Annotated in this window: 39 protein-coding genes (1 of these 39 running past the window's edge); 14 read left to right on the top strand and 25 right to left on the bottom strand. The window is 66.1% G+C overall.

Features of this window, described 5'->3' with window-relative positions; genetic code table 11:
• The 6 genes from VJ673_RS10475 to VJ673_RS10450 form a co-directional block, all read right to left on the bottom strand.
• Positions 1–1665: cytochrome C (locus tag VJ673_RS10475; protein WP_324126038.1), on the bottom strand; the 1665-nt coding region annotated here is incomplete at its 3' end.
• 97 nt (positions 1666–1762) lie between these two features.
• Positions 1763–3934 carry an MtrB/PioB family decaheme-associated outer membrane protein gene (locus VJ673_RS10470; protein WP_324126037.1) on the bottom strand — a complete coding sequence of 724 codons (2172 nt, stop codon included), beginning with the start codon at positions 3932–3934 and terminating at the stop codon, positions 1763–1765.
• 18 nt (positions 3935–3952) lie between these two features.
• A complete protein-coding gene (locus tag VJ673_RS10465) occupies positions 3953–4909 on the bottom strand; it encodes a DmsE family decaheme c-type cytochrome (RefSeq protein WP_324126036.1) in 957 nt (318 codons plus the stop codon).
• A 68-nt stretch (positions 4910–4977) separates the two neighbouring features.
• Positions 4978–5325 (bottom strand): c-type cytochrome, encoded by a 348-nt coding sequence (locus VJ673_RS10460; RefSeq protein WP_324126035.1) that lies wholly within the window; start codon positions 5323–5325, stop codon positions 4978–4980.
• A 230-nt stretch (positions 5326–5555) separates the two neighbouring features.
• A complete protein-coding gene (locus tag VJ673_RS10455; protein ID WP_324126034.1) occupies positions 5556–6206 on the bottom strand; it encodes a response regulator transcription factor in 651 nt (216 codons plus the stop codon).
• A 12-nt stretch (positions 6207–6218) separates the two neighbouring features.
• Entirely contained in the window at positions 6219–8255 is a 2037-nt protein-coding gene (locus tag VJ673_RS10450; RefSeq protein WP_324126033.1) for a PAS domain S-box protein, read from the bottom strand.
• Positions 8256–8474: 219 nt separating this feature from the next.
• Between VJ673_RS10450 and VJ673_RS10445 the strand changes: the two genes are divergently transcribed.
• Positions 8475–9113 carry a DedA family protein gene (locus VJ673_RS10445; protein WP_324126032.1) on the top strand — a complete coding sequence of 213 codons (639 nt, stop codon included), beginning with the start codon at positions 8475–8477 and terminating at the stop codon, positions 9111–9113.
• A 124-nt stretch (positions 9114–9237) separates the two neighbouring features.
• Positions 9238–11112 carry a putative bifunctional diguanylate cyclase/phosphodiesterase gene (locus tag VJ673_RS10440; RefSeq protein ID WP_324126030.1) on the top strand — a complete coding sequence of 625 codons (1875 nt, stop codon included), beginning with the start codon at positions 9238–9240 and terminating at the stop codon, positions 11110–11112.
• A 69-nt stretch (positions 11113–11181) separates the two neighbouring features.
• On the opposite strand, the gene icmF is transcribed toward VJ673_RS10440, so the two are convergent.
• Positions 11182–14472: a fused isobutyryl-CoA mutase/GTPase IcmF gene (gene icmF, locus VJ673_RS10435; RefSeq protein WP_324126029.1), complete on the bottom strand. Its 3291-nt coding sequence runs from the start codon at positions 14470–14472 to the stop codon at positions 11182–11184.
• Positions 14473–14614: 142 nt separating this feature from the next.
• On the opposite strand from icmF, the gene VJ673_RS10430 reads away from it, so the two are divergent.
• The 3 genes from VJ673_RS10430 (at position 14615) to VJ673_RS10420 (ending at position 18616) form a co-directional block, all read left to right on the top strand.
• A complete protein-coding gene (locus tag VJ673_RS10430) occupies positions 14615–15691 on the top strand; it encodes an AraC family transcriptional regulator (RefSeq protein WP_414635646.1) in 1077 nt (358 codons plus the stop codon).
• Positions 15692–15764: 73 nt separating this feature from the next.
• A complete protein-coding gene (locus VJ673_RS10425; protein ID WP_324126044.1) occupies positions 15765–17888 on the top strand; it encodes a PAS-domain containing protein in 2124 nt (707 codons plus the stop codon).
• Positions 17885–18616: a response regulator transcription factor gene (locus tag VJ673_RS10420; protein ID WP_324126028.1), complete on the top strand. Its 732-nt coding sequence runs from the start codon at positions 17885–17887 to the stop codon at positions 18614–18616. The genes VJ673_RS10425 and VJ673_RS10420 overlap by 4 nt, the downstream gene beginning before the upstream one ends.
• 66 nt (positions 18617–18682) lie before the next feature.
• Here VJ673_RS10420 and VJ673_RS10415 read toward each other — a convergent pair whose 3' ends face one another.
• The 5 genes from VJ673_RS10415 to VJ673_RS10395 all read right to left on the bottom strand — a co-directional run bounded on the left by VJ673_RS10415 (position 18683) and on the right by VJ673_RS10395 (position 24047).
• A complete protein-coding gene (locus tag VJ673_RS10415) occupies positions 18683–19462 on the bottom strand; it encodes a metal ABC transporter permease (RefSeq protein ID WP_324126027.1) in 780 nt (259 codons plus the stop codon).
• Positions 19459–20376 (bottom strand): metal ABC transporter substrate-binding protein, encoded by a 918-nt coding sequence (locus tag VJ673_RS10410; protein WP_324126026.1) that lies wholly within the window; start codon positions 20374–20376, stop codon positions 19459–19461. Before VJ673_RS10410 ends, VJ673_RS10415 begins: the two co-directional genes overlap by 4 nt.
• A gap of 26 nt (positions 20377–20402) precedes the next feature.
• Positions 20403–21836 carry a hypothetical protein gene (locus VJ673_RS10405; protein WP_324126025.1) on the bottom strand — a complete coding sequence of 478 codons (1434 nt, stop codon included), beginning with the start codon at positions 21834–21836 and terminating at the stop codon, positions 20403–20405.
• A 73-nt stretch (positions 21837–21909) separates the two neighbouring features.
• A complete protein-coding gene (locus VJ673_RS10400; RefSeq protein WP_324126024.1) occupies positions 21910–22269 on the bottom strand; it encodes a hypothetical protein in 360 nt (119 codons plus the stop codon).
• A 110-nt stretch (positions 22270–22379) separates the two neighbouring features.
• Positions 22380–24047 (bottom strand): hypothetical protein, encoded by a 1668-nt coding sequence (locus tag VJ673_RS10395; RefSeq protein ID WP_324126023.1) that lies wholly within the window; start codon positions 24045–24047, stop codon positions 22380–22382.
• A 124-nt stretch (positions 24048–24171) separates the two neighbouring features.
• On the opposite strand from VJ673_RS10395, the gene VJ673_RS10390 reads away from it, so the two are divergent.
• Positions 24172–24648, top strand: a complete 477-nt coding sequence (locus VJ673_RS10390; RefSeq protein ID WP_324126022.1) for a VOC family protein — start codon at positions 24172–24174, stop codon at positions 24646–24648.
• A 15-nt stretch (positions 24649–24663) separates the two neighbouring features.
• Here VJ673_RS10390 and ypfJ read toward each other — a convergent pair whose 3' ends face one another.
• The 6 genes from ypfJ to VJ673_RS10360 all read right to left on the bottom strand — a co-directional run bounded on the left by ypfJ (position 24664) and on the right by VJ673_RS10360 (position 32201).
• The gene (gene ypfJ / locus VJ673_RS10385; RefSeq protein WP_324126021.1) at positions 24664–25530 is read right to left on the bottom strand and encodes a KPN_02809 family neutral zinc metallopeptidase; all 867 of its coding nucleotides are present in this window, start codon (positions 25528–25530) and stop codon (positions 24664–24666) included.
• Between the two features lie 100 nt (positions 25531–25630).
• Entirely contained in the window at positions 25631–27865 is a 2235-nt protein-coding gene (locus tag VJ673_RS10380) for an EAL domain-containing response regulator (protein ID WP_324126020.1), read from the bottom strand.
• A gap of 12 nt (positions 27866–27877) precedes the next feature.
• Positions 27878–28945, bottom strand: coding sequence for a sensor histidine kinase (locus VJ673_RS10375; protein ID WP_324126019.1), 1068 nt, complete (start codon positions 28943–28945; stop codon positions 27878–27880).
• A gap of 115 nt (positions 28946–29060) precedes the next feature.
• The gene (locus VJ673_RS10370) at positions 29061–29819 is read right to left on the bottom strand and encodes a gamma-glutamyl-gamma-aminobutyrate hydrolase family protein (protein WP_324126018.1); all 759 of its coding nucleotides are present in this window, start codon (positions 29817–29819) and stop codon (positions 29061–29063) included.
• Between the two features lie 61 nt (positions 29820–29880).
• Positions 29881–30999, bottom strand: coding sequence for a YbdK family carboxylate-amine ligase (locus VJ673_RS10365; RefSeq protein ID WP_324126017.1), 1119 nt, complete (start codon positions 30997–30999; stop codon positions 29881–29883).
• Positions 30996–32201 carry a cation:proton antiporter gene (locus VJ673_RS10360; RefSeq protein WP_324126016.1) on the bottom strand — a complete coding sequence of 402 codons (1206 nt, stop codon included), beginning with the start codon at positions 32199–32201 and terminating at the stop codon, positions 30996–30998. Before VJ673_RS10360 ends, VJ673_RS10365 begins: the two co-directional genes overlap by 4 nt.
• 395 nt (positions 32202–32596) lie before the next feature.
• On the opposite strand from VJ673_RS10360, the gene VJ673_RS10355 reads away from it, so the two are divergent.
• The 3 genes from VJ673_RS10355 to VJ673_RS10345 all read left to right on the top strand — a co-directional run bounded on the left by VJ673_RS10355 (position 32597) and on the right by VJ673_RS10345 (position 35865).
• Positions 32597–32959: a HesB/IscA family protein gene (locus tag VJ673_RS10355; protein ID WP_324126015.1), complete on the top strand. Its 363-nt coding sequence runs from the start codon at positions 32597–32599 to the stop codon at positions 32957–32959.
• Between the two features lie 214 nt (positions 32960–33173).
• Complete coding sequence (locus VJ673_RS10350; protein WP_324126014.1) at positions 33174–33518, top strand: hypothetical protein; 345 nt, start codon at positions 33174–33176, stop codon at positions 33516–33518.
• A 211-nt stretch (positions 33519–33729) separates the two neighbouring features.
• A complete protein-coding gene (locus VJ673_RS10345) occupies positions 33730–35865 on the top strand; it encodes an AAA family ATPase (protein ID WP_324126013.1) in 2136 nt (711 codons plus the stop codon).
• 54 nt (positions 35866–35919) lie between these two features.
• Here VJ673_RS10345 and VJ673_RS10340 read toward each other — a convergent pair whose 3' ends face one another.
• From VJ673_RS10340 to VJ673_RS10320, 5 genes are all read right to left on the bottom strand, one after another.
• Positions 35920–36327: a group II truncated hemoglobin gene (locus VJ673_RS10340; RefSeq protein ID WP_324126012.1), complete on the bottom strand. Its 408-nt coding sequence runs from the start codon at positions 36325–36327 to the stop codon at positions 35920–35922.
• 206 nt (positions 36328–36533) lie between these two features.
• Positions 36534–37046 carry a hypothetical protein gene (locus VJ673_RS10335; RefSeq protein ID WP_324126011.1) on the bottom strand — a complete coding sequence of 171 codons (513 nt, stop codon included), beginning with the start codon at positions 37044–37046 and terminating at the stop codon, positions 36534–36536.
• A 75-nt stretch (positions 37047–37121) separates the two neighbouring features.
• Positions 37122–38924 (bottom strand): L-lactate permease, encoded by a 1803-nt coding sequence (locus VJ673_RS10330; RefSeq protein ID WP_324126010.1) that lies wholly within the window; start codon positions 38922–38924, stop codon positions 37122–37124.
• Positions 38925–39240: 316 nt separating this feature from the next.
• Entirely contained in the window at positions 39241–39720 is a 480-nt protein-coding gene (locus tag VJ673_RS10325) for a glycine zipper 2TM domain-containing protein (protein WP_324126009.1), read from the bottom strand.
• Between the two features lie 349 nt (positions 39721–40069).
• Positions 40070–40867 (bottom strand): M48 family metallopeptidase, encoded by a 798-nt coding sequence (locus tag VJ673_RS10320; protein WP_324126008.1) that lies wholly within the window; start codon positions 40865–40867, stop codon positions 40070–40072.
• 278 nt (positions 40868–41145) lie between these two features.
• Between VJ673_RS10320 and VJ673_RS10315 the strand changes: the two genes are divergently transcribed.
• The 4 genes from VJ673_RS10315 to VJ673_RS10300 all read left to right on the top strand — a co-directional run bounded on the left by VJ673_RS10315 (position 41146) and on the right by VJ673_RS10300 (position 45219).
• The gene (locus VJ673_RS10315; RefSeq protein ID WP_324126007.1) at positions 41146–41775 is read left to right on the top strand and encodes an acetate uptake transporter; all 630 of its coding nucleotides are present in this window, start codon (positions 41146–41148) and stop codon (positions 41773–41775) included.
• A gap of 10 nt (positions 41776–41785) precedes the next feature.
• Complete coding sequence (locus VJ673_RS10310; protein ID WP_324126006.1) at positions 41786–42340, top strand: cache domain-containing protein; 555 nt, start codon at positions 41786–41788, stop codon at positions 42338–42340.
• A 267-nt stretch (positions 42341–42607) separates the two neighbouring features.
• On the top strand, positions 42608–43420 hold the full coding sequence (locus tag VJ673_RS10305; RefSeq protein WP_324126005.1) for a formate/nitrite transporter family protein: 813 nt from the start codon (positions 42608–42610) through the stop codon (positions 43418–43420).
• A gap of 62 nt (positions 43421–43482) precedes the next feature.
• Positions 43483–45219 (top strand): bifunctional protein-serine/threonine kinase/phosphatase, encoded by a 1737-nt coding sequence (locus VJ673_RS10300; RefSeq protein ID WP_324126004.1) that lies wholly within the window; start codon positions 43483–43485, stop codon positions 45217–45219.
• Positions 45220–45252: 33 nt separating this feature from the next.
• Here the strand turns inward: VJ673_RS10300 and VJ673_RS10295 are convergent, their stop codons facing one another.
• On the bottom strand, positions 45253–45513 hold the full coding sequence (locus VJ673_RS10295) for a hypothetical protein (protein WP_324126003.1): 261 nt from the start codon (positions 45511–45513) through the stop codon (positions 45253–45255).
• Between the two features lie 235 nt (positions 45514–45748).
• Here VJ673_RS10295 and VJ673_RS10290 point away from each other — a divergent pair, with 235 nt between their 5' ends.
• On the top strand, positions 45749–46033 hold the full coding sequence (locus VJ673_RS10290) for a hypothetical protein (RefSeq protein WP_324126002.1): 285 nt from the start codon (positions 45749–45751) through the stop codon (positions 46031–46033).
• A gap of 111 nt (positions 46034–46144) precedes the next feature.
• On the opposite strand, the gene accC is transcribed toward VJ673_RS10290, so the two are convergent.
• On the bottom strand, positions 46145–46493 hold the 3' end of the coding sequence (accC, locus tag VJ673_RS10285; protein ID WP_324126001.1) for an acetyl-CoA carboxylase biotin carboxylase subunit. It continues 1643 nt past the right edge of the window; only the last 349 of its 1992 coding nucleotides appear in the window; its start codon lies beyond the right edge, outside the window; it ends in the stop codon at positions 46145–46147.

Genomic DNA, 46493 nt, shown 5'->3' with positions numbered 1-46493 from the left:
CAGCGTCGCGACGTTGAACACCCAGCCCGGCAGGAAGCTCGCCGTGACGTGCGGGAAGGCCAGCATCAGGCCGCTCCAGCCGATGATGTTCACACCCCAGAACACCGCCCAGTAGTCGAACTTCTCGAAGTAGGTCCAGCGCTCGAACTGCGGGCGCGGCCCCTTGCCGAAGAACCACTTGAACATCCCGACGCAATCGGCGAGGTCCTTCCAGTTCGGGATCAGCGAATCCGGTCCGAACCAGCGGAACTTGCGACTGCGCAACAGGCGCTGCATCACATACACGAAGTGGATCATGAAGATGCCGACGAAGAGCGAGGCCGCGACGCGGTGGATGATGCCCATCGTCTTCGGCCCGCCCAGTGCAGCCGCGACCTTCGGGGCCCAGGCGCTGTCGGCGAAGAGGGCCGTCGTGCCGGTCAGCACCAGCGTCATCGTCACCAGCGCGAAGGCGAGGTGCGCGACACGCCAGCCCCACGCGAAGCGCCGGAAGTGCTTTTCGGGCGCGGCGCCGGCGGCTTCGTTGCGCACGCGCTGCTCGGCCTTGCCTTCCTTGCGCTCCTTCCACTCGCGGTAGTACCACATGCCACTGTGCGCCCAGAAGAAGGCGAAGACGCCGATCAGCAACGCCGACATGAACTTGCCGGTGATCCACATCTGCGGGTACTTCTCGAAGTCGTGCGTGTTGGCGTGCGGGCCGAAGCTCGTGAAACCGGCCGTCGCCGTGGCCATGCCGGGCTTCTTGTCGTCATGGCACTTCTGGCAGGTCTTCAGGCGGTTGTCCGGATGCACCTTCGACTTCGGATCGTCGCCCTTCTTCATGCCGTGGCTGCCGTGGCAGTCCGCGCACTTCGCCGTGTACGTATAGCCCAGCTTGTTCACCTGGCCGTGATAGGTGTCGCGGTAGCTGAAGAGCTGTTCGTTGTGGCAGCCGCCGCAGGCTTCGACGTTCTTCAGTTTGAAGGGGTCGGAGGATGCGCCGCGGATCTCGTGCGTCGTGTGGCAGTCGATACACACTGCGCCCTTCGGGTCGTCCTTGCCCATCACGAGCGCGCCGTGCACCGAGCTCTCGTAGTCCTCGAGCTGGTCCTCGTGGCAGGACTCGCCGCAGGTCTTCGGGATCGTCAGGCGCCATTGCTCGCGCGCGGCGGTACCGGCCTTCGGCACCGCGAACTCGTGCGTCGCGTGGCACTGGTTGCAATACGCCTTCGGGCGGTCGGGGTTATCGGCGTCGGGCCGCGCATGGAAGGACGCCTTGTAGGCCTCGATGTTCTTCGCGACGATGCCGAGGCGCTCCTTCGAGCTCGCCTGGCTGTCGGCCTGCGCCGTCTTCCACAGCTTCTCGTGACAGGTCGCGCAGTCCGGCTTCGCGACGCCGACGGCTTTCTGGTGCGAAGCCTTGGCGTCGACGATGTCGGTGTGGCAGGCGACGCAATCCATGCGCGCATGGACGCTCTTCTCAAGCTTGGCCGGGTCGACGGCGGCGAGCGCGAGCTTCTCGCCCGCCTTGTCATCGACCTCGATCTTGCGCTTGCCGGTCTGGTGGCAACTCAAGCAGGTGGCGTTGTCGAGCTTGGCACCCTCGCCCGCGGCCTGCGCCGAAAACGGCAAAAGGGCCGCGGCGGCGAAGATCGCCAGCGAGGCCCGCAATGACTGGATATTCACGCGTGGTACTCCTGAATGCTTGTGCGTGGAGGGCTTCCGGCAGCACTTGTGGCGCCGCCGGAAGGCGCCGGGCCGCACAGGCCCGGCCTGCCTTCGATCAGAAGGCGTGCGACAGGGTGACGCCGATCACGTGGGTGATCTGGTCAGGCTTCTGGAAGACGCGGGTGCCGTCGGAATAGCGCCAGCTGTTCCACGTGTAGTCGTCCAGCTCACGCTTGTCCCAGACGTAGTCGAGACGCACGCCGGTCGCCTTCGTGACGGCGTACTTCGCGAACAGACGCACCGTGTTCTGCAGGTACTTTGTGTCCGGCAGGATGCCGGCACCCACTGCCACCGGCGAATTCACGCCGACGTCGGTGACACTCAGGTCGTACTCGTTCACGTCGCGGCTGAAGAGATACTGGCCGCCGATCGACCACTTCGCGCTCAGCCGTCCGTCGAAACCCGCGCCGACCGCCTCGGACGTCAGGTTCAGGCTGGACGCCCACGGCACGCAGGTGTTCGTCCGCCTCTGCGCCGCCGTCGTCCCCGAGCCGTCGCACTTGGAGCCGAAGGTGCTCTGCTGCGAGCGCTGCTCGATCTCGTTCTTGCCGACCGAATACCACGCGTTCGCCTTCCACTGCTCGTTGAAGCGGTAGGAAGCGTCGAGGGCGAAGAGCTGCGAGCGGCCGTGGTTGAGACCGATGTCGTTGATGCGGGTGTCGTAGCTGTCCTGCGCATATTCATACGACGCTTGCAGCGACAGCGCATTGGTGGGCAGCCAGTCGAGCAGCAGGCGGGCCTTGTCGCGTTCGCGGTTGGAGAACTGCGTCGGCGCCGTCCAGTGCTCGCCGACCGCCAGCCCGCCGGTCACGAACACCGTCACCGGCGTCGTACCCCAGCGCGAGCCGTCGCGGTCGCTATGCGACACGGTGATGCTGCCATTGACGGTCTCGCTCAGCGACTTGCGCAGATCGAGGCGCCAGGTGCCTTCCTGGATCTTGTCGCGATACAGCTCGTCCATGCCATCGTACTTGCGATAGTCATAGTCGTAGCCGGCCGTCAGGTTGTAGCCCATCGGCAGACGGTAGCTCGCCTCGACCTTGGCGCGCTGTGTCTTCTGCGACTCGGGGTTGTTCGGCACCGCGGCGCCGCCGTGGCCGTAGTCGATCAGGTAGGTCTCCTGCGGTGTCTTGTCGTCGCGGTTCTCGTACGCGTACGACGCGAGCAGGCTCAGGTCACGGGTCACGCGCGAGGTCAGCGACGCGAACACGTTGGTCGTCACGACTTCGCCGCCCAGATCGGTGCGGTGGGTGATCGTCGCCGGGTTGCCGCCGCCGACGTTGATCAGCGACGCGTCGATGAAGTCGTCTTCCTGGATCGCGTAGGTCCGCCCGACGTTCATCTTGAACTGCGTGTCGCTCGAGAAGTTGTAGCCACCCGCGAGCTGGAACTCGTGCGCGTGGTTGTCCGGCGCCAGCGCAATCGGGCTCATGCCGGTACGGTTGTTCGCTGTCGGCGAGGTTACGAACAGCGCGTTACCGGCCTTGTTCTCGTAGAAGCTGCCGTAGTAGCCGGCCGAGAGGTAGTACTGGCGCGTCGCGTAGTCGAGCGAAGCCTCGAACTGCTGGTGGTTCGAGTCGATCGGCTCGGCGAGGAAGATCTGGCGGTTCGAGGTCGAGATGGTCGCACCATTGACGCCGGCAATCGACTGGCCGTTGGCGCCGAAGAGGCGCTCTCCCTTCTTGTCTTCGCTCTTGAAGCTGAAGTTCGCCTGCAGGTGCTCGGACAGGAATTTGCGGGCCGTGAGCGAGGTCGCGGTGCGCTCGGTCATCAGCGTCTCGTGCGTACCTTCCGACGGGAACACCGCCGGCACCGTCTGCGTGTTGTCGCCGAGCCCCTTGACGGGCGTCGTCACTTCGACCGGCGCAAAGCGCGGGATCTGGTTGTAGCCAATGCCGACCGCCCAGTCGCCCTGCTGCTCGACCGAGCCCTTGAGTTCCTGCGTGCGCAGGCCGAGGTCGCGGCCCTCGATCTTCATCCAGCGCCCGTCTTCGGAACGCTGCACGACGTTGACGTCGGCGCTGCCGTGCACGCCGTCCGTGTTGATGCCAGTGTATTGGCGATACAGCGGATTCGCCTGATTCACGTATTGCGCCTTGACCGCGACTTCGGCGACGTTCGGGTTGATCAGCTCGTCGACTTCATCGGCGAACGCGGAGGTGGCAGGGAAAGCCAGCGATACCGCGAGCGCGATGACCGTCTGCTTGAACATTCGATTGTCTTGCATGGTTCTTCTCCCTGACTCTTAACGCCAGAAGCGCATTGCCTTGGAGGCATTGGCCGGACTGTTGCTGCCATGGATGTTCGTGTGGCAGTTGAGGCAGGCGCGGCCCTGGGTGATGCCGGCGGTGTTGGAGGCGTTGATGCTCACGCCCGAAGCCATGTTGCTGGCGATCGCGGGGATGCCGCCGAGGTGGTTCGCGGGGTCGTGGCACTGCTGGCACAGGAAGGGCGGGCGAGTCTTCAGCATCGAGTCGGCGACGGTGCCGTGCGGGTTGTGGCAGTTGCCGCAGTCTTCGCTGACCGGCGTGTGGTTATGCACGAAAGGACCGCGCTTTTCCGCGTGGCAGGTGTAGCAGGTCGCGTTGGTGCTGTTCTTGACGAGCAGTTTCGGACCGGTCGAGCCGTGCGGGTTGTGGCAGTCCGAACAGGCCATCTTGCCTTCCGGGATCGGGTGGTGCGACGGACGGTTGATCTGCGCGCGCTGCTCCTTGTGGCAGGCGAAGCAGACTTCCGGCTGGGTGCGTTTGTCGCGGACCTTGTCTTCGCCGGTGTGCATCTCGTGGCACGAGGTACAGGCCACGTCGCGACGCTCGTGCGTGCTGCCGGCCCACAGGTGGCGCTTCGGATCGGTTTCGTGACAGGACAGGCAGGCTGCGTTGCGTTCCGATGCCGGGGTCGCGGTCTTCTTGCCGAAGACGCGGTCGGGCTTGGGCGGCTTCTCGCTGCCCTTGTAGTTCACGTGCTTGTCGCTGTCGCCGTGGCAGTCGGTACAGGTCGGCGTGCGCCCGTCGGCACGGGTGCCGTGGCGGGTCTTGCCGATATGCAGCACGCCGGGCGCATCCGCCTCGTCGTGGCACGACGTACATTTCGCATCGCCCTTCAGGACGATGTCCTTGGGCGCGTCCGCGGCGGCGGCTGCCCCCGACCAGATGCCGCCGAGGCAGGCGATCACCGCCAGCAGCTTTGTCATTGTTCTCATGTTACCCCCTGAATACAAACGTCATTGCCGTGCCATCCCCGAGGGGACGGCACGTGTCGAAGCCATGCTTATTGCGCAAGAATCCACTGCATGAGGTTCTTGAGCTGGGCCTCGTCCTTCGTGTTGATGATCTTGTGATCCTCTTCGGTGCCGTCCTCGAGCTTCACCTTCGGGCCGGTCGTGATGTTCTTGCGGATCTTTTCGAAGGCCTCGGCTTCCTTGCCCTTGTACTTGTCGGCGACCTTCTTGTAGGACGGACCTTTCTTGGTCTTGTCGACGGCATGGCACTTGAAGCAGTCGTTTTCCTTCGCAAGAGCCTTGGCGGCGTCGGCGTCGAAGGCGAAGGCGGCAGGAGCGGCGAGGAGCGCGGCGGAAGCGGCAGCCGCGAGCGCGAGGCGGGGAATGCTGAATTTCATGGCGGGGTTCTCCAGTGACACTTTGTTTTCTCCGGAGAGGGCGGATCGCCCTTGCCCGGATATGGACAAATTGTCCCGAATTCGGAGAGACCCCTGCATAGGCGTGGGTTTAAATTGCGTGTAGGAATATTCCTAACGCAATGCGCGAAATTCCCCAACGCAGGGCAGCGGCCGGGGACGACCGGCGCGCCGAGGAAGGACGAACGGGAGGCGAGAAGCGGAAGTGCGCCTTACAGGTCGCCGGCTTCGACGAGGTTGTGGGCGACGGCGTAGCGGATCAGCTCGGAGGTGTTCGTCATTGCCATCTTCTGCAGGATGCGCGTCTTGTGCGTGCTGATCGTCTTGACGCTGAGCGACAGTTCGTTGGCGATCTCGGTGAGGCCCTGCCCCATCACCAGCATGTGGAAGATCTGGTATTCGCGGTCGGAGAGGCTCGTGTGCGGCAGCTCATGGGTGGTGGGCATCAGGCCGCGCGCCATGAGCTCGGCGACGGTGTCGCTGACATAGACGCCGCCGCGCGCGACACGCCGGATCGCATGGACGAGGAGATCGGCGTCGCTTTCCTTGGTCAGATACCCCGACGCGCCGGCATGCAGCGCCCGCACGGCGTACTGCTCCTCGTGGTGCATGCTGAGGATCAGGATCGGCAGCCGCGGCTGCTCCTCACGCACGAGGCGGATCAGGTCCAGCCCGTTGCGGCCGGGCATCGAGATGTCGAGCACGAGCACGTCCCACGCCTGCTCGCGCACGAGGTGCAGCAGGTCGTGGCCGTTGGCCGCTTCGCCCGCGACCGCGAGGTCCTCGGTGTCGGCAAGAATCTGCTTCAGGCCGTCGCGGATGATGGCGTGGTCGTCGGCGAGCAGAACCCTCAGTTTTTCCATGTCCTACCTCAGTCAGGAGTTCGTTGCGGGAATCGCGACATCGATGACCGTCCCCTCGCCCGGCGCGGACTCGATCGTAAACGAGCCCTGCAGCAGGCGCACGCGCTCGCGCATGCCGACGAGCCCGAATCCGGCCTTCTTGTTCGGATCGCCGAGTGCGAACCCGACGCCGTCGTCGCGCACGGTCAGACACCAGTCGCGGTTCGTGCGCCGGTAGTCCACCCACACGGTGGTCGCCTTGGCGTATTTCGTGACGTTGGTCAGCGACTCCTGCAGCACGCGGAAGAGCGTCGTCGCTTCGGCGCTACCGTGCTCGGGCTCGCTCTCGCAGACGTCGGAGACGACTTCGACGCCGGTGCGCTTCGAGAAGTCGTCGGTGAGCCAGGAGATCGCGGCGTGCAATCCCAGGTCGTCGAGGATCAGCGGACGCAACTCGTAGGTGATGCGGCGCACCGAGGAGATGGTCTGGTTGAGCTGTCCCTTGACGACATTGAGCTTGTCCTGCAGGTCCGCCCGGTCGGCGGGCATCTTGCTGCCGAGCCACGAGAGCTCGAGCCGGATGCCGGTCAGCAGTTGGCCGAGCTCGTCGTGCATCTCGCGCGCGATGCTCGCCCGCTCCTCCTCGCGCACCTGCTGCAGCGACGTCGACAATTCCTGCAGCTGACGGTTGGTTTCGCGCAGGTGGGTCTCGATGTTCTTGCGTTCGGTGAGGTCACGCAGCACGACGGTGAAGAAACGCCGGCCTTGCGAATAGGTTTCGGAGAAGGTCGCATCGACCGGAAACTCGCGCGCGTCCGCGCTGCGGGCGAGCAGTTCAGCGCGTCCGAGCTTGGCACGCTCACGCTCGCCCGAGCGGCGGCGCCGGCCGACCATCGCGTGATAGGCCCCCTGCGCCGACGACGCGAGCATCGGCGCAAAGGGCTTGCCGGCGACCTCCGCGGCAGTGACGCCGAACATCTGCTCGGCGGCCTTGTTGAAGAGGACGATCAAGAGATCCTCGTCGACGGTGACGATCGCGTCCATCACCGTTTCGACCATCTGCCGCAGCCGCTCGTCGCTCGCCTGTAGCGCGCGGGCCATCGTCGCGCGTCGGCGCATGCTCCAGATCATGCCACCGGCCGCGGCGAGGATCAGCGCCGCGACGGCGCCGGCGCCGAACAGAATGGGCCTCGCCGCCATCGGCCAGGCCACGAGCGCCGCGTCCTGGTCGACCGAGACGCCGATCACGAAGGGGTACTGGGGCACCGCGTGATAGGCGACGAAGCGCTCGGTCCCGCTCGCCGTTTCCGTCACGAGCCGCGATTCAGGCGCCTTCTGCTGCCCCGGATCGCCCGGCAAGGGCGCGCTGCCGACGGGTTGGTCGATCCCCTCGATCCGGCTCGGGAAGCTTGCGACAAGGTGGCCGCGGGCGTCGACGAGCTGGATCTGCTTGCCGAAGCGCAGGTCGAGCCGACGGTAGAAGGACTCGAAATAATCGGCCAGCACGGCAACCGCCATGACGCCGCGAAAATGCCCGGCGCCGTCCACGAGGCGCGTGCTGAGGTAGAAGGTCCATTGGCCGTCGACGCGCCGGCGGTAGAGCTGGCTGACGAAGACTTTCCGCGAACTGCCTTCGACGAGGCTGCTGAAATAGTCCTGGTCGGCCACGCTGATACCCGGCCGCCGCCCGAAGAGTGTCGAGTTCATGACCTCGCCGGTGGCGTCGAGCACGAACATCGAACTGTACTGAGGGAGTCCTTCGGCGCGGGCCTTCAGCAGCGCCTGCACCGGAAAGCTGTCGAGTTCCAGGCGCTGCCCGATGGCATCCGACAGCCGTTCCTGTGCTCCTCGCAGCGAGAGCGAGACCCCGTCGAGCGTGCGGCTCGTCTGCTCGGCGAGCACGCGGCTAAGGCTTTCGATCTCGGCGCGCGCATATTCGAGTTCGCGCTGGCGCAGGTCATACAGCAGGAAGGCCGTCCCGCCGACCAGCGCCGACACCATCAGCGTGGTCAGCAGGATCACCGCCCTCACCGGCGGCTCCATCCTGAACATGCGCAACAAACCGGACATTCAACGCTCTCGTTAACTTTCGGGGGTGCGCTTCAGCCGCGGCCGCCTTGCGAACGGCATTACGCAGTCGCCCCCGGTGCGGGCGCCACTATAGGACGGCACCTGTCGCGCCACAAGGCCGCAACAACGATCGCCACACCCTGACACCATCCGTCGGATTGCCTAAGCCCGCGTACGGTAAAATGAATTCCTTTGCCGCTCATTGAACGACTCTTGCACATGGAATTTCTGCCGCAATTCATCGACGTCATCCTGCACCTCGACAAATACCTTGCCGACCTCGTGCAGGCCTATGGCATGTGGATCTACGTGATGCTGTTCGCCGTGATCTTCAGTGAGACGGGCTTCGTCGTGACGCCCTTCCTGCCGGGCGACTCGCTGCTCTTCGTCGCGGGTGCGCTCGCCGCCGTGGGCGGCATGGATATCACCCTGCTGCTGATCGTGCTGACCATTGCGGCGGCAGGCGGCAACACGCTCAATTACGCCATCGGGCGCTATCTCGGGCCCAAGGTCTTCCACTGGGAGAACTCGCGCTTCTTCAACAAGAACGCGCTCCTCAAGACCCACGCCTTCTACGAGAAGCATGGCGGCAAGACGCTGGTGATCTCGCGCTTCCTGCCGCTGTTCCGCACCTTCGCCCCTTTCGTCGCCGGCATCGGCAGCATGAGCTACGCGCGTTTCACGCTGTTCAACCTGATCGGCGCGGTCGCGTGGGTGGTGTCGCTGACCACCGCGGGCTACTTCTTCGGCAACCTGCCGTGGATCAAGCAGAACCTGACGCTGGTGATCCTCGGCATCATCGCGCTGTCGTTCATCCCCGTGCTGATCGGCGCAATCAAGTCACGCTCGGCCGCCTGAGTCCCGTTGCGCGGCGAGCCCGCCGGCACTAGGATTCAATAAGAGGGCTGCGCTATTGCCGCAGCCCTCGCACTGGCGTGCCCGCCGATCACCACCGGCCGCGACCCGCCCAGGAGGGAGTGCCATGAGCTACGCCGAACGAGCGTTGCGCACGCTGAGCGCCGGGAACCGGACGCTTTTGCGTGCGAAGGACGAACAGACCCTGCTGCAGGAGATGTGCCGGGTCATCGTCGAACTCGGCGGCTACCGGATGGCCTGGGTCGGCTTTGCCGAACACGATGACGCAAAGACGATCCGCCCTGTCGCCCATCGTGGATTCGAGGAGGGCTTCCTCGAGCTCGGGCAGTTCACGTGGTCGGATGCCGAAGGCGGCCCGACCGCCCAGGCCGTGCGCACAGGCAAGCTCGCGGTCGCGCAGGACGTGAGCAGGATCGACGCGACGCGTCTGCCCGTCGCGCTCACCGAGAGCATCAAGCGCGGCTATGCGTCGGTGGCGGCATTTCCGCTGGTCATCGAGGGCGAAGTGATCGGCAACCTGACGATCTTCGCCGGCGAGGCCGACGCCTTCGACGAAAGCGAATATGCGCTGCTCGGCGAAATGGCGGACGACCTCGCCTTCGGGGTCGCGACGCTGCGCATGCGCGTACGGCATCAGCAGGCCGAGGAGCTCGTGCACCGCATGGCCTACTACGACCTGCTCACCGGGCTGCCGAACCGGACCTCGATGCGCGGCCTGCTGGACGCGGAAATTCTGCGCGCACAACAGGACCACCAATCGCTCGCGGTGCTGCTGATGAAGGTCGGGCGCTTCCAGGAGATCAGCGACACGCTCGGCTACGAGGAAGGCGACCGGCTGATCCTCGAAATGGGCACGCGCCTGAGGGAAATCGCCGGTGCTGAGGTGGCGCTCGCGCGCGTCGGCGAGGACGAGTTCGCGGTCGTGATGCCCGGCGCGAGCGCCGAGACGGCGATGCGGGCGGCGCACCGGACGATGCGCGAGGCGGGCGACCCGATCGAGGTCGACGGCCTGTCGGTGGACCCGCACGCGTCGATCGGCATCGCGCTGTTTCCGGGCCAGGGCACCTCGTCGGACGCCTTGCTGCGGCGCGCGAAGATCGCGGCAGTGCAGGCCGAGCGCAGCCCCAGCAAGTATTCGCTATACAAGGGTGCGGAAGACAACGAGAGCCGGCGGCGGCTCGCGCTCGTCAGCGATCTGCGGCGCGCGATCGAGCAGAACGAGTTGCAGCTCTACTGCCAGCCGAAAGTCACAATGCGCTCGGGCGAAGTGTGCGGCGCCGAGGCGCTGGTGCGCTGGCTGCATCCCGAGCGGGGCATGATTGCGACGTCGGAATTCATCCCGCTCGCCGAACGCGCGGGCCTGATCATGCCGCTGACGCGCTGGGTGCTCGAGGCGGCGTTCCGCCAGAGCCACGCCTGGTTCGAGGCCGGCATCCAGCGGCCGCTGTCGGTGAACCTGTCGGCCCAGGACCTGCGCGATCCGCGACTGATCGAGCGCATCAGCGGGCTCTTCGCGACCTGGGCGATGCCGCCCGAGACGTTGCAGTTCGAGCTGACCGAGAGCGCGCTGATGGACGATCCGGCGGGCGCGCGCGAGACCCTCGACAAGCTGAAGGATCTCGGTGTCGACCTCTTCATCGACGACTTCGGCACCGGCTATTCGAGTCTGAGTTACCTGCAGCAGCTTCCGCTCGATTCGCTGAAGATCGACCAGTCCTTCGTCACCAGCATGCTCAACAGCGAGGGCTCGGCGATCATCGTGCGCTCGACCGTGGAGCTGGGGCACAACCTCGGCCTGGGGGTGGTCGCCGAAGGCGTCGAGACCGAGGCGCACTGGGAACAGTTGCAGGCGCTAGGCTGCGACACCGCGCAAGGCCACTTCGTCAGCCGCCCCTTCCCGACCATGCAGTTCGACGAATGGGAATCCCAGTCGCCGTGGAATCGCCCGGTGCCGCCGATCGCGCTACCGCAGGCCGTGTGAGCTCGCGAGCGGACGAAAAAAACGGCGCCTCTCGGGCGCCGTTTTCGTGTTGCCGTCGGGGACGGCGTCTTACATGTTGCGGCGATACTGGCCGCCGACCTCGTACAACGCGCCGGTGATCTGGCCGAGCGAGCAATAGCGCACGGCATCCACGAGCACTTCGAACACGTTGCCGTTCTCGATCACGGTCTGGCGCAGCTTCGCCTGCCACTTCGGCGCCTCGGCCTTATTGCGGGCGTGGAAGTCGGCGAGGCGCGTGAGTTGGCCCTGCTTCTCTTCCTCGGTCGAACGGGCGAGCTCGATTTCCTGCTGCGCCTGGCCCTTCGGGTTGAGGAAGGTGTTCACGCCGATAATCGGGTAGGAGCCGTCGTGCTTCTTGTGCTCGTAGTAGAGCGACTCCTCCTGGATCTTGCCGCGCTGGTAGCCGGTTTCCATCGCGCCGAGCACGCCGCCGCGGGAGGCGATCGCCTCGAACTCCTTCAGCACCGCTTCTTCGACGAGGTCGGTCAGCTCGTCGATGATGAACGCGCCCTGGTTCGGGTTCTCGTTCTTTGCGAGGCCCCATTCGCGGTTGATGATCAGCTGGATCGCCATCGCGCGGCGCACCGATTCCTCGGTCGGCGTCGTGATCGCCTCGTCGTAGGCGTTGGTGTGCAGCGAGTTGCAGTTGTCGTAGATCGCTATCAGCGCCTGCAACGTCGTGCGGATGTCGTTGAAGTCCATCTCCTGCGCATGCAGCGAGCGGCCTGAGGTCTGCACGTGGTACTTCAGCTTCTGGCTGCGCTCGTTCGCGCCGTACTTGTTCTTCATCGCGACCGCCCAGATGCGGCGGGCGACGCGGCCGATCACCGAGTACTCGGGGTCCATGCCGTTGGAGAAGAAGAAGGAGAGGTTGGGCGCGAAGTCGTCGATATGCATGCCGCGCGCGAGGTAGGACTCGACGTAGGTGAAGCCGTTCGACAACGTGAAGGCGAGCTGCGAGATCGGGTTCGCGCCGGCTTCGGCGATGTGGTAGCCCGAGATCGACACCGAGTAGAAGTTCTGCACCTTGTGATGGACGAAGTATTCCTGGATGTCGCCCATCATCTTCAACGCGAATTCGGTCGAGAAGATGCAGGTGTTCTGGCCCTGGTCTTCCTTCAGGATGTCGGCCTGTACGGTGCCGCGCACCGTCGACAGCGTCCATTCCTTGATCTTCTGGAATTCGGTCTCGGTCGGCTCGCGGCCGTTGTCGGCCTTGAACTTCGCGACCTGCTGCTCCATCGCGGTGTTGAAGAAGAACGCGAGGATGATCGGCGCCGGGCCGTTGATCGTCATCGACACCGAGGTCGAGGGCGCGCACAGGTCGAAGCCGTCGTAGAGCACCTTCATGTCGTCGAGCGTCGCGATCGACACGCCCGAGTTGCCGATCTTGCCGTAGATATCGGGACGCGGATCGGGGTCGCAGCCATACAGCGTGACCGAGTCGAACGCGGTCGAGAGACGATGCGCGGGCATGCCTTCGGAGACGCGCTTGAAGCGGCGGTTGGTGCGGAAGGCGTCGCCTTCACCGGCGAACATCCGCGTCGGATCCTCGCCTTCGCGCTTGAACGCGAAGACGCCGGCGGTATAGGGGAAGGAGCCGGGGACGTTTTCCTTCATCAGGAACTTGAGCGTCTCGCCTTCGTCGTCGAAATTCGGCAGCGAGACCTTGCGGATCTTCGTGCCCGACAGCGAATCGGACGTGAGCTTGGTGCGGATCTCCTTGTCGCGGATCTTCACGACGTATTCATCCTGCGCGTAGAGCTCCTTCGTGCGCGGCCACATGTCGAGGAGTTTCTTTGCGGCGGGAGTCAGCTCGCCGTCCTTCCAGTCGATCATCTCGCCGAACGTGGTACGAAACTGAGCGTCTTCCTTGCCGCACTGCTCGAACAGCACCTTGGCGATCTTCAGCGACTGGCGCTCGCGCGCGACGCGGGCCTGCTGCTGGATGTGCGAATGGTAGTCGCGCACGGTGTCGGCGATCTCGGCGAGGTAGCGAACGCGCTCGGCGGGCACGATCGCACGGCCGCGGCTCGACGCCTTGGTCGTGACCTTGGGCAGCGCGCCCGGCTTGGCCTTCAGGCCCTTCTCCACCAGGGACGGGAAGATCGCCTGGTACAGCGCGGTGATGCCGTCGTCGTTGAAGCGCGCGGCCATCGTGCCGAACACCGGCATATCGTCGGTCGGCGTGGAGAACAGTTCGCGGTTGCGCTGGTACTGCTTGCGCACGTCACGCAGCGCGTCCTCGGCGCCCTTGCGGTCGAACTTGTTGATCGCGACGAAGTCGGCGAAGTCGAGCATGTCGATCTTCTCGAGCTGGCTCGCGGCGCCGAACTCGGGGGTCATCACGTAGAGAGACAGGTCGACGAAGGGCACGATGGCGGCGTTGCCCTGACCGATGCCCGAGGTCTCGACAATGATCAGGTCGAAGCCGGCGAGCTTGGTGGCGGCGATGACTTCGGGGAGTGCCGCGGAGATCTCGGAGCCGGTGTCGCGGGTCGCGAGCGAGCGCATGTAGATGTTCTCGTGCTCGATCGCGTTCATACGGATGCGGTCGCCCAGCAGCGCGCCGCCGGTGCGCTTGCGCGACGGGTCGATCGACACGATGCCGACGCGCAGCTTGTCGTTCTGATCCAGGCGGAAGCGGCGCACGAGCTCGTCGGTGAGCGAGCTCTTGCCCGCGCCGCCGGTGCCGGTAATGCCGAGCGTCGGCGTCTTGATCTTGGCGGCTGCGTCAACGAGCGCCTTCTTGACGTCGGCGCCGTACGCGCCGTTTTCCAGCGCGGTGATGATGCGCGACAGGCTCCGGAGCTGCGTGCCGCGTTCGCCGGTCGTGAGCTGCTTGAGGATCTCGTCGAGCGACTGCGGTGCAGCGTTCGTCAGGTCGTAGTCGGCCTGCGCGACGAGGTCGTTGATCATGCCCTGCAGGCCCAGCTTCGCGCCGTCTTCGGGCGAATAGATGCGGGTCACGCCATACTCGTGCAGGTCCTTGATCTCGGCCGGCACGATCACGCCGCCGCCGCCGCCGAAGACCTTGATGTTCTCGCCGCCATGCGCCTTCAAGAGGTCGATCATGTACTTGAAGAACTCGACGTGGCCGCCCTGGTAGCTGGTGATCGCGATGCCCTGCACGTCTTCCTGCAGCGCGGCGTTGACGATGTCGCCGACCGAGCGGTTGTGGCCGAGGTGGATCACTTCGGCGCCGGTCGATTGCAGAATCCGCCGCATGATGTTGATCGATGCATCGTGGCCGTCGAAGAGCGCGGCCGCAGAGACGAAGCGCACCTTGTGCTTCGGCTTGTACGTAACGAGTTTCTTGACGTCGCTGAGATTGGTCATGTCGGTTCTTCCCCCGGTGAGTGTTTTATGCGCTTAATGGTAGAAGGCCGTACGGGGCTTTGCCATTGTCCGGCCTGACGGTAATCGTGCAAAATCCGCCAATCTTCCGCTCCCTGTTACGCTCCCTCCACGACGCCTTCTGATGACTCCCGCCACCGCCGAACTTGCCGCCGAGACGACGAGAAAGCCCAGTCGCCGCGCGACTGTCGCGATGGGATTCGTCACCGGCATGCTCGCCGGGATGGGCCGCCGCGGACTCGACGCCGGGCCCTATCTCGCGGCCGCCGGCATCGACCTTGCAGACCCTGCCACGCGGATTCCGATCGACCGCTACGCACGGCTCTACAACGACATCACGCGGGCGCTCGACGACGAGGGCTTCGGGCTGTTCGCTCAGCCGATGCGTTCGGGCAGTTTCGAGTTCCTGTGCCGTGGCATGCTCGGCGCGGCGACGCTCGGCGAAGCGCTCGACCGCGCGGCGCGTTTCCTGCGCATCGTGCTCCCGGACATGGCAGTGAGCGTGCGACGCGCGGAGAACCCGGGCGAGGACCGGGCGGAGCTGCGCATCTCGGAGACGCGGCGCCTCGCGGACGTGCGCGGCGACCCGGCGCGCGTGTTCGCCTTCGAATGGCTGCTGCGCCTGATCCACGCCGTCGCGTGCTGGCTCGTCGGCCGCGGGCTCGCGTTGGACGCCGTGCTCTTCCCCTACCCGCGCCCGCCGCACGCCGACGACTACGCGCTGGTCTATACCGAGCACTCGTACTTCGATGCCGGCACGCTCGTCGCGCGCCTGCAAGACAACCTGCTCGACCTGCCGGTACGGCGCGATGAGGCCGCGCTCAACGCCTTCCTCGACGGGGCGCCGGGCAAGATCACGATGCTCTACCGCCGCGACCGCGACATGGTGCTGCGGGTGCGCGACCTCCTGCGCGACGCATTGCCCGCGAGCCTCGCGCTGGAAGACCTCGCCGAGCGTCTGCACCTGTCGCCGCGCACGCTGCACCGGCGTCTGGAGGACGAGGGATCGAGCTTCCGCATCATCAAGGACGCCCTGCGGCGCGACATCGCGCTATCGCGCCTGACGAAGACCGCGCAGCCGGTCGCGGCGATTGCAGCCGAGCTGGGTTATGCCGACACCTCGGCCTTCTATCGCGCCTGCGTTGCATGGACGGGGATGTCGCCGGAGCGCTTCCGCAAGCAGCTGCAGGGGCAAGCGTGATGACGCGCACGTCAACCGGACCGATGGTCTGCACTAGAATGCGTATCAAAATTTGTCGGAGACTGGCCCCGTGATGCTCCGCAACGCTCCCCCACCCGAACCGCCCAAGCCCGCGCCGCGCATGTCCTCGCAGGAGCTGCGGCGCTACGACCTGCTGCTCGCGGGGCTGGACCTGCTCGACCAGGCGATCGCGGTGTTCGACGCGACGCCCAAGCTCGTCACCTGGAACAAGGCGATGCTGCGTCTCCTCGACTTCCCCGAGAAGATGGTGCGCGTCGGCACGCCCTTCGAGGAATTCGTGCGCTTCAACGCGGAGCGCGGGGAGTACGGCGAAGGCGACCTCGAAAAGCTCGTCTCCGAGCGGATGGCCGCGGCCCGCGCCTTCCTGCCGCACTACGTCGAGCGCGAGCGTCCGAACGGCAAGATCCTCGCGATCCGCGGCGTGCCGATCCCGAACCTCGGCTTCGTGTCGCTGTGGACGGACGTCACCGAGCAGCGCCGCTACGAGGAGGTGATCCGCCAGCAGAACGCGGAACTCGAAGCGCGCGTCAAGGCGCGGACGAAGGAACTCGAGAACGCCAACGCGCGGCTCGCCCACGCCAACGCCGAGATCGACGAGATCGCCGGCGCGCTTCGGCGCAGCGAGGAGCGGCTCAAGCTCATCATCGATTCGATCCCCGCGCTGATCGCCTACGTCGATCGCAACGAGGTCTACCAGTTCGCGAACCGGGGCTACACCGAGTGGTTCGGCATCGCGAAGGAAGAGATCGTCGGCCGCAGCATCAGGAGCGTGTTCGGCGAGGACCTGTACCCGCTGGTCGCCAAGCAGCTGAAGATCGCTGCGACCGGCGAACGGGTGAGCTACGAATACGCCCGCACGATCGAGAACGGACGTGTCGTCCATGCGCGCAGCGTGATCGTGCCGGAGGTGTCGGCGCAGGGCGAAGAGATCGGCGAGGAGAGGGGCGAAGTGAGGGGCTACTTCGTGCTCTCGATCGACATCACCGAGCAGAAGGCGAGCCAGGCGGCGCTGGTGCAGGCGCAGAAGATGGAGGCGGTCGGCCAGCTCACCGGCGGGCTCGCGCACGACTTCAACAACCTGCTGACGATCATCATCGGCAACCTCGCCGCACTGCAGGCGCAGCTGCCGCCCGGCGGGCAGGTCTCAGAACACCTCGACCCGGCGCTGCATGCGGCACGCCGCGGCGCGGAACTCATCAAGCGGCTGCTGACCTTTTCGCGCGGGCAGGTGCTGGAGCCGAACGTGGTCGAAGTCGGCGCCCTCGTCCACAACATGGCGCAGCTGCTGGGCCGCTCGCTGCCCGAGAACGTGCGCGTGCACACGCGCCTGCCGGCGGCGCCGCTCTACGCCTTCGTCGATCCGCACCAGCTCGAGAACGCGCTGCTGAACCTCGCGCTCAATGCGCGCGACGCGATGCCCGAAGGCGGCGAACTGACCGTCGCAATCAGCGAGCGCCACATCCCCGAGAGTCTCTCGGTGCTGGTCGAATTGCCGGTCGGCGACTACGTGCAGATCGACGTCACGGACACCGGCGCCGGCATCGAGGAGGAATTGCTGCCGCGGCTCTTCGAACCCTTCTTCACGACCAAGCCCTTCGGGCGCGGCAGCGGACTGGGCCTGGCGATGGTGTATGGATTCGTGCGCCAGTCGGGCGGCAACATCCGCGTGCGCAGCACCCCGGGCGCCGGCACAACGGTGACCTTCGTGCTGCCGCGCGCGGCGGAGCCGGCGATGACCGAAACGCAGCTCGAGACGCAGGGCGCGCGCAGCGCACGTCCGGTGTCCGGCCCGGTGCTCCTCGTCGAGGACGAACCGGAGGTGCGGCGCATCATCCGCATGCAGCTCACGGCGCTCGGCCACGCGGTGATCGAGGCCGGCGACGGCGTCGAGGCCTGGAGCCTGATCGAGGCCGTGCCCGACATCGCGATCCTCGTCACCGACACGATCATGCCCGGCGCGATCGGCGGCCGCGAGCTCGTCACCCGCACGCGCGCGCTGCGGCCCGAAATGCCGATCCTGATGATCACCGGCTACGCGAGCGACAACGCGCTCGCCGGCACCGCGGAGCTCGACGTGCCGGTGCTGCGCAAGCCTTTCGAGCAGGACACGCTCGCCGCGGCGCTCGACGCCATCCTCGAACACACCCACCCCACCGTGGAAGCCTCCGATCAATGACCGAACACGAGATCTCGTCGCCGCTCATCCTGGTACTCGAAGACGAGCCGGACATCGCGAACCTGATCTGCAGCGCGCTGGCCGGCTACGGCTTTCGCAGCGAACCGATCCGCACCGGCCGCGAACTGCTCGCGCGCGCCCGCCAGTGTTCGCCCGACCTGGTGATCGTCGATCTCGGCCTGCCCGACATGGACGGCATGCAGGTGGTGCGCGAACTGCAGGACGGCGCGCCCTGCGCCGTCCTGATCCTCACCGGCCGCAACGACGTCACCGACCGCGTGCTGGGACTCGAGCTCGGCGCGGACGACTACATCGTCAAGCCCTTCGAGCCGCGCGAACTGGTCGCCCGGGTGCGCTCGATCCTGCGTCGCTACACGCGCTCGGCGGCACCCGAAGCGCCTGCAGATCCCGTGGAGCGCACAGTTGCGCGCTTCGGCGACTGGCGCTTCGATACCAGCCGCCACGCGCTGATCAAACCGGACGGCGAGGAGGTGCCGCTGTCCTCGTCCGAAGCGGCACTGCTGATGACGCTGGTGCGCCGTCCGAACAAGATCCTCAGCCGGGAGCAGCTCCTCGGCGAGCGCGACGTGGATCCGTTCGACCGCAGCATCGACGTGCGCATCTCGCGCCTGCGCCGCAAGCTCGACGACGATCCGCACAGCCCGAAGCTGATCAAGACCGTCTACGGCGCGGGCTACCTGTTCTCGGCGCAGGTGAGCTGGGAGTAGCCGGAGAGCCAGCAGAAAACAGGGCCGAAGGGCGCCGCGCGGGTGCGGCCCCCTCCCCCTGCCGGGTCAGCGGGCCTCGAACGCCATCCCCGCCGGACGCGCCGCCAGCGCGCCGGCGAGCGAGCAGGCCGCCAGCGTCCACACGATCACCGCGCCCGACGGCAGGTCCAGCAACGCCGACAGCGCGAGGCCGAGCGCATAGCCGACCGCCCCGAGCACGTAGGCGACGACATAGCGCCGCGGGCCGTGATGCGCGCGCGTGCCGAGCGCCGGGATGATCAGGCTCGAGAACACGAGATACACGCCCACCAGCTGCACCGACGCCGTCACGGCGAGCGCAAACGCCGCATAGAAGCCGAAGCGGCCGAGGCGTCGCACCCAGCCCAAGGCCATCGCCGCCACCAGCAGCGCCGATACGCCGGCGAGCCACAGCAGCTGCGTCGTGCCGACCCACAGGATCTGCCCGACCAGCAGGTCCTTCAGGTGCTCGCCGCCATGCGGATTCCCCGCGAGCATCAGGATGCCGGCGCAAGCGGCGAGGATGAACATCACGCCGATCAGCGCCTCCTGCTGGCGCGGCGCGCGCCGCTCGGTCCAGGTGAGCAGCAGCGCACCGAGAAGCGCCGCCGTCACGGCCGCGACCTGCACAGCGACCCCGCCTTCCGGCATGCCAAGCGCGTCGGCGGCGATCACGCCGAGGCCCGCGATCTGGGCGATCGCGAGATCGATGAACACGATGCCGCGGTCGAGCACCTGCGTGCCGAGCGGCACGTGCGTGGCGAGCACCAGCAGCCCGGCGACGAGCGCCGGCCCGAGGATGCCCCAGTCGAGTGCGCCCCAGTTCATTTCTTGGCTCCGGCGGCGAGCAGGCGCGCGACGGTGTCGTCGAAGAGGCCAAAGAGATCCTTCGCTCCCTCAGTGCCGCCGACCGTGAAGGGCAGCTTCACCGCGGGCACGCCGGCATTGGTCGTGAGCCAGTCGGAGGCGCGCGAATCCTGGTACGCGGCGTAGATCACCATGCGCACCGGCGTACCCTTCAGCGTCGACAACACGCCCTGCAAGTGGGAAGCCGTGGGCTCGACGCCGGGCTTGGGTTCGAGCACCGCGACTTCCTTCAACCCGAGCCAATCGTACAGATACGTGAAGGCCTTGTGCTGCGACACCACCGGCGCCCCCTTGAGGGGTGCGGCTTGCGTATTCCAGCGCGTCATCGCCCGCTGCCAGCGCTGCGAAAAGTCGGTCTGGCGCTTGGCGTAGTCCGCCGCGTGGGCCGGGTCGACTTGCTGCAGCCGCGTGCCGAGCGCGGTGGCGACCTGCGCGATGTTGCGCGGATCGGTCTGGATGTGCGGATTGCCCGCGGCGTGGACGTCGCCTTGCGAGCGGTCGAGCTGGCCGGGCACATCGAGCTTGCGCACGTAGTCGGCCGCGGCGAAATTGCCCGGCTGGCCGGCCTGGACCTTGGCGTTGCCCGACTGCTGCAGCAGCACCGGCAACCAGCCGATCTCGAGCTCCGCGCCGGTGCAGACGACGAGGTCGGCGTTGCGGGCACGGGCGATCAGGCTCGGTTTGGCCTGGATCTGGTGCGGGTCCTGCAGCGCGGTCGTCGCGACAGAGACCTCGACGAGGTTGCCGCCGAGTTCCTCGGCGAGCGCGCCCCACTCGGGCTCGCAGGCGAAGACGCGGAGCGCCGCGTCGGCGGGGTTCGCGAGCAGCGCCAGCGGCGCGGCAAGCAGTGCAAAGAGGGTCTTGCGATTCATCATGGTTGTCTCCTGGGCCGACGCGGGCATCAGTAGCTGTGGGCGCCGTGCGCGCCGAGGCTCATCTGGTACTGGACGAAGAACTGGTTGTCGGTGACGCCGTCGCGCGAGCGGTCCTGCGCGAACTGCAGACGCACACGCGAGAACTCGCTCGGGTTGTAGTCGAGCATCAAGCTGTTCTTGTGCGGGTGGTAGTTGCTGTCGGCGAAGGCCAAGGCGCTGCCGCCGAAGTCGGTCGAACCGGCGTCGAGCCGCTCGGTGCGCAGGCCGACGCGCCATCCCGGCATGAACTGGTAGATCCCCTGCAGGTACCAGCCCGACTGGATGGCGCGATAGCTGCCGCTGCTGTCGGTGCTGCCGACGTCGTAGACGAGATCGCCGTCGCGCGTGCTGCGCAGGTATTCGCCCTGCAGCTTGAAGCTCGTGCGCGTCGCGTTGCCGTTCGGCGCCCATTTCCACACGGCGTCGGCGACCCACACGCGCGTGCGGCCGGTAAATGCGTTGGTGACGGCGTTCCCCGACGCGTCGCTCGCATCGAGCTCCTGGTCGTCGGCCTTCGCGTGCAACAGCGACAGGCCCGCGCGCCAGCTGTGGCTGTCGCCGATATCGCCGCCGGTATGCGCAGTCAGCGCGACCATGCCCGCGCCGTTGCGCGAGCCATCGGTGCCCGGGAAGCTGCGCCCGCGTCCGACTTCGGCGCCGAGTTCGAGGTACTGGTCGATCGGCGCGAGCCAGGTGAGTTGCACGCCGTCGTCACCGAACTGCGTGCCGAGCAGCGCCTGATAGGCGAGCGGGTTGTCGACGAAATCCCAGGTGTGCGAATGCTGCGGGTTGAGATAGCCGATGCCGGAGAAGAAGCGGCCGGCCTTCAGCGAGAAGCCGTTTCCGAGCGAGGTTGTCTGGACGTAGGCCTCCTCGACCGAGACGGTGTCATCCGGGTGAAGCGAAATGTTGGCCGCGCCGCGCCACCACGGGTCGATGTTGGCCGACAGGCCGAGTTCGGTTTCCGCGAGGCTGAAGCCGCGGGTTCCGGGTCCGACCTCGGCGTCCCTGGGCAACTGGAAGCCCGTGATACCGAAGTGGTCGGGATCCTTCGAAGTGCGCGTATAGAGGCCCGACAGGATCAGTGAAATCGCGGGGTTGAAGGCGTTCGCACCGCCGCCCGCGGCTGCCACGGCTGGCGGCGGCAGGTTGGCGACCGGGGCTGCGGGCGCGGCCGCGACGGGCGCGTTGTCGGCCGTAACGGGGGGCGCCGCGGCAGCGGCTTCGGCGGCTTTCAGGCGCTGCTCCATCGCCTGGAGGCGCGCCTCGTAGCCCGCGCGCATCGCTTCGATTTCCTGGCGCAGCGCGGCGATGTCGGAGGAGGTGTTGGAGGCCGGGGCCTTGGTGGGCGGCGTCTGGGCCAGGGCGGCAATAGGCGTCGCCAGGGCGAGCGCGAGGCTCGCCGGCAAGAGCTTCTTCATGAGTTCTTGTTCCTGCAAGAATGTCGAAACGCGCCCGCCCGCAGTCAGAGCGGGTGGGCGATGCGTGCAACGATCAGAGCGGAACGGAGAAGGGAGGGGCGCGGCTGAGGTAGGCACGCGCGGGCGACGGCAGCCAGGTGCCGTCGAACGCGGCCAGCGGCATTTCGTGGCGAGCCGTCACGTCCGCGAGAGGGGGCGGCGCGCCGCGCAAACCGCCGCTGCCGATGGCGGCGGCGATCAGACACAGATCGCACGCGCTGTCGGGCACGCCCTTGTTGCGCTCGCTCTGGCGCGTCGCTTCGTCGTTGACATGCGACAGCGCGTGGCACATCGCCGCCATCTGCCCGATCGGCAGCAGCAGGGCGAGCCACAGCAGCCACGCAAAATGACGCGGCGCGGTACGGAGATGGAGGGCAGGCGCGGTGTGGGTCACCGGTCGATGTCAGCCTGGATGGGTCGAGAAAGTCGTGTCGCGGTGCGATACGATCGCGCCGCGCCCGGGATTGTAAGGGCCATTCGCACCGCGCGGTGCATTCCGCATGCTCACGCCCCCCGCTGCCACACGCCGGCGAAGGCTTTGACCTTCGTCCAGACGGTCAGGCGCTCGTCCGAGAGCGCGTCGAGGAAGTCCGACAGTCGCTTCGATTTCGACATCGTATAGAGCGTCAGTGCGGAGGTCGCGACGGCGACGAGGACGAACATCGTCAGACGCTGCCTCAGCGGCGCGTCGGCCTCGGCGAGGAGGTTCATGCCGAGGAAGCCGGTCGTGATCGAGCCGATCAGGCCGAAGACGGTGACGACGGTGAGCCGCACCACGGTGTTCGCCTGGCGGCGCAGACTGTCGGCGGCGAGGTAGTCGTCCATGTCGGCGATGCGGTCCTTCACCTCCGCGTAGAGCGGATCGATTTCGAGGTGCGACGCGGTCATGCGGAACAGCGTGCGCGCCTGAGCCTGCTCGGCGATCTCGTGGAACCAGTAGCGGTGCGTGAAGCGCAGGAAGCCTTCGAAGCTGCCACGGATCGCGCGCTTGAAGCTACGCACGCTGACCGGATCTGAGACGTTCAGGCGCTTCAGGGCCTCGACGAGGCGGTCGGAGAACATCAGCAGCGCCGCCTTCTGGAAGTGTGCGATGAGGAAGAGCAGGAAGTGCTGGTGACCGAACTGCGCCGGCACGCCGAAGTCACGGCTCGTGAAGTAGGCCGAGCGCGCGTCGCCGACGACGACCAGCGAATGGCCGCTGCACAGGTAACGGGTATGCGGCGCGGCACCGGAGCCGGACCAGAAGCGGTCATAGCAGAAGCGCTCCTCGAAATCGGCGAGATGCGTTTCGGCGAAAGGCGGGGGCTCGCAGGAATCGCCGGTCGCCAGCTCGGCCACCTCGGGGCGCGCGCCGGTCACGAGGCCCAGCCGGATGAAGTCGTTGCGGGTCAGGACGGTCGGGTCGTCGAGCGCCAGATAGGCCATCAGCGGCATCCGGTAATACTCGATCTGCCGGTAGCGCAGCGCACCTTCGTCCTCGGAACGGTCACTGACCAAGGGTTCGAGCAGGAAAGCCCAGTGCGCGGCGATGCGCGGTGCGCGATGCCGGCGCACGTGGGCCAGGAAGGCTTCGCGGTCGCGCACGTCGGTGCTCGCGAGCACGCTGCCGTCCGCGGCGAGCCAGTCGAAGACCGCGAGGCTGTGCAGCGGGCGGCCATCCTCTTCCCATCCGGACGGATAGGCGCGGCCGAAGCGGTACATCAGTTCCTGCGCCACCGACAGCGGAAGATTCTCGGCGCGCACTGCGACCTTCAGCAGCACAACGTCGACATCGAAGAAGAAATGCAGCCGGACCTGAGTGACGTCGAGCGTCACCGGATCGTCGGTCTCGCGCACCGCCACGCGCGCGCGGACGATGTCGCGGCGCTCGAAGATGCGCATCGGCGAATCCTCGTAACCGCCTTCGGCCGACTTCGCCGACACGCCGTCGCCGTACAGGAAACGCTGCACATACGGCAGGAAGGTGACGAACTCGTGGTAGTGGCGTTCGTTGAAGTGATCGCGCTCACGCTCGCTTTCTCGCCAGGCGCGACGGGCGCCCGCTTCCTGCAACAGCCACCACGGACGCTGCTGCACGCCGGACGCGTCGGCCACCGGCAGCAGCCGCAGTGGCCACAGCAGGATCTGATTGAAATGGCGGACGACGGGTTCTTCAGCCTGTCTGACGGTCACGCGCGGCCAGCCTCCGAAGAGCGGGATGGGGCAGTGTAATCGCATCCCGCACCGCCAGCGACTCGACGCGGATACGAGAAATCTCCATAATTATGAATTCTTAATCCAATCCGTGGAGACCTCCATGACACAGCGCCCCTTCAAGATCCTCGGCATCCAGCAAATCGCCATCGGCGCCCCGAGCAAGGACAAACTGAAGACCTTGTGGGTCGACATGCTGGGTCTGGACGTCACGGGCAACTTCGTCAGCGAGCGCGAGAACGTCGACGAGGACATCTGCGCGATGGGCAAGGGGCCGTTCAAGGTCGAGGTCGACCTGATGCAGCCGCTCGATCCGGAGAAGAAGCCCGCGGTGCACGCGACGCCGCTGAACCACGTCGGGCTGTGGGTGGACGACCTGCCGAAGGCGGTCGAGTGGCTGTCGGCCAACGGCGTGCGTTTCGCTCCCGGCGGCATCCGCCGCGGCGCCGCAGGCTACGACATCACCTTCCTGCATCCGAAGGGCAACGAAGAGTTCCCGATCGGCGGCGAAGGCGTGCTGGTCGAACTCGTTCAGGCGCCGGCCGAAGTCGTCGAGGCGTTCGCCAAGCTCGCGGGCTGACGCCCGCTTCCCCCGTCAGGGGTTCGCGACCTTGAAGGTGTCGCAGGCCTTGAGGTTGCCCTGCTCAAGGCCGGTGCGGAACCAGCGCACGCGCTGCGCGGAGCTGCCGTGCGTGAAGCTGTCGGGCATGACACGGCCCTGCGTCTGGCGCTGCAGCTGATCGTCGCCGATCGCGGTCGCGGCGGCGAGTGCCTCCTCGACGTCGCCCTGCTCCAGCACATGGCGCGCACGATCTGCGTGATTGGCCCAGACGCCGGCGAAGCAGTCGGCCTGGAGCTCGACGCGCACCGACAGCTGGTTTGCCTGGCGTTCGGACATCCGTTCGCGCGCCCGCTGCACCTTCTCGGAAATCCCGAGCAGGTTCTGCACGTGATGGCCGACCTCGTGGGCGATCACGTAGGCCTGGGCGAAGTCGCCGGGCGCACGGAAGCGGCGCTCCAACTCGTTGAAGAAGGACAGGTCGAGATAGACCTTCCGGTCGGCCGGGCAGTAGAAGGGGCCCATCGCCGCCTGGCCGACGCCGCAGCCGCTTCGCGTGGCCCCGGTGTAGAGCACCAGCCGCGGGTCCTGGTACTGCCCCCCGCCGGCGCGGAAGATCTCGCCCCAGGTGTCCTCGGTGTCGGCGAGCACCTGTGACGCGAAGTGCGCGAGCTTGTCCTCGGCGGGCGGACGCGGCTCTGCCCGCTGGGTATGGGCCGGCGGCGGCGCGACACTCGCGGTGTTGAGCACGACTCGAGGGTCGATACCGAAATAGGCTGCGACCAGCGCGAGCACGACCGTGCCGATGCCGATGCTGCGCCCCCCGAAGCCGAACCCGCCTCCGCCGCCCTCGCCGCGGCGGTCCTCGACGTTTTCGCTTTCCCGGCTGTCACGAAATAACATGTCTGCCTCTAATCGATGAGTGGTTCGGCAAGGGCCGCATTATGCGGCGCTCCACCGGCACTGCCGCAGCGGCCGCGTAAGCAGGTGTTTGGCGCGACCGTCAGTGGGGCGCGCTGCCCGCCGGCCGGCCTGCGATCCACGCTTCGAGAGCCTCGACAGGCATCGGTCGGGCATAGAGGAATCCCTGCACGATGTCGCAGCCGAGCTCACGCAGACGGCTGAGCTGGGCGTCCGATTCGACGCCTTCCGCGATCGTGCCGACACCGAGCTTGCGCGCGAGCGCGACGATCGTTTCGGCGAAGAGGTCGCCGCGACCCGAGTCGATCTCGACGACGAAGGATCGGTCGATCTTCAGCGTGTCGATCGGCAGCTCGCGCAGGTAGCCGAGCGAGGAATAGCCGGTACCGAAGTCGTCGACACTGATGTGGACGCCGCTTTCCCGCAGCGCCCTCAGGTTGTCGAGAACGATCCCCGGTTCCTCCATCAGAATGCTTTCGGTGATCTCAAGTTCCAGCGCCGACGGCGAAATGCCGTGCGAGGCGAGCACGCGCGCGACCACGGCCGGGAAACCCGCGAGGCGAAACTGCGGCATGCTGACGTTGACGGCCATGCGCAACGCCGCCCCGCCGTTCTGCTGCAGGCGACGCAAGGTGCCACACGCCTGGTCGAGGACCCATTCGCCGATCATCGTGATGAGGCCGGAGTCTTCCGCCAGCGGAATGAAGACGGCGGGAGGCTGGACGAAATCTCCATCGTTGGGCCAACGCAGCAAGGCTTCGACGCCCACGATGCCCTCGCCGACAAGAGCGACCTGCGGCTGGTACCAGACGGCCAGCCGGTTCGCGAGAAAGTCGTGCCGCAGATGGCGGATCAGATCCAGGCGCCGGCGCGTGCGCTCCTCCATCGCCGGCACGAAGTCGCACTCGCGCCGATCCGGGCTCATCCGCGCCTGCGTGAGCGCCATTTCGGCGCGGCGGAAGAGCGTATTGCCCGACGCGCCGGGCTCGATGCTACAGCGGCCGAGCGTCGCCGTGACCGCCAACTGCTGCTCGCCGGCCGCGAAGGGCGGCTGCAGCGCGATGAAGATCCGCTCGGGCGTAAGCAGCGAGGCCGGGCCGATGAGACCGAAGCCATCGGCATGGACGCGCGCCAGCGCACAGCCCGGGAAGGCCTCGGCGAGTCGCGCTGCCACGGCGAGCAGCAACTGGTCGCCGACGTCGTGACCCAGCGCACTGTTGATGTCGGTAAAGCGGTCGAGATCGAGCAGGCAGGCGACGAGCGCGCTGCCACGCTCGCCCGCGCCCGCGTCGCCGAGATCCGTGAGGAAGCGCACGCGGTTGCCGGCGCCCGTCAGCGGATCGTGGAACGCCAAGTGGTTGAGGCGCTCGACGAGCTTGATGTTGCCGAAACAGGACGACAGGTTGGACGCGAAGACCGTCACCAACTGGCGGTCCCCCGCCTCGAGCAAGGCATGGGTGCGCAGGAACACCGCCGCCTCGTGATGACTGCCGCGCAGGTAGAGCACGGTATGACGCGGACCAAAGCCGTGCGACTTGCTTGCGATGCACTCGCGGATCACCGCCGTGATCTCGGGATCGCCAAGCTCTTCGAGCGGATGGGAAATGTAGGGCGCAAGGCGCCCGGCGGCGCCGACCACGTGCAGCACCCTGTCGCCCTCGTCGAACGGCGAGCCCTTCTGCGCACAGACGATGCCGTCGCCCGGCAGGTGCAGGAGCGCGGCGATCTGCGTCAGCACGCCTTCCGCGAAAGTGTTGAGCGCATGGACTTCCATCAGGCCGGCCGACGCGCTGACGATCAGTTCCAGGCCGCGGCGGTTCTCGGCGATCGTACGGATCTGGTCATAGGCGCGCACGGCGGCGGTCAGCGTCGTGATCAGGCGCGTGTGCGTGAGCTCGGCCTTGGTCTTGTAATCATTGATGTCGTAGTCGCGGATCACCTTGAGCTCGGGTGCGTAGCCGGGCTGCCCGGTCCGCAGCACGATGCGCACGTCGCTGCGGTGCATGTCCTCACGGATCTCGCGCACGAGCTGCAGGCCGCTATCCTGGCTTTCCATCACCACGTCGAGCAGGATGACCGCCACCTCGGGTTCGCGCGCGAGGCATTCGATCGCCTCGGCGCGGCTGTGCGCATGCAGCAGGCGCAGGGCACGTCCGCACAGCTGCGCGTCCCTCAGCACGAAACGGGTGGCCGCATGGACCTCCTCGTCGTCATCGACGATCAGCAGTGTCCACCGTGCGGCCGATTCGCCGTCACCCCCTGAGGGGGGCGGTCCGTCGTCGGCGAAGTCGATCAGGTCTTCATCCTGGACCATCATGCTCCTCTCCCCTCAGCCCTTTGAAGGCGCCACGCGCGGAAAGCGCAGGTCGAAGCGAACTCCGCAGCCCACTCCGCTCGTCAATTCGATCGTGCCCCCGAGGGCGGCCGTCGCGAGGTTGTAAACGATGTATAGACCCAGTCCGCTTCCGCCACGGCCCAGCCGCGTCGTAAAGAAGGGGTCGAAGACGCGTTTGGCGATCGCGTCGGGAATGCCCGCGCCATCGTCGCTGTAATGCAGCAGGATCTGGCCGTTGTCGACCACTTCCGCCGCGATGTGGATATGCCCTTCCGAGCGCCCCTCGAAACCGTGCTGCAGCGAATTGTTCACCAGGTTCGCGACGATCTGCTCGATCGGCCCGGGGAAGCTGTCGAGCTCGATGCCCGGTGGCACCGCGAGCTCGAGGCTGTAATTCGTGTGCTTGAGCTTGGGCTGCAGGGTCGACAAGACCTCCTCGATCGCCTGCCGCAGGTCGAAGCGGCGACGGCGCATGCTCGTCTGATCCACGGCCACCTGCTTGAAGTTTCCGATCAGTTCGGCCGCGCGCCGGCAATTCTTCTCGACCAGCGACGCTGCATCGCGGCACTGCGCGACAAAATCGACCAGCGTCTGCTTGCGCAGCGTGCCCGCCTGCAACTGCTCGTTGAAGCGCTCGACCATCTGGCTCAAGGCGGAGGCGACGGTCAGCGAATTGCCCAGCGGCGTATTGAGCTCGTGCGCGACACCGGCGACGAGGCTGCCCAGCGCGGCAAGCTTCTCGGTCTGCACCAGTTGCTCCATCGCCTGCTCCAGCGTCGCGTTCGCGCGCCGGCGCTCGTCCACCTCGCGCTCGAGCCTGTCCTTCGCGCTCTGCAGGTCGCGATTGATGCGCTCGATGTGGAGCTGCGCCTCCTCCAGCTCGCGGGTGCGGGCGCGCACCTGATCCTCCAGCCGGATCGTGTCCTCGAACCAGCCGAAATCCGTGCGGCGGGCGTTCATGTCGCGCTCGGCACGGCCCATCAGCGCACGCACGATCTTCTTCAGGCGCAGCACCTCGGCGCGCAGTCCCTCCGCTTCGTCCGGGATCGGCCGATCAACCATGACGGCCGTGGCCCCGCCGGACGATGCTGGCGTGCGGGCTGCCGATGTGGGGGTGAGCGCTCACCGTCATCTCTCCTGCGGAGCTTGCGATCCCTGCGTTCGTACCACCTTAGTGCTAAGTGTCCGCCGCTGCGCGAGCCGCCGCGAGGAACGATGACATGATCGGACCACCGTCGAGCAGGTCGCTGCCGGCCACGTGGAACTCCGGATGCCACTGTGTCCCGAAGAGAAAACCGCTGCCGAGCCAGCGGATCGCCTCGACGACGCGGTCACCGCTGGACCATGCCTCGATCGCGAGGTCGCTGCCGAGCTTGTTCACCGCCTGGTGGTGGATACTGTTCACGCGGCCATGGGTCCGCTCCGGGTAGATCTGCGCCAGCATCGACGCGGGCTCGACCTCGATCTCGTGGTGAAACTTGTCGTAGAGCACCGGATCGCGATGCGCGTGTGCGCCCGGACGCTGTTCGAGGATGTCCTGGTACAGCGTGCCGCCGCAGGCCACGTTGATCAGCTGCATGCCGCGGCAGATGCCCAGCACGGGCTTGCCCTGGATCACGAACTCCCACAGCAGCTCGATCTCGTACAGGTCGCGGATGCGGTCGCCGGACCACTCCGGGCGCAGCGGCGTCTCGTCGTAGGTCGACGGACTGACGTCGGCGCCGCCCTGCAGCACGAGCCCGTCCATCGCCGCGACGTAGTCATGCACCGAGATCGCCGCGCGCGTGATGCCGAGATGCTCGCCGATCGTCGGCATCATGAAGGCGAGCGCCCCGTGCGACATGATCCAGTGGGCGACCGATTGTTCGAGATACTGCAGGGTCTTGCCCGGAAAGCCGAGCTCCTGGGGCGGCGTATGCAGAAGGCGGGCCGACATTCCGATGCGTAAGGGACCGCGGCTCACGAAGTCCTCATCGTTCGAACGTCCTCCGGTTCGGCTACGTCTTCCAGCGCAGGCATTGCAGACGCACCATGTCGTTCAACGAACGCGTCTCGGCGAAGTCGGCGCGAAGGCTCTCGGCGTCGTTGCGCCCGAAGGCGACCATCTCGCGCAGCTCCCGGCACGGGACGTCGGCATTGAGCTCGATCGCGTGCTGCTCGATGCGCTCCATCGTGGCGAGGATGTCCTCGGCGATCGTGCGGTGCTCGTGCGTGCGGGGGTCGACGAAAGTGCCATTCATGCCGAAACGGCACGCCTCGAAGCGGTTGAAAGTATAGACCAGGTAGTCGTCCTCAACCGGGCGCAGCGGCCGCTCGACGAGCAGGTAGCGCGCCACCGACTGGATGTAGGCGGCGAGCTGCGCGGCGCGGCGCACCGTGAGCGGCGTGTCCATCACCCGCACCTCGATGGTCCCGAATTCGGGCTTCGGGCGGATGTCCCAGTAGAAGTCCTTCATGCTCTCGACCACGCCGGTCGCCGTCATCTTGTCGAAGAAGGATTCGAAGTCCGTCCACGACTCGACGAAGGGGGCACGGCCGGACATCGGGAAGGCGAACACCGAGTTCAACCGCGCGGACTGGAAGCCGGTATCCGAGCCCTGCACGAAGGGCGACGAGGCCGACAGCGCGATGAAGTGCGGCAGGTAGCGAGACATCGAATGCAGCAGGTAGAGCGCGACGTCCGGACCCGGGCAGCCGATATGTACGTGCTGGCCGAACACCGTGAACTGCTTGGCGAGATAGCCGTACAGCTCCGACAGGTGGTGGAAACGCGGCGCGTCGAAGATGCGACGCTGGCCCCAATGCTGGAAGGCGTGGGTGCCGCCGCCGCAGATGCCGACGTTGAGCTTCCCCGCGGCCTCGACGAGGGTGTCGCGGATCACCGTCAGTTGCTCGCTGACGTCGGCGTAATGCTCGCAGATACCGGTCGACACCTCGATCATGCAGTCGGTGATTTCCGGCTTGATATCCCCCGGCACCTCGCGCTTGGCCAGGGTGCGCAGCAGGTCCTCGGCGCCGCCGACGAGATCGTAGTCATGGGTATTGACGATCTGCAGTTCGAGTTCGACCCCGAGGGTCAGCGGACGCGACTGGCCGAAAGCTTCCAGAGCCATCATCGATCTCCTGTGTTGTTCTCGCCCACGCCCTGCAATGCCCTCTGCACTGCGAAGGGACCGAGCAGCTCCATCACGACCATCATGCTCATGACGAGCGGTACGAGCTTCGCGCCAAAGTCCGGGTACATCAGCCGGATGTCCTCGGCGATCACGAAGGCCACGCCCGACATCGGCAATAGCGCGACACCGAGCGCGATCGCCTGCCGCCGCGTGATGCCGCTGACCGGGCCGGTCAGCGCGACGCCCGCGCCCTTGCCGACGGCGCGCGCGAGGAGCAGCGCGAGCCCCGCGAGCCCGCCCGCGGCGATCTCGCCGAGCGTCACCGACATGCCGGTGAGCATGAAAAGCGGCACGACCAGCACGCCCCCCGCGGTGCCGAAGTGGCGCGGCCACAGGTGCGGGCGCGGATCCATGTACTTGACGATCGCGCCGGCGATCAGCGGCGCGAGCATGCCCGGCAGCTTGAGCGTCTTGAGCAACGCAAGCGCGAACAGCAAGAGCCCGAACAGCACGACCACGCCCTGCTCGTCCGACAGGTCGAGGCTGCGCCGCAGCTGCCGGAAAGCCCACGCGAGCGCCGCACCGATCGCGAGCGAGCCGCCGATCAGGTAGAGCGGATGCAACAGTGCCGCGGTCCAGTCGTTGCGGAACACACCATGCATGCCGCCGACGATCAGGTTCGACAGCACCAGCGAATACGCGACGTTGAGCGCGCACAGCGCGAGCAGCCGCTGCGTGACCTGCCCTTCGGCACGGATTTCGGCGACGACACGCATCACGACCGCGGGCGAGGTGCTGACCGCGATCGCAGCGACGGTCGCGGACATGCCGTTGCTGTAGTCGAGCCAGCGCAGCACCATGAAGGTCAGCACGAAGCTCAGCAAAGCCTCCGCGATGCTGGACACGAGAATCCATGGATTCGCGCGGAACCAGCGCACATCGAGCCTCACCCCGAGCTCGAAGAGCAGCAGCGCCAGCGCGAGATCGACCGCGATGCGCAGGCCGGCGACGTCATCCCGCCCGAACCAGCCGAAGACCGCGGGCCCCATCAGCAGGCCGGCGAGGGAATATCCAGTGATACGCGGCACACGCGCAAAGCGTGCCACCAACTCGCCGCCCAGGCCTGCACACAGCAGTGCAATGGCGAGACCGAAGGGGGCTTTGAAGTGGAGCGGCCATGTCGGCCAGATCGTGGGATCCATCGGCGTGTCTGTTCCTCATAGTTGTTATCGCCGCAACCTAGACTGACCGCCAGGCAAGCGCTCAATTCCCTCTTGAGACATTTAGGCACACCTCGGCGGGCTCCCTCTCCCGCCGAGGACCGGCGATTCTATTTGCACACATTTTATTTGTCGACATTGTTCGACGGACGATCCGACACCCCTGAATGTCGCGAACCCGACAGCGTGTCGCGATTGTCCGCATCGAATGTTGCAAAGCCCCACGGGCTGATCGACGCTCGACCCGCCTCCGTCTGCCCGGCCAGTGCGGGCTTCGAGCGGCTTCACGGACGCACGGCACAGAGCTTGCGTCGGCCGCTCGACGACATCTAACCGCCCCATCCCCCCACCAGCAGGCCGCCTGAGGAGACCGACACATGAACATCACGATCACACCCGCCGCCGAGAAATTCATGCGCCGCATCGTGCGCCTCGGAGGCGGAGGACCGGAGGCCGGCTTCCGCCTGCAGGTGAGCGCTGGCGGCTGTTCGGGCTACGCATCGGAGTTCGACGTCGAGCTGCCTCGCGCGGGCGACACGACGCTCGATTGGAATGGCCTCAAGCTGATCCTGTCCGCCGAGTCGCGCCGGCTGCTCGAAGGCGTAATCATCGACTTCACCGACACGTCGACGAGTTCCGGGCTCACCTTCGTCCATCCCAAGGCGACCGGCTCCGGCTGCAGCACCGGCGCGGCCGCGGTGACGGTGGTCAACATCGATTCGATCCGTCGCAAAACTTGAAGGCATGAACGCCGCCGGTCGGTGGCGCGCGTCACACCTCGTCACGAGGAGAGCCCCCAATCCGCCCCTCGAAAGCATAAACTGGCCGACAATGCGCCCGAGTGTCGGTAGCGCTCGGGTCCATCCCAAAAGGAGGAGCTAGGTCGCGTCGGGCCTTGCGCGCCCGGACGACCTGGCACGGTCGATCCAGCCGCAACGCGCCGAGGAGGTGGTCATGGACTCAGGGACGACGGGACATCACACCGCGCCATCCTTTCAGCGACTGCTTTACCGCTATCTCTGGCCCTTCCAGTACTTCCGCGACGTCACCCGCGGCGGTTGCCTCGAGCGACAGCAGAACTATCGCCACAACCGCGCGATGCGGCGCTACCTGCCGGGCTTCATCGCCAAATGGATCTTCCTGACCGCGCTGTGGTTCTTCATCGGCGGCACGATGCATGAGCTCGGCGTCGCCGCCCTCGCCGCCGGCTGCTTCATCGTCGCGATCTGGACCCTGATCGTCGTGGTCGTCCTGGGGGTCGACTGGTTGTGGCTGGAGCGCTTCCCCGAGCTCTTCTAGGACGGGTCGATCGCTTCACTGCCGTTCAATTTGTCACGCGACGGCCACGGGCTGCTCGTTATGCTGAACCCTCACGAAGATCGCCGGTCACAGTCAGCTTGGAGTCGATTCTGCCATCGCGCACTCGATTCCAGAGACACCTGTTTTATTGATTGGCCTGCATCATCGCTTCCGGGTTGGAACATGGCGTAGCGCTACATGGAGGACTGCCATGTCGAATTTATCGAAACCCAATGAGTTGCCCACGGCCGCCGATGCGCCGCCCGCGCCGACCGGCCTGCGGCTCAGTGTCAAGAAGACTGCAAGCCGGCTGCAGGACTGGTTCGTCATCCAGTCGATGACCGTCCGGCTGGCGCTGATTGCGATGGCGATCGCGATCCCGCTGACCGCCTTCTACTCGGTCACCCTCGTGCAGAAGCGCGCAGCGATGGCCGAAGAGGTCAAGGCGATGGCCGTCGGCGGCAATCCTGGCGAAGGCGTATGGGCCTTCAACGACAAGCTGCCGGTGGTGCTCGGCAGCGGCTCGATGCTGGGCTTCCTCGAATCGAATCCGGTCGATCGCATCGCGGTGATCTACGAGCCGCTGATGTGGAACGTCTCGGAGCGCACGATCCTGATCGAATCGCAAGGCAAGCAGTACGCCTACTACCCGAGCGATATGGAAACGCGGATCTTCTCGGACAAGGCCGTCACCGCCCTCTGGGGCAACAAACTCCACTTCATTCCGCGTGGCGAACTGAGCCCCGCCGCGCTGGACGTCTTCGAGCGCCTCGACGAGCGCTTCGCGAGCGGCCGCCCGCGCTCCGAACATGACGGCCTGCGCGCCGGGGTCAGCGCCGCCTTCTCCGCCGCCCTGATGATCGGCCTGCTCGCCTTCCTGTTCATCCAGTTGAAGGGCCAGTTCAAGTCGCTGAAGTTCGTCGAGCCGGGCCAGGTCCGCGGCTCGATCGACGAGCTCGTCGGCATGGACGACATCAAGGCCGAAGTCGCGCAGATCAAGGACCAGTACGAGCGCCGCGCGCTCTACGCCGAGTACGGCATCTGCAAGCCCTTCAACGTGATGTTCAGCGGCCCCGCGGGCACCGGCAAAACCAAGCTCGCGAGCTACCTCGCGAAGGAACTGCACCTGCCGATCCTCTTCCACTCCGCGGCCAACCTCGAGACCGGCTACGTCGCGGGTGGCTCCAACACGCTCAACCGCATCCTCGCGATGGCCAAGCGCCGCAAGCGCTGCATCGTCTTCCTCGACGAGGCGCAGGATCTCTTCATGAAGCGCGGCGGCCGGCGCAAGTTCGACGACGACACCGCGAACACGCTGCTGTCCGTGCTCGACGGCGTACGCACGAAGAGCGACGCCGAGATCATCTGGATCGTCGCGAGCAACTTCAACAGCGAAACGATGCAGATGGACGAGGCGATGCTGCGCCGCTTCCAGATGAAGGTCGATTTCCGCCTGCCGAACCGCGAAGAGCGGCTGGCGATCATTCGCCATTACCTCTCGCAGCGCGCCGACAAGGTGCTGCCGGACCTCGACCTCGGCCACATCGTCGGGGTCACCGAGGGGCGCAGTCCGGCCGACCTCGAGACCATCGTCAATCAGGCCGGCATCACCGCCGTGCAGGCCGGCGAGATGATCGGCGCCAACACCCTGATGCAGGCCGCCGAACGCGTGCTCGTCGGCAACGTCAATTCCAGCACCACGGACGAGCGCGAACGTGACCGCCGCATCATCGCCACGCATGAATGGGGGCACTTCCTCGTCGACCTCGAACGCGAACGCCAGATCACGAACGACGACTGGGACCGCATCCTCGCGGACATGAAGACGATCAAGATCTCGCTCAAGGCGATCCCGCGCAACAACGCGCTCGGCTTCGTCTTCCACAAGCAGGGCACGGATCTTCTGAAGACCAAGGGCGACATCGAACACGACGTGCGCGTGCTGCTCGGCGGCATGGCGAACGAGGAGCTCTTCTTCGGCGAGGACGGCACCACGAACGGCGCGCACAACGACATCACGCGCGTCACCCAGCTGCTGCACCACGCCGTCGCCGAGATGGGCATGTACCGCAAGACGCGGCTCAACTTCGGCGCGCTCGCGAACGACAACCAGGCGACCAGCCGCACCCTCGACGAAGAGACGCGCGGCCTCATGGAGGCGCAGAGCGAACGCCTCTACGCCGAGACGAAGGCCTTGCTCACCGACCTGATGCCGCTCACCGAGCACCTCGTCGGCAAGCTGCTGGAGACGAGCGAAATGGCCCTCGACCAGGCCCTCATCGAGATCCGCGCCTTCGAGGCGGAACAGGCGCGACGCCAGGAACAAGGGCGGATGGCCGCCGCCTGACGCGGACTATCGGCTGCAATCCCACGGGCGGGATGAAGTCCCGCCCGCCGCGTCTCAGTGGCGCGCGATCGCGTCGGCGACCTTCTCGAACGCGGCAACAAGCTGGCTGCGCAATTCCGCATCCGCCACCTGCTCTTCGAGCGCCCGCGTCATGCACAACATCCACGCGTCCCGGTCCGCCGCATCGACGCCGAAACTCGCATGCGCGCGGCCGAGGCGCGGGGGCCCGCGATGCCGGGCGTAGAGCGGCGGGCCGCCCAGCCATCCGCACAGGAACATGAAGAGATGCTCCTTCGCCTGCGTCAGATCCTCGGGATGCATCGCACGGATCTCGGCCGCCTCCGGCAGTTCGCACATCAGCGCATAGAAACGATCGACGAGACTGCGGACTGCGGCTTCCCCACCCAGCTTCTTGTAATGCGGGTTGGCGTTGACGACGATTTTCGGCGTGACGGCGTACATCAGGACTTCTTCCTCAGAGGACGAGCAGGGGATTGAAAAGGAGGCGCTTCGCCCGGCCGGCGGTCCACCTTGCGGACGGGGGCCGGGTCGAGCGGCCCCGTCAGGATGCCGTCATCCCCGGCCTCGCGCAATACCCGAAGTCCGGGATTTTCAGCCGAATCGCATAGGACAATGAAAAGTCCTGCCGTGCGCGGGGCATTGCGCGCTCAGCTCGCGGCGCTGTCCTTGTATTCGCCCACGGCCGCCTGGATCACTTCGCGGGCGATGTTGGTCTCCTGCTCGCTGCGCGTCTCCGCGACGAGTACCGACTGGCCGCTCGCGACCGCGTCGCGGACGAGGTCGGAGAGCTTGCCGTCGACCTTCTCCGCCCCCGCCGCCGCGCCGACGATGCCGCCCAGCGCCGCGCCCCATCCGAGCATCGCCAGCGGGGCGAGCAGCGGACTCGCCACGAAGAGGCTCACGTTCGCCGCGACGAGCGCGACTTGGCCCACGGCACCGAGGCCGGTGCCGACCACCGTGCCGATCGCGCCGTCGACCAGCATATCCTTCAGCACGCTGCGGCTTTCTGCCTCCTCCGGTTTTGTCGCTTCCAGCGACTCGGCGGCGAGCAGCTGCAGGCGTTCCCGCGGCAGACCGCGCGCGACGAGTTCCCGGTATGCCTCATCAGCCTCATTGCGATGCACGAAGAAGCCTGAAACGTGATGTACGTAATCGTCCATGCCTTGTCTCCCGGCCCGCGGGCCAATGCTGGAACAAGGCTCCAGCAAACGACGTTCCCGGGCCGGGGATGGACACTATTTCGGCGGCAACACCGGGATCACCCCCGGGAATACATACGCCTGCAACATCACGATCACGCCGATCACCGCAGCGCCCGCGAGCGAGTGCCAGAAGACCGTGCGGAAGATCGGGCCGAGAGCGTGCGTGCGCTCCTTCGGGTCCTCGTAGCAGGCAGCGCACGCGACCATGATCGATTGCGCGTCGATCATCTTGCCCATCACGCCGCCAGTCGAATTGCTGGCGACGATCAAGACCTCGTTCAGACCGAGCTGCTGCGCCGTGATCCGTTGCAGGCTGCCGAACAGCGCGTTCGAGGCGGTATCCGAGCCGGTGAGGAAGACGCCGAGCCAACCGAGGTAGGCCGCAAAGAAGGGATACAGCGGCCCGGCACCGGTGAAGGCGAGCCCGAGGACCGCGTCGGTGCCGGAATAGCGCGTCAGAAAACCGAGGCCGAGCACCAGGGCGATGACGACCACCGGCGTCTTCATGCGACGGGCGGTCAGCACGACGGCTTCTCCCCACTGCGCCGCGCTCAGCCGCAGCACGAGGCCGGACAGCAGCGCAGCGGCGAACACTCCGGTGCCCGCGGCCGACAGCCAGTTGATCGTGAAGCGCGCCGCCTCGGGCTTCGCCCCTTCCAGCACCACCGGCGGCATGCGCTGCACGAGGTTATGCAGCGCCGGCATGTCCCACACCGGCAGCGACAGCGTGCCGCCGAAGGGCGAGCCGAGCAGCGTCGTCTTGAACGCGACGCCGGCAAACAGCGCGTTCAGGTATTTTTTCCATTCCGGCATGCCCCAGATGGCACAGCACAGAATGAGGATCGTCCACGGCAGCCATGCGTAGACCGTTTCCCCGACCGAGTACGGATACTTCCAGTTGCTGCCCGTCGTCGCCGCCGACTTGCCCTCGCGCGCCAGCGCCTCACGCTCCGAGCGCAACAGGAAGCGCGTCTTGGGATGCCAGACAAAGCGCAGGAAAAGCGCGGTGACGATGACCGAGAAGACCCCGGACACGACGTCGGTCATCAAATGAAATTCGTTCGTGCTCGACGCGAAGTACTGCATCACGGCGAATGACACACCGGCGCACAGCGTCGCCGGCCACACCTCGAAGACTTCCTTCCAGCTGCCGCCCTCCATCTTCACGAACACCGCGACCAGCCAGAAGGGCACGAGCACGGACACCCAGGGCAGCTGACGCCCGGCCATCGTCGACAGCGTCAGCTGATCGAGGCCGCTCACTGCCGCGAGCGTCACGATCGGCGTACCGATCGCCCCCCAGGCAACCGGTGCGGTGTTCGCCAGCAGGTTGAGCACCGCCGACTGGAAGGGCTTGAATCCGAGCCCCACCATCACGGCGCCCGCGATCGCCACCGGCGTGCCGAAACCGGACGTTCCCTCGATGATCGCGCCGAAGGAAAAGGCGATCAGCACGCACTGCAGCCGCCGGTCGAAGGAGATGTGGATGATCGACTCCTTGACGACCTCGAACTTGCCGGTGACCACCGTCATCGTGTAAAGAAACATCGCGCCCAGCACGATCCAGATGATGCCGAGGAAGCCGGACAGCGAACCCAGCGCAAAGGCCGAAACTGCCGCCGGGACCGGCATGCGGAACACGAGGCAGGACACGAGGAAGGCTGCGACGACGCCGAACATCGCCGCGTAAGGCGCGCTGACACCGAGATGCCGGACGCCCTGGGCGTCGCGGTGCGGATGCAGGGCAATGAAGTACAGCAGGACGCCGATCGGAACCGCCGCGGCGAGCGTCGACAGGAAGGCGTTTCCCAGCGGATCGTAGCTCTGGTAATACATGGCCCGGCTCCTTTCGAGGATGATCCTCGTTCGGAAATGAACAGTGCGCGGACGGGTTCTCTTCCTTCGTCACGCCCGCCACCACTGAAAACCGGTCCACTGCCTTCTTTATAGACGCATTACCGAAAGCGGGGAAAGAAAGCAAAGCCTACGATTCCTGCTCGTATCTTTTGCCATTCATTGTTTCTGCCGTCAGCATTCCATCGCCACGGAGTCCGATTGGCGGACGTTCGCCAGATCGCCCGCGGGCTGCCGGCGAAAAGCATCGCGCCTTCCGCCGACAGGCCGCAGGCGCCCCTTGCCCCCGCCTGACAACTTACGGTTCGTAGGAGTCCGCGATGCGTCCGCCGACGATGCTCCCGACCACGGCGCCCACGGCTGTCGCCGCCACCCGCCCTCCGCCCCGACCGAACTGATTCCCGATCACCCCGCCCGCAATGGCGCCGACCGCCTGCCCGACAGCGCGGTTTCCGTCATAGCGCTGGTAGGAGGCCGGGCGCTCGTCATAGCCGGAATAAGGACGCGCCTCGTAGTAGCGCACCGGGCGCTGCTCGTAGTAACGCACCGGCGCCTGCTCGTAGTACACAGGGCGGTCGCGGTACTCGATGCGCTCGCGATACACGATGCGAGGCGTTTCGCGGTAGATCACTGCCGGCTCCCCGTACACGACCGCCGGCCGGTCGGACTGGCGGTAATGGCGCTCATAGCGGACGTCATCATCGCAATCGCGGTACGCGAACGCATTCGCACTGAACACTGCCGAAACGACCAGCGCCGGAACCCAGAACCTGTTCATTTTTCGCTCCTGACGGAAGACTCATGGAGCGGTCTGCCCCATGAGCCAATAACGTCCGTGCGGGAAATCCGGCACACGGCGCTCTGTTCGATTTTGTAAGTGCGGCCAACAGCGCCGTGGCGGTCGAGGCAGCGGGTAAGGCCTTACATGCCTTTGCCAAAATTCCCGCCGCAATTTCGCGCGGCCCGTCGCTGGCCCCCTCACCGAAGCGCGACGCCTGCGGTACAAGACACCGTGCGCTGCACCGAAGTCGATATCGAACGCGAGCCCGGGACGCAGCCGGGGCGCAAAGGCGGCAAAAAATATGGGAATCCGCCGATGACGAACAACTGGGCGCCCAGCAGGGTCCTCACCGATCCGCGAGCGCGCGCGCGGCGGCGACGCGCTCGGCGCTATCCGGGTGCGTACTGAGGAAGGCGAAGCGCGGCGACTGCGCGCGTCCGCCGAGCTTCTCGAAAAACCGCACCGCGCCCTCCGGGTCGTAGCCCGCGCGGCGCATCGACGCGATGCCGGCCTCGTCGGCGGCACGTTCGTCATCCCGGCTGTAGCCCTTCTCGGTGAAACTGGTCGCAAATTCGGCAAACAAGGGCGTCAGCGGAAAGGCCACTGCGGTCAGCACGATACTCGCCAGCGCCACCATGCCGCCGGTTTCGTTCTGGCGCGAGCGGCGCTGTTCGGAATGCCGCAGATTCAGGTGCGCGAGCTCATGACCGATCAGTGCCGCCCAGGCTGGCTCGTCCGCACCGAGGAGCTCGACCATCCCCGTGTTGATGCCGATGGTCTCGCCCTGCGCACCCCGCAGCGCAAAGGCGTTCGCTGTCGCGTCCTCCACCAGCAGGTACTGCGGGCGGGCGCCCGGCGTCACCGCCTCGACGCGTTGCGCGGCCTGCCACGCCGCCCGCAGCGCTGCCGCATCGAACCAGCGCACTCCGCTGCCTACCGGCAGGCCGACCCGCGCGCCCTCGACGGCTCCGAGCACGGCCAGCGGCCACGCGGTCGCAGCGCCCTCATGCCCTGACGCCCCGCGCGGCACCTTGCCCACCGGCGGATGTCCGGGCGGCACCGGTGGTTGCGTGGCACAGCCGGCCGCCAGCGCCAACAGCACGGCGAGTGCACCTCTTCGGAACCGGTCGTCCGCCTTGATCATCCTCCTAGCATACACACAGTCAACCAAGCGTGCCTCGCCACGACAATACATGCAGCGCTCACGAGGACTGCGCCCAAGCGAACCGCCGCCTTCGACGAAATATCCACTTTCACTTGATGACAATTCCATTATCATCAGTGCATTGCGTTTTGCATATCATGCAGGGCCGGCCAATCGACCGCACCATGCTTCCCTTGTCCCGCTCGCCAATGAAGCGGAACCGGAAGCGCACTAGAGGGCGGCGGCCAAGGATTTTTAACGGGAGAGGGAGTAAGAGCATGGCTGAACAGAAACTAGGCAATCCGGCGGTCGTGGGGCTCGCGGGCTTCGGGCTGACGACGATGATCCTGCAGTTTCATAACGTCGGCTGGATGGGGATCGGACCGGTGATCTGGGTCGGGCTGATCTTCGGCGGTCTGGCGCAGATGATCGCCGGCCTGCAGGAGATGAAAACGGGCAACAACTTCGGCTACTGCGCCTTCACGTCCTACGGTTGCTTCTGGATCGCGCTGGCGCTGATGCTGATCGGCAACCAGTTCAACATCTACGTCTCGAGCAAGACCGACATCGGCTGGTTCCTCGTCGCCTGGACCGCCTTCACGACGATCCTGTGGGTCGGGTCGATGCGCGTCCATAGCGCGCTGGCGATTACCTTCACGATGCTGCTGGGCGGCTTCGTCATGCTCGACCTGGCCCATTTCGGCTATCCGGAGCTGACGGTCGTGGCGGGCTACGAGCTGATGGCGACCGCGGCGATGGCCTGGTACATCATGGCCCACCTGATCTTCCTCGACCTCTTCGGGCGCGACGTGCTGCCGGTCGGCCAGCCCTGGATCAAGGGACCGCGCCAGGCATCGGAGCGAGGCGTCGTCTCGGTGCTGCCGAAGATCGGCGAACGCACGGCCTGAGGTAATGCATATGACCAGGGTCCGAATTCAAGCGCTCCTGTGCTCGCTTTCCATGCTTGCGGGGGCAGCCCTTGCCGCGCCGGCCGCCGAAGACTCGGCGACGCCGGAGGACGCGGTGACGAAGGTCTGGGCGGCAGCGAAATTCCTCCAGACCAAGGGCGTGTCCGGCATCTCCGCCTTCAACAGCAAGGACGGGCCCTGGGTCTGGAAGGACAGCTACGTCTTCGTGTTCGATTGCCGGCTCGACCGCATGGTCGCCCATCCGCTGCGCCCGGACCTCGTCGGCCGGCCGATCATGCAGGTCACCGACAACAACGGCCGCTACATCTTCGCCGAACTGTGCAAGGCCGCGACGCAGCCGCGCGGCGGCTGGGTGGAGTACGCGTGGCCCAAACCGGGCGCAGGCGGTGCCTCGCGCAAGGTGAGCTATGCGGTGACCGCCGACATGGCGTTTTCTGCGGGCATCCAGGTCGGCGCCGGCATCTATGACGAGAAGCTGACGCCGGTGGCGCTCAACAAGCTCGTCGAGACGCTGGCCGATCCGGACAAGTATCCCGCTCACTAAGCGGGGCGCACCAAAACTAGGCGCAAGCCCGAAACCGCGCCCCACGCAGGGGCAGCCCAGGCACGGCCGCCGGAGGAAAGCGTGCGCAAACCGCACGGTTCCTGGACTTCAGGCGGTTGGCACGCCCCGTGCTGTAGTTGGGTCAGGTCGGGCCAACGGCGGCCCGACAAAGGACAACGGCGTCCATTTCTGTCTCTCACGACGAGAGAAAGAAGTGGACGCATTTTTTTCGTCCGTACGATTCACTCAAGACCCAAGGGAAACGTCATGTCATACATCGCGCCAGCCGAGTTCGTCACCAAGATGGTGGATGCCGGGGAATCCAAGATCTTCATGTCCACGCGCGACACGCTCGTCCGCGCCTATATGGCCGGTGCGATCCTGGCGATTTCAGCCGCGTTCGCGATCACGATCAACGTCCAGACCGTCCAGCCGCTGCTCGGTGCCCTGCTCTTCCCGGTCGGCTTCTGCATCCTCTATCTGCTGGGTTTCGACCTGCTGACCGGCGTCTTCACGCTGAGCCCGCTGGCACTGATCGACCGGCGTTCAGGCGTCACCTGGAACGGCGTGCTGCGCAACTGGGGGCTGGTGTTCATCGGCAACTTCGCCGGCGCGATGACGGTTGCGATCATGATGGCGGTGATCTTCACCTTCGGCTTCACCGAGGCGCCCAATATCGTCGGGCAGAAGATCGGCACCATCGGTGAAGGCCGGACCGTCGGCTATGCGGCGCATGGCGCGGCCGGCATGCTCACACTCTTCATCCGCGGCGTGCTGTGCAACTGGATGGTGTCGACCGGTGTGGTCGGCGCGATGATGTCGACGAACGTGTCGGGCAAGGTGATCGCGATGTGGATGCCGATCATGCTCTTCTTCTACATGGGCTTCGAGCACTCGATCGTGAACATGTTCCTGTTCCCCTCGGGCCTGATGCTCGGCGGCAATTTCTCGATCTACGACTACATGATCTGGAACGAGATCCCGACGGTGCTGGGCAACCTGCTCGGCGGCATCACCTTCGTCGGCCTGACGTTGTATTCGACCCACGTGCGCACTGCACCGAAACGCGTCGCCCGCTGATTGACGCCGCAGGCCCGCTGCCGCGCGGCGCGGGCCTCTTCCCCAGGCTCCCTTCCCCGCCGATGTCGAGAAAACTCGCGGTCACTGCCGGCCAGTTCTCCGACAGGGGCCGTAAGGAGATCAACCAGGATTTCCACGGCCTGTGCATCCCCGACGAACCGCAGCTGAGTTCGAAGGGGATCGCCATCGCGCTCGCCGACGGCATCAGCAGCAGCGCGGTCGGCCACGTCGCCAGCGAATCGGCGATCAAGAGCTTTCTCGAGGATTACTACTGCACCTCCGAAGCCTGGTCGGTAAAGACCTCGGCGCAGCGCGTGTTGTCCGCGACGAACTCGTGGCTGTACTCGCAGACGCGCAACAGCCAGTACCGCTACGACCAGGACCGCGGCTACGTCTGCACGTTGAGCGCGCTGGTCATCAAGTCCGCCACGGCCCACGTCTTCCACGTCGGCGACAGTCGCATTTATCGACTGCGCGACGGCAAGCTCGAACCGCTGACCGACGATCATCGGCTGCTCGTCGCCGAGGACCAGAGTTACCTCAGTCGCGCGCTCGGCATCGGCGCGCAGGTGGAGATCGACTATCGAACGCTGGAAGTCGAGCGCGGCGACATCTTTGTGCTCGCCACCGACGGCGTGTACGAGCACGTCGCCCCCTCCTTCATCGTCGACAGTATCCGAAACCTCGCGGACGACCTCGACGAGGCCGCCCGACGCATCGCACAACAGGCCTACGCGCAGGGCAGCTCGGACAACCTGACCGTCCAGATCGTGCGCATCGACAACCTGCCCGGCCAGGCAGCGGACGAGCGCTACCGCCAGCTCGCGGACCTGCCGCCGCCCCCGATCCTGCAGCCTCGGATGATCTTCGACGGCTACCGGGTCGTGCGCGAGATCCACGCCAGCAGCCGCAGTCACATCTACCTCGCCGAAGACCAGGATAACGGCAAGCTGGTCAGCCTGAAGATCCCGTCGATGGATCTACGCGGCGATCCGGCCTATCTCGAACGTTTCATGCTGGAGGAGTGGATCGCGCGGCGCATCAACAGCGCGCACGTGCTGAAGCCCTGCCCCCCGACGCGCAAGCGCAACTACCTCTACGTCGTGACGGAATACATCGAGGGCCAGACGCTCGCGCAATGGATGACGGACCACCCGACGCCGGAGCTGGAAACGGTGCGCGGCATCGTCGAGCAGATCGCGAAGGGGCTGCGCGCTTTCCACCGGATGGAAATGCTTCATCAGGACCTGCGGCCGAACAACATCATGATCGACGGCACCGGCACGGTGAAGATCATCGATTTCGGTTCGACGCGCGTGTCCGGGCTGGCGGAGGCGGAGTCGGCGAACCTGCAGCCCGAGATCCTGGGAACAGCGCAATACACCGCGCCCGAATATTTCCTCGGCGAAGCGGGGACGCCGCGCTCGGATCTGTTTTCGCTCGGCGTGATCACCTACCAGATGCTGTCCGGGCGCCTGCCCTATGGCGCCGAGGTCGCGAAGTCACGGACGAAGGCGGCGCAACGGAAGCTGAAATACGCCTCGGTGCTCGACGATCATCGCGAGATTCCCGCATGGATCGACGCTGCCTTGGCCAAGGCGGTGCATCCGGAGCCGTATAAACGCTATGAAGAGTCCTCGGAGTTCATCCACGACCTCCGCCACCCGAACAACGCCTTGCTCGGCAAAGGCCCGCCGCCGCTGATCGAGCGCAACCCGTTGATTTTCTGGCAGGCGCTGTGCTTCGTGCTGACCATCGCGCTGATCGTGGTGCTCGGAAGCCGAACCGTCGTCAAGTAGCGACCTGTCCTTGCGACAGGCCCCGGGCGCACTTCACCGCCTGAATTCGCGGTAGCCGGCGACACGCGCAAGGTCGGCCTTCACTTGGTCGCGGTTGCGCTCGTAGGTGATCTCGCGGCCCATGGCGCTGCCGACATATGCTGCGCCGTTGCGCGTCGGAGTCAAGGTGCAGCGCACGCTGTGGACGCCCTCGCCCAGCACGACTTCGATCCTCTCCACGCTCTTGTTCAAAACGACCACCTGGAGTTCCTGGCCACTGCTGGCGACGCGTACCTTGATTTTCTCGTTGTTCATGATCGATCCAATCTGTTGAACAGCATCGCTGCAATGGGCAACGACCGTTGATACGCTTGAATGCGGCGCGACACTCGGGTTGTCCCAAGACGTCCCCGCATGCCGACCAGTGTAGCCGACGGTCCGGATCGCATACCGGGTGGACTGACGATTCCTTGGCGATCATCGCCGGGACGGCGCATCATGACCCGTGAAGTCAGGAACCGGTCTGAGGGCTTTCCGGAAGGAGGCAGGCATGACGAACAGGATCACCATACGCGCAGCCGATGTGCAGGTCGGCGACCATATCTATGACGGTCCCGGCGCGAACCCCCACCCGACGTTCGCATGGGAAACCATCACCGGCGTCAATCTGGTGGACGGGTTGATCGTGCTGATCGTGGGCCGCCTCGATGCCGGGCAAGGCGAGTTCTGGTTCGAGCCCGACGAAACCGTCACCATCATTCGTTACCCCCCGGAGGCGCCGGAAAAGCCCGCAGCCAAGCCGCACCGGAAGCACGGCCATGGGGCTTCCGGATAATCTCCCCGCTGGGCCACCCGACCTTATTCGACGCGCAAAGCAAAAAAGCCCGCTTGCGCGGGCTTCAGGGAAAGACGTCCGGCGCCGCTTAAGCAGCGGCACGCAGCGCGATCATTCGAACTCGATGATCACCTCGTCGACCGACAGGCTCGCACCCGGGCTCGCGACGAGCTTCTTGACCGTGCCGTCCTGCTCGGCCTTCAGCACGTTTTCCATCTTCATCGCCTCGATGATTGCGAGCTTCTCGCCCGCCTTCACTTCCTGGCCTTCGGCGACGCAGATCTCGCGCAGCAGGCCCGGCATCGGCGACAGCAGGAACTTCGACATGTCCGGCGGCAGCTTCTCGGGCATCAGCGCCAGCAGTTCCGCCGCGCGCACCGTCATCACGATCGGCTCGACGTGCAGGCCGAAGTGCGAGATGCGATAGCGCAGGCCGCGACGCTCGATCTGCAGGCAGACC

Origin of the sequence: Aromatoleum sp., from assembly GCF_035254505.1 — a bacterium.
GTDB lineage: Bacteria > Pseudomonadota > Gammaproteobacteria > Burkholderiales > Rhodocyclaceae > Aromatoleum.
This window is presented reverse-complemented; position numbering and strand designations above follow the sequence as displayed.

Bases quoted from the DNA above. Each gene is read 5' to 3' on its own strand.
- VJ673_RS10340 (WP_324126012.1), bottom strand. From the start codon at position 36,327: ATGTACGCCGTCACGCCGAAAATCGTCGTCAACGCCAACCCGCATTAC.
- VJ673_RS10305 (WP_324126005.1), top strand. From the start codon at position 42,608: ATGTCATACATCGCGCCAGCCGAGTTCGTCACCAAGATGGTGGATGCC.
- VJ673_RS10405 (WP_324126025.1), bottom strand. From the start codon at position 21,836: ATGAAGAAGCTCTTGCCGGCGAGCCTCGCGCTCGCCCTGGCGACGCCT.
- VJ673_RS10315 (WP_324126007.1), top strand. From the start codon at position 41,146: ATGGCTGAACAGAAACTAGGCAATCCGGCGGTCGTGGGGCTCGCGGGC.
- VJ673_RS10470 (WP_324126037.1), bottom strand. From the start codon at position 3,934: ATGCAAGACAATCGAATGTTCAAGCAGACGGTCATCGCGCTCGCGGTA.
- VJ673_RS10300 (WP_324126004.1), top strand. From the start codon at position 43,483: ATGTCGAGAAAACTCGCGGTCACTGCCGGCCAGTTCTCCGACAGGGGC.
- VJ673_RS10455 (WP_324126034.1), bottom strand. From the start codon at position 6,206: ATGGAAAAACTGAGGGTTCTGCTCGCCGACGACCACGCCATCATCCGC.
- VJ673_RS10350 (WP_324126014.1), top strand. From the start codon at position 33,174: ATGGACTCAGGGACGACGGGACATCACACCGCGCCATCCTTTCAGCGA.
- VJ673_RS10375 (WP_324126019.1), bottom strand. From the start codon at position 28,945: ATGGTTGATCGGCCGATCCCGGACGAAGCGGAGGGACTGCGCGCCGAG.
- VJ673_RS10415 (WP_324126027.1), bottom strand. From the start codon at position 19,462: ATGAACTGGGGCGCACTCGACTGGGGCATCCTCGGGCCGGCGCTCGTC.
- VJ673_RS10290 (WP_324126002.1), top strand. From the start codon at position 45,749: ATGACGAACAGGATCACCATACGCGCAGCCGATGTGCAGGTCGGCGAC.
- VJ673_RS10410 (WP_324126026.1), bottom strand. From the start codon at position 20,376: ATGATGAATCGCAAGACCCTCTTTGCACTGCTTGCCGCGCCGCTGGCG.
- VJ673_RS10420 (WP_324126028.1), top strand. From the start codon at position 17,885: ATGACCGAACACGAGATCTCGTCGCCGCTCATCCTGGTACTCGAAGAC.
- VJ673_RS10450 (WP_324126033.1), bottom strand. From the start codon at position 8,255: ATGTCCGGTTTGTTGCGCATGTTCAGGATGGAGCCGCCGGTGAGGGCG.
- VJ673_RS10325 (WP_324126009.1), bottom strand. From the start codon at position 39,720: ATGAACAGGTTCTGGGTTCCGGCGCTGGTCGTTTCGGCAGTGTTCAGT.
- VJ673_RS10355 (WP_324126015.1), top strand. From the start codon at position 32,597: ATGAACATCACGATCACACCCGCCGCCGAGAAATTCATGCGCCGCATC.
- VJ673_RS10335 (WP_324126011.1), bottom strand. From the start codon at position 37,046: ATGGACGATTACGTACATCACGTTTCAGGCTTCTTCGTGCATCGCAAT.
- VJ673_RS10310 (WP_324126006.1), top strand. From the start codon at position 41,786: ATGACCAGGGTCCGAATTCAAGCGCTCCTGTGCTCGCTTTCCATGCTT.
- VJ673_RS10370 (WP_324126018.1), bottom strand. From the start codon at position 29,819: ATGTCGGCCCGCCTTCTGCATACGCCGCCCCAGGAGCTCGGCTTTCCG.
- VJ673_RS10430 (WP_414635646.1), top strand. From the start codon at position 14,615: ATGACTCCCGCCACCGCCGAACTTGCCGCCGAGACGACGAGAAAGCCC.
- VJ673_RS10445 (WP_324126032.1), top strand. From the start codon at position 8,475: ATGGAATTTCTGCCGCAATTCATCGACGTCATCCTGCACCTCGACAAA.
- VJ673_RS10295 (WP_324126003.1), bottom strand. From the start codon at position 45,513: ATGAACAACGAGAAAATCAAGGTACGCGTCGCCAGCAGTGGCCAGGAA.
- VJ673_RS10460 (WP_324126035.1), bottom strand. From the start codon at position 5,325: ATGAAATTCAGCATTCCCCGCCTCGCGCTCGCGGCTGCCGCTTCCGCC.
- VJ673_RS10380 (WP_324126020.1), bottom strand. From the start codon at position 27,865: ATGATGGTCCAGGATGAAGACCTGATCGACTTCGCCGACGACGGACCG.
- VJ673_RS10360 (WP_324126016.1), bottom strand. From the start codon at position 32,201: ATGGATCCCACGATCTGGCCGACATGGCCGCTCCACTTCAAAGCCCCC.
- ypfJ (WP_324126021.1), bottom strand. From the start codon at position 25,530: ATGTTATTTCGTGACAGCCGGGAAAGCGAAAACGTCGAGGACCGCCGC.
- VJ673_RS10425 (WP_324126044.1), top strand. From the start codon at position 15,765: ATGCTCCGCAACGCTCCCCCACCCGAACCGCCCAAGCCCGCGCCGCGC.
- VJ673_RS10365 (WP_324126017.1), bottom strand. From the start codon at position 30,999: ATGATGGCTCTGGAAGCTTTCGGCCAGTCGCGTCCGCTGACCCTCGGG.
- VJ673_RS10440 (WP_324126030.1), top strand. From the start codon at position 9,238: ATGAGCTACGCCGAACGAGCGTTGCGCACGCTGAGCGCCGGGAACCGG.
- VJ673_RS10330 (WP_324126010.1), bottom strand. From the start codon at position 38,924: ATGTATTACCAGAGCTACGATCCGCTGGGAAACGCCTTCCTGTCGACG.
- VJ673_RS10390 (WP_324126022.1), top strand. From the start codon at position 24,172: ATGACACAGCGCCCCTTCAAGATCCTCGGCATCCAGCAAATCGCCATC.
- VJ673_RS10465 (WP_324126036.1), bottom strand. From the start codon at position 4,909: ATGAGAACAATGACAAAGCTGCTGGCGGTGATCGCCTGCCTCGGCGGC.
- VJ673_RS10320 (WP_324126008.1), bottom strand. From the start codon at position 40,867: ATGATCAAGGCGGACGACCGGTTCCGAAGAGGTGCACTCGCCGTGCTG.
- icmF (WP_324126029.1), bottom strand. From the start codon at position 14,472: ATGACCAATCTCAGCGACGTCAAGAAACTCGTTACGTACAAGCCGAAG.
- VJ673_RS10345 (WP_324126013.1), top strand. From the start codon at position 33,730: ATGTCGAATTTATCGAAACCCAATGAGTTGCCCACGGCCGCCGATGCG.